The 40,900-nt window shown below is 62.1% G+C and carries 32 protein-coding genes and 2 tRNA genes; 10 read left to right on the forward strand and 24 right to left on the reverse strand.

The features are described from left to right. Positions 1–26: 26 nt before the first annotated feature. From VIO10_RS13095 to VIO10_RS13110, 4 genes are all read right to left on the reverse strand, one after another. Entirely contained in the window at positions 27–491 is a 465-nt protein-coding gene (locus VIO10_RS13095; RefSeq protein WP_331964896.1) for a hypothetical protein, read from the reverse strand. A 284-nt stretch (positions 492–775) separates the two neighbouring features. After that, positions 776–3,049: a sodium-translocating pyrophosphatase gene (locus VIO10_RS13100; protein ID WP_331964899.1), complete on the reverse strand. Its 2,274-nt coding sequence runs from the start codon at positions 3,047–3,049 to the stop codon at positions 776–778. A 282-nt stretch (positions 3,050–3,331) separates the two neighbouring features. Further along, positions 3,332–4,300, reverse strand: a complete 969-nt coding sequence (locus VIO10_RS13105; protein ID WP_331964902.1) for a right-handed parallel beta-helix repeat-containing protein — start codon at positions 4,298–4,300, stop codon at positions 3,332–3,334. Between the two features lie 104 nt (positions 4,301–4,404). After that, the gene (locus VIO10_RS13110) at positions 4,405–5,316 is read right to left on the reverse strand and encodes a right-handed parallel beta-helix repeat-containing protein (protein WP_331964905.1); all 912 of its coding nucleotides are present in this window, start codon (positions 5,314–5,316) and stop codon (positions 4,405–4,407) included. A 256-nt stretch (positions 5,317–5,572) separates the two neighbouring features. Here VIO10_RS13110 and tig point away from each other — a divergent pair, with 256 nt between their 5' ends. The 6 genes from tig (at position 5,573) to VIO10_RS13140 (ending at position 11,941) form a co-directional block, all read left to right on the forward strand. Next, entirely contained in the window at positions 5,573–6,874 is a 1,302-nt protein-coding gene (gene tig / locus VIO10_RS13115) for a trigger factor (protein WP_331964908.1), read from the forward strand. Positions 6,875–6,997: 123 nt separating this feature from the next. Next, positions 6,998–7,594, forward strand: a complete 597-nt coding sequence (gene clpP / locus VIO10_RS13120) for an ATP-dependent Clp endopeptidase proteolytic subunit ClpP (protein WP_331964911.1) — start codon at positions 6,998–7,000, stop codon at positions 7,592–7,594. A gap of 15 nt (positions 7,595–7,609) precedes the next feature. Further along, complete coding sequence (clpX, locus tag VIO10_RS13125) at positions 7,610–8,860, forward strand: ATP-dependent Clp protease ATP-binding subunit ClpX (protein ID WP_324095957.1); 1,251 nt, start codon at positions 7,610–7,612, stop codon at positions 8,858–8,860. A gap of 24 nt (positions 8,861–8,884) precedes the next feature. Then, on the forward strand, positions 8,885–11,359 hold the full coding sequence (gene lon / locus VIO10_RS13130; protein ID WP_331964916.1) for an endopeptidase La: 2,475 nt from the start codon (positions 8,885–8,887) through the stop codon (positions 11,357–11,359). A gap of 98 nt (positions 11,360–11,457) precedes the next feature. Continuing rightward, positions 11,458–11,772, forward strand: coding sequence for an HU family DNA-binding protein (locus VIO10_RS13135; RefSeq protein ID WP_331964926.1), 315 nt, complete (start codon positions 11,458–11,460; stop codon positions 11,770–11,772). A gap of 94 nt (positions 11,773–11,866) precedes the next feature. Beyond that, a tRNA-Val gene (locus tag VIO10_RS13140) sits at positions 11,867–11,941 on the forward strand. A gap of 61 nt (positions 11,942–12,002) precedes the next feature. On the opposite strand, the gene VIO10_RS13145 is transcribed toward VIO10_RS13140, so the two are convergent. The 4 genes from VIO10_RS13145 to VIO10_RS13160 all read right to left on the reverse strand — a co-directional run bounded on the left by VIO10_RS13145 (position 12,003) and on the right by VIO10_RS13160 (position 17,799). Then, positions 12,003–12,356, reverse strand: a complete 354-nt coding sequence (locus VIO10_RS13145; protein WP_331964929.1) for a cupin domain-containing protein — start codon at positions 12,354–12,356, stop codon at positions 12,003–12,005. A 130-nt stretch (positions 12,357–12,486) separates the two neighbouring features. After that, the gene (locus tag VIO10_RS13150) at positions 12,487–13,761 is read right to left on the reverse strand and encodes an acyl-CoA dehydrogenase family protein (protein WP_331964931.1); all 1,275 of its coding nucleotides are present in this window, start codon (positions 13,759–13,761) and stop codon (positions 12,487–12,489) included. Positions 13,762–13,891: 130 nt separating this feature from the next. Further along, positions 13,892–15,232 carry an MFS transporter gene (locus VIO10_RS13155; RefSeq protein ID WP_331964934.1) on the reverse strand — a complete coding sequence of 447 codons (1,341 nt, stop codon included), beginning with the start codon at positions 15,230–15,232 and terminating at the stop codon, positions 13,892–13,894. A gap of 134 nt (positions 15,233–15,366) precedes the next feature. Continuing rightward, complete coding sequence (locus VIO10_RS13160; RefSeq protein ID WP_331964937.1) at positions 15,367–17,799, reverse strand: choice-of-anchor D domain-containing protein; 2,433 nt, start codon at positions 17,797–17,799, stop codon at positions 15,367–15,369. Positions 17,800–17,977: 178 nt separating this feature from the next. Here VIO10_RS13160 and VIO10_RS13165 point away from each other — a divergent pair, with 178 nt between their 5' ends. Next, on the forward strand, positions 17,978–18,562 hold the full coding sequence (locus VIO10_RS13165) for a TIGR00730 family Rossman fold protein (protein ID WP_331964940.1): 585 nt from the start codon (positions 17,978–17,980) through the stop codon (positions 18,560–18,562). Between the two features lie 4 nt (positions 18,563–18,566). Here the strand turns inward: VIO10_RS13165 and budA are convergent, their stop codons facing one another. The 14 genes from budA to VIO10_RS13235 form a co-directional block, all read right to left on the reverse strand. Next, positions 18,567–19,400: an acetolactate decarboxylase gene (gene budA / locus VIO10_RS13170; RefSeq protein ID WP_331964943.1), complete on the reverse strand. Its 834-nt coding sequence runs from the start codon at positions 19,398–19,400 to the stop codon at positions 18,567–18,569. A gap of 10 nt (positions 19,401–19,410) precedes the next feature. Beyond that, positions 19,411–20,547 carry an efflux RND transporter periplasmic adaptor subunit gene (locus tag VIO10_RS13175; RefSeq protein WP_331964946.1) on the reverse strand — a complete coding sequence of 379 codons (1,137 nt, stop codon included), beginning with the start codon at positions 20,545–20,547 and terminating at the stop codon, positions 19,411–19,413. A 12-nt stretch (positions 20,548–20,559) separates the two neighbouring features. Then, positions 20,560–23,745 carry an efflux RND transporter permease subunit gene (locus tag VIO10_RS13180; protein ID WP_331964948.1) on the reverse strand — a complete coding sequence of 1,062 codons (3,186 nt, stop codon included), beginning with the start codon at positions 23,743–23,745 and terminating at the stop codon, positions 20,560–20,562. 206 nt (positions 23,746–23,951) lie between these two features. Next, positions 23,952–25,007, reverse strand: a complete 1,056-nt coding sequence (argC, locus tag VIO10_RS13185) for an N-acetyl-gamma-glutamyl-phosphate reductase (RefSeq protein ID WP_331964950.1) — start codon at positions 25,005–25,007, stop codon at positions 23,952–23,954. A gap of 75 nt (positions 25,008–25,082) precedes the next feature. Continuing rightward, the gene (locus VIO10_RS13190) at positions 25,083–27,311 is read right to left on the reverse strand and encodes an adenylate/guanylate cyclase domain-containing protein (protein ID WP_331964953.1); all 2,229 of its coding nucleotides are present in this window, start codon (positions 27,309–27,311) and stop codon (positions 25,083–25,085) included. A gap of 109 nt (positions 27,312–27,420) precedes the next feature. Continuing rightward, entirely contained in the window at positions 27,421–28,167 is a 747-nt protein-coding gene (locus VIO10_RS13195; protein ID WP_331964955.1) for a hypothetical protein, read from the reverse strand. Positions 28,168–28,212: 45 nt separating this feature from the next. Next, positions 28,213–28,908 carry a FecR domain-containing protein gene (locus VIO10_RS13200; protein ID WP_331964957.1) on the reverse strand — a complete coding sequence of 232 codons (696 nt, stop codon included), beginning with the start codon at positions 28,906–28,908 and terminating at the stop codon, positions 28,213–28,215. A gap of 303 nt (positions 28,909–29,211) precedes the next feature. Continuing rightward, positions 29,212–29,610: a 30S ribosomal protein S9 gene (gene rpsI / locus VIO10_RS13205; protein WP_331964960.1), complete on the reverse strand. Its 399-nt coding sequence runs from the start codon at positions 29,608–29,610 to the stop codon at positions 29,212–29,214. Between the two features lie 57 nt (positions 29,611–29,667). Further along, entirely contained in the window at positions 29,668–30,114 is a 447-nt protein-coding gene (gene rplM / locus VIO10_RS13210) for a 50S ribosomal protein L13 (RefSeq protein ID WP_331964963.1), read from the reverse strand. Positions 30,115–30,153: 39 nt separating this feature from the next. Beyond that, positions 30,154–30,231: transfer RNA gene (locus VIO10_RS13215), tRNA-Asp, on the reverse strand. A gap of 511 nt (positions 30,232–30,742) precedes the next feature. Continuing rightward, a complete protein-coding gene (locus VIO10_RS13220; protein ID WP_331964966.1) occupies positions 30,743–31,780 on the reverse strand; it encodes a CoA ester lyase in 1,038 nt (345 codons plus the stop codon). A 37-nt stretch (positions 31,781–31,817) separates the two neighbouring features. Further along, positions 31,818–32,300 carry a MaoC family dehydratase gene (locus VIO10_RS13225; protein ID WP_331964968.1) on the reverse strand — a complete coding sequence of 161 codons (483 nt, stop codon included), beginning with the start codon at positions 32,298–32,300 and terminating at the stop codon, positions 31,818–31,820. A gap of 4 nt (positions 32,301–32,304) precedes the next feature. Continuing rightward, positions 32,305–33,471 carry an acyl-CoA dehydrogenase family protein gene (locus VIO10_RS13230; RefSeq protein WP_331964970.1) on the reverse strand — a complete coding sequence of 389 codons (1,167 nt, stop codon included), beginning with the start codon at positions 33,469–33,471 and terminating at the stop codon, positions 32,305–32,307. A 14-nt stretch (positions 33,472–33,485) separates the two neighbouring features. After that, positions 33,486–33,953 (reverse strand): MaoC family dehydratase, encoded by a 468-nt coding sequence (locus VIO10_RS13235; RefSeq protein WP_331964973.1) that lies wholly within the window; start codon positions 33,951–33,953, stop codon positions 33,486–33,488. A 278-nt stretch (positions 33,954–34,231) separates the two neighbouring features. Here VIO10_RS13235 and ccrA point away from each other — a divergent pair, with 278 nt between their 5' ends. From ccrA to VIO10_RS13250, 3 genes are all read left to right on the forward strand, one after another. Next, a complete protein-coding gene (ccrA, locus tag VIO10_RS13240) occupies positions 34,232–35,485 on the forward strand; it encodes a crotonyl-CoA carboxylase/reductase (RefSeq protein WP_331964976.1) in 1,254 nt (417 codons plus the stop codon). Between the two features lie 61 nt (positions 35,486–35,546). After that, a complete protein-coding gene (locus VIO10_RS13245; protein ID WP_331964979.1) occupies positions 35,547–38,420 on the forward strand; it encodes an FAD-binding and (Fe-S)-binding domain-containing protein in 2,874 nt (957 codons plus the stop codon). A gap of 70 nt (positions 38,421–38,490) precedes the next feature. Continuing rightward, positions 38,491–39,489, forward strand: a complete 999-nt coding sequence (locus VIO10_RS13250) for an LLM class F420-dependent oxidoreductase (RefSeq protein WP_331964982.1) — start codon at positions 38,491–38,493, stop codon at positions 39,487–39,489. 170 nt (positions 39,490–39,659) lie between these two features. Here the strand turns inward: VIO10_RS13250 and VIO10_RS13255 are convergent, their stop codons facing one another. Further along, on the reverse strand, positions 39,660–40,322 hold the full coding sequence (locus VIO10_RS13255; protein WP_331964985.1) for a hypothetical protein: 663 nt from the start codon (positions 40,320–40,322) through the stop codon (positions 39,660–39,662). A 225-nt stretch (positions 40,323–40,547) separates the two neighbouring features. After that, the gene (locus VIO10_RS13260) at positions 40,548–40,826 is read right to left on the reverse strand and encodes a hypothetical protein (RefSeq protein WP_331964987.1); all 279 of its coding nucleotides are present in this window, start codon (positions 40,824–40,826) and stop codon (positions 40,548–40,550) included. Between the last annotated feature and the right edge of the window lie 74 nt (positions 40,827–40,900).

Here is a 40,900-nt window from a genome sequence, read left to right on the forward strand (position 1 = left end):
TACTGGGTGCAGGGGTCACCCCTGCCTCAGTTCGGCTTCAATGCGCGCCAAGAGAAGCCCGCGGGCGCGCTCGCGGTGACCAGCGCAATCGGAACCCATAGCGTGAAGATCAATCCGAGCATTGGCGAATGCCATAGCCAGAACAGCCCGTAAATCACGTAGGCGGCCAGCAGCGCGCCGTGCAGCATCGTGCCCGGCTCGCCCAGGCCCCCATCGATTCGCGAAAACAGTTTCGACGCCAGCATCCCCTGCCCCAGGCAATGCCACGTCCCGTAGAAGCGGCATCGCCGGCAGACGTTGCTGCTTGTCTCGAACCACAACGCGCCGATCAACCCGAGCCCCAGGATCGCGGCGCCCGCGCTGTGCTCGGATGCGATTGAAAGCGCGAGAATACTGAACAGGATCAGCCCGCCCAGGCCAACCACGCGAAACATGATTGGCGTCTGGAGGATGTAAACCAATGGCTCGAAGGGGCCGGGGTTGCGTCGCATATGAAGTAAGTACGAACGACCAATCTACTCGTTACCCGAAAACGCGCAAGCACACGCCCCGCTGGCGCTGACCGGTCCAATCGGGGGGGGGCGCGACCGAGCGCCATCGAGCGCGAATCGCTTCGTACTGCGCGGCCGGCGACGGCCCTGCGTTGGCGTGCGCGATACTCGATTGCCATAGGGATGAACCGCGAAGATACGGAGAATTGCGAAACGAAGCAAAAAGAAAAGAGCCGGATGACGACGCGTCCGGCCCTTCAAGCAATGCGAGCTGTGAAATCCGCTCAGGCGGCCCGCTTGGTCTCGATAGCCAGGCTCTCTTCCGCGATCGAACCGCGCTTGGAGAAGGTGACCGCGATCGAAAGCGCGATGATCGCCGACACGACGACCGCGACCCGCAGCAAAGTCACGCCGCCGAGCGCAACCGTGGTGAACGGCGCCGCCAAAATCGCGACCAGGTTCATCACCTTGATCATCGGGTTCAGCGCAGGTCCCGCCGTGTCCTTGAATGGATCGCCGACGGTATCTCCCACCACGGAAGCCTTGTGCACGTCGGTGCCCTTGCCGCCCAGGAACCCGTCCTCGATCTTTTTCTTGGCGTTGTCCCAGTTCGCGCCCGCGTTCGACATGAAGACCGCCATCAACTGGCCGGTCAGGATCGTGCCGCCGAGGAACCCGCCCAGGGCGCCCGCACCAAGACCGAAACCGACCAGCAGCGGCGAGAAAACCGCAAGGATTCCCGGCCCCAGCAGTTCTTTCTGCGAAGCTGCGGTGACGATATCGACGCACGCGCCGTAGTCGGGCAGCTCTTTGCCCTCCATGATCCCCGGATGCGTGCGAAGCTGGCGGCGGACCTCGAACACGATCTGATAGGCCGCGCGGCTGACCGCCTTAATCGCAAATGAACTGAACAGGAATGGCACCGCGCCGCCGATCATCAGGCCCACGAACACGGTCGGCATGTTGATCTGCACGCCGATCGCGCCCAGATGTGCCTCATCTATGAATGACCGGAACAGCGACACTGCCGCCAGCACCGCGGTCGCAATCGCCAGCCCCTTGGTCAGCGCCTTGGTGGTGTTGCCGATCGCGTCCATCCACGACAGCGTCTTGGACGCCTCCTCCTGATGGATTCCGCCCATCTCGAAAATGCCGTGGGCGTTGTCGGTGATCGGTCCGTAGGTGTCCATCGCGAGGATGAAGCCGGTGGTCGTGAGCAAGCCCAGCCCGGTCAGCGCGATTCCGTAAAACTGGAGCGCGAGCGACTCGTGGAAAATCGCCATCGCGCCGATGATCGCGGCTGCGATCATGAGCAGCGCCCAGACCGACGACTCCAGACCCTCGGCCATGCCCGACAGGATCAAGGTCGCCGGACCGGTGCGCGCCGCCATCGCGGTTTCAGTGACCGGGCCCTTGTCCGGATGCGTAAAATAGTTGGTGAGCCACAGCGTCACGACTGCGAGAATGATTCCCAGCGACGCGCAGCAGGCGAAGCGCCAATCGGTCGCGCCGGTGCGCGGGTCGTCGAGGTAAAAATAGTTCACGACGAAGAATCCGATCACGGATGCGATCGCCGAGGTCATGTAGCCGATATTGATCGGGCGCATCGGATCGAGCATTTTGCCGGCCGGCACGCGCACCGCCATGATTCCGATGATCGACGAAAACACGCCGACCCCGCGCAGGATCAGCGCGAACATGATCAGTTTGACCGCGAACATGCCCGCGTACTGGCCGTAGGCCGCGATAAAGTCCGACTCCTGCAGCGCGTAGGCCGCCAGGATGATCGCGGCCACCAGCGTCACTTCGTAGGACTCGAAGACGTCGGCCGCCATGCCGGCGCAGTCGCCGACGTTGTCGCCAACGTTGTCGGCAATCGTGGCGGGATTGCGCGGGTCGTCTTCGGGCAGATCCTGCTCAATTTTGCCGACCAGGTCGCCGCCGACGTCAGCCGCCTTGGTGTAGATTCCGCCGCCGACGCGCATGAACAGCGCCGCCAGCGAGCCGCCGAAGCCGAAGCCCACCAGCACCTTCATCGCGTTTTCGCGGAACACCAGGAAGATGATCGTCGCGCCCAGCAACCCCAGCCCGACCGTGAACATCCCCGAGACTCCGCCCGCCTTGAATGCCAGTTCCATCGCGGCCTTGAAGCTGGTCAGCGCGGCGTTGGCGCTGCGGACGTTGCCTTTGACCGCCAGCCACATCCCGACGTAACCGGCGCAGTAGGAAGCGGTGACGCCCATCAGGAAGGCGATCGAGATGCCCAGCGGCAGGTACAGGCCTTGATAGACGTTGCGGTACATGAGGAACAGCGCGACGAAGATGACGGCGACGAACCAGATCATGGTTTTGACCTGGCGTCCGAGGTACGCCATCGCGCCGAGTTCAATCGCGTCGGACACGTCGGTCATTGATTTTGGTCCGGGGTCTGCCGCCAGCACTACGCGTATCAGCACAACTCCGTAGGCCAGCGCGACCAGCGCCGAGACCAGCACCAGCCACAGGATCATGACCTGACCGCTGGTTAAAGTGGGCAGAACGATATTCGCTTCGCTCATCGCAATCCGAGTCTCCTGAAAAAGTCGAGGTTTGGCGCGCCGCCCGCTGTCTAATTGAATCGCGCCGCTCACGGCCGGGCGATTACCCTCTGGATATCTGGCGCAGTCTAGGTTTTCCTGAATACGATGTCCAGTTATCTAAGGGGTGCCCCCTTTGTCATTCTGAGCGCAGCGAAGAATCCCGGATTCCCGTGCTCGCCGCGACTCGAAGCGCCGCCGAAAAGAAGAGGCCCCGGCGCGATTGCCAGGGCCTCGGAGATCACGCCGCGACGAAACTTCGGATCACGGCGCCGTGAGGCCCACGTTCGCGCAAGGTCCATCCACGACGGTCTGCACCAGGTTGCTGGTCGAGTTGCCTTTCGCCGTCAGCGATGCGGTGCTGCCCCGGCATTCCATACTTACCCCGGTCGCGTTCTTGTTCGCTTGCACCCCCGAAATGATGCCCCATTTACTGGCGAAATCGACGCCGGTACCGGCATTTCCGGTGGATTTGCTCGCTGTGACCATGTTGTCGCCGGACGTTGGGAAATCCATTCCGTCGCCGCCGTTGCCTGCTGAGGTCGTTTTGATCACGCCATTGTCATCGCTGGCCAGTTCGATGCCGTCGCCGGAATTTTTCTGGACCTTGCTGCTGATCACGAAATTGCAGCAATCCAGCATTTCAACGCCTATGCCTGTGTTGTTGGATACGGTGCTTCCAACCAGCGTGTTGTCGCCGGAGGCAAGGTAGATTCCGTCATTGCCGTTAGAGTTGGCCTGTATTTTCGTCAAGCTGCTGTCGTCCGAATCTATGAAAATACCGGTACCGCCGTTGTTGTTCGCCTTGACCGAATTCAACGTATTGCAGCATCCGTCGATGTAGATCCCGTCGCCCGTATTATTCGACGAATCGACGTTGGATATTATCGCTTCGCCCGAGTCGGCCAGGTCGATGCCGTTGTCGAAGTTGCGGATTTTGCCGTTGGCGATAATCGCGTAATTGTACTCGATGCTGTTGTCGGTTATCGCCGCGCCGCTTCCGTTGCCGGTAATCGTTTTCCCCTTCATGTCGATCGCGACATTGGCCGCAGCGATCACCAGGCAGTCGCCCGTGGCGGTCAGGTTGCTGGTCAGGTAATAATTCCCGGCCGACGACAGCGGTCCGCATGTTGAAATCGCAGTAGCGGCGCGCGCGCGCCCGCATAATCCTCCAATCAGCACCGTCGCAAATAGCGCGGTCGTAAGCCTCCGCGCCGAGTATTTGATATTCATCGTGACCTCCCATCAAAGATCCCGGTCGATGCGTGGTCGCACGCCGGGATCAGGTCTGGACATCTCCAGTATTGGTTCGAATCCATCGGGCTCAAGGCGCCTTGCTAGAGCTTGTTGTTCAGCTGCGTGCATGTGCCGCCGCTGGTCGTAAGTGAACCACCCGTGTTGCTCTTGGCCGTCAGCCCTGTGATCGCTCCCGGACATCCCACGTTCGCGCCCGCGCCATGGTTTCCAACCGATTGGCTGTTCGTGATCTGGTTGTCAGTGTCGCGTAGGAAAATCCCGTCGCTGGTATTGCCACTGGCATTGGTGCTGGTGACGAGATTGTCGCTGTCGATGAGATTCACACCGTAGCCCAAATTGAGCGCCACCGTGCTTTGGACGACGAAGTTGCAACAGCCGTTCATATCGACGCCGTCTAAACCGTTTCTCTGCACCTTGCTTGAGACCAGGAAGCTGCAGCATCCATCCTCCACGACCCCGGCCCCGGCGTTGGCGGTAATGGTGCTGTTGGAGACCGTTGTGCAGCAACCGGTTGTGACTATGCCGCCGCCCGCGCCGTTGTTGTTGGCCTGGACGTTGTTCAGCGTGTAGTAACCATCCGAGGCGACGACCCCGACAGTGCCGTTGTTGTTCGCCTTCACGGAATCGAGCGTGCTGCAGCAGTCTCCGACCAGGATTCCGGTCTCGACGTTATTCGACGAGTCAACGTTGCGGATCACCACGCAGCACGAGGTGTCGAGTCCGATGCCGACGTCGAAGTTGCGGATCTTGCCGTTTGCAATCGCCATCGACTCGAAGTGCCCGCCGCCGTCGGAGATTCCATCGCCGGTCCCGTTACCGGTGATGGTATGGCCCTTCATGTCGAGCGAGACGCCTTCGCTGGCGACGACGATGCAGGTGCCGGTCGCGGTCAGATTCGTCGTCAGGAAGTAGTTTCCCGCCGACGACAGCGGCCCGCACGATGATACCGCCGTGTCGGCGCGCGACGGCGACGGGGCCAAAAGCAGCGCCAACGCGCCCAGGACTCCCAGCGCATATCCTCTAAAACCCCTCTCAAACGACATATTCCCTCCCCGACCGCGCTGCTTTGACTGCGCTAAATCGAATCGGGCGCGCCGTACCCGGTGCGCGCGAAGTTCGAATGCGCTACAGGCGGTCGCAAGACCTTTTACCCGTCGGGTCAAGGATATTGCAATAAGGGTCCGTCATCTCGGCACGTCGGTTGATTCCGACGACTGCCGTGTGTTTATCTGTAAAGGTTGAACCGCCATGAATGTAAATATCGAAGAACCCAATAGTCTCCGGCGCAAACTGACGATTGAAGTCGAGCCCGACGAAATCAAGCATGAGCTGGATCGCGCATTTAACGAACTCAAACGCGGCGTTGTGCTCAAGGGCTTCCGCCCCGGCCATGCCCCGCGCAATCTGCTCGAGCGATTCTTCGGCGAGCAGGTCCGCGGCGAGGTGATTCAGAAGCTCGTCAAGCAATACACCGATAAGGCGCTCGAGGAGCACAACCTCAAGCCCGTGGTCGCGCCCGAAATCGTCACCGAACAGACCGACCTGCAAAAAGACCTCGCGCTCAAGTTCAGCGCGACCTTCGATCTTTGCCCGAAGATCGAGGTCAAGGACTACGAGGGCCTCAAGGTGCCCGAGTCCAAAGTCGAGGTCACCGGCGAGCAGGTCGAGGAGGCGATCGAGCGTTTTCGCGAGCGCCAGGCGACGCTCAAGAAGATCGAGGATCGCACCGTCGTCGAGGACGGCGATTACGCGCTCGCCTCGATCGAGGCCTTCGAGGACGGCAAGCCGCTCGCGCCCACCAAGCCCGACGATCGGCTGGTTGAAGTTTCCGAGCGCGCGCTCGCCCACGGCGTGTTCGAAGTGCTCAAGGGCGCCGAGCTGGGAATGCAGATGAAGGCCTCGAAGACCTACCCGGCCGACTACAGCCACAAAGACCTCGCCGGCAAAACGATCGAATGGCGCGCGACGCCCAAGGAGATCTATCGGCGCGAGTTGCCGACCGTCGATGATGACTTCGCCAAGGATCTCGGCGACGAAAGCCTCGAGGCGTTCCGCATCCGCGTTCGCGCCGAACTGCTCGCCCACGCCGAGCAGGAGGCCAACGCTCGCGCCCGCCAGGGACTGCTCGACATCGTGATCGAGCGCAATCCGGTCGAACTGCCCCAGTCGCTGGTCGCGCGCGAGCTGAGCGCGATGGAAGCCGAGCTGCATCAGACGCTCGAAGCGGGCGGCCTGTCGCATGAGGACGCCGGCGAGCGGGTCAAGCAGAATGCCGACGATTTGAAGACGCGGGCCGAGAAGCGCGCCCGCACCGGGCTTATCGTGGACGCGCTCGCGGAGCAGGAAAAGATCGAGATCAATGACGAGGAGCTGGGTGCGCGGGTGGCGGCGATCGTCACCCAAAGCGGGCGCAATCGCGACCGCGCCGCCGAGTTTTACCGCAGCCCCGACAATCGCGAGGCGCTACGCCAATCGATGCGCCGCGAGAAGGCGCTCGACTTTATTCTGAGCCGCGCCAAGCGCGAAGACGCCGCCCCCGAGCCGAAGTAGCGTCGATGCTACTTCGTTCGGAACCAATCACGGTTGCTCCCCCATTTCCCAGACGTTACAATCTGAAGGCGTCGGCGGCCTGCTCTCGATTGTCGCGACCTGGCTGTGGCGCGAACCGGATTTATGAGCAACCTGGTACCGATTGTCGTCGAACAGACCGGCCGCGGAGAGCGGGCCTATGACATCTACTCTCGCCTGCTGAAAGACCGCATCGTTTTTCTCGGCACCGAAGTCAACGACGACGTCGCCAACCTGGTCACGGCCCAGTTTCTGTTCCTCGAATCCGAAGATCCTGAAAAAGAGATCAACTTTTACATCAATTCGCCGGGCGGCTCGGTGACGGCCGGGATGGCGATATACGATACGATGGAGTTTATCCGGCCTCCCGTTTCGACGCTGTGCCTGGGGCAGGCGGGCAGCATGGGCGCAATCCTGCTGCTGGCGGGCGCCAAGGGCCGGCGCTACGCGCTGCCGCATTCGCGAATCATCCTGCATCAGCCGCTGGGCGGGATGCAGGGACCGGCGAGCGACCTCGAAATACACGCCAGGGAAATTTTGCACGCGCGGGAGGACATCAACAACATCATAATGAAGCATACCGGACAGAATCTGCGTAAGATCGAGAAGGATACCGATCGCGATTATTTTATGTCGCCGCAGCAGGCGGTTGAATACGGACTGATTGATGAGGTAATCGTTAGCCGGAGGCCCTCCAAGTGAGCCGCGGGAGGCACTATGGCCAAGCATGACGACCGCTCCGGCAACCTGGTTTGCTCCTTTTGCGGGAAGAGCCAGGACGAAGTTCGAAAGCTGATCGCCGGCCCGACGGTTTATATTTGCGACGAATGCATCGATCTTTGTAACGACATTATCGCCGAGGAGACTGACAGCGAGGAAGCCTTCAGCCAAAGCTCCGCGGTGCCCAAGCCCGCCGAAATCAAGCGGGTGCTCGACCAGTACGTGATCGGTCAGGAGCGCGCCAAGAAAATCCTCTCGGTCGCGGTCCACAATCACTACAAACGCATCGACTCGCAGATGGTGACTGGCGACGTCGAGCTGCAGAAATCCAACATCCTGCTGATCGGCCCGACCGGAGTCGGCAAGACCCTGCTGGCGCAAACCCTCGCCCGCTTCCTGCAGGTGCCCTTCACCATCGCCGACGCGACTTCGCTGACCGAGGCCGGCTACGTCGGCGAGGACGTCGAGAACATCATACTGTCGCTGCTCCAGAACGCCGACTACGACATCGAGCGATGCCAGCGCGGCATCGTTTACATAGATGAAATCGACAAGATCGCGCGCAAGGGCGACAACCCGTCGATCACCCGCGACGTGTCGGGCGAAGGCGTTCAGCAAGCCCTGCTCAAAATCATCGAGGGCACGATGGCGTCGGTGCCGCCCAAGGGCGGCCGCAAGCATCCGCAGCAGGAGTTTCTGCAGGTTGACACCACCAACATCCTGTTCATCTGCGGTGGCGCGTTCGTTGGACTCGACGACATCATCCGCCGGCGCATCTCGGGCAAGACGATGGGCTTTCGGGCCGACCTGACCCATCGCGACCCCAAGACGGTCTCCGAGCTTTTATATGAAGTGCAGCCGGAGGACTTGCTCAAGTTCGGATTGATTCCGGAATTCGTCGGCCGACTGCCCGTGATCGCGACGCTCGGCGAATTGGACGAGGAAGCGCTGGTGCGAATCCTGACCGAGCCGAAGAATGCGCTGGTGCGCCAGTATCAGAAGCTCTTCGACATGGAGAACGTTCACCTGAAATTCACCCAGGGTGCGCTGCGCGCGATCTCGCGCGAGGCGCTCAAGCGCAAGTCGGGCGCTCGCGGACTGCGCGCCATCATGGAAGCGATCATGGTGGACCTGATGTACGAAATCCCCTCACAACCGAACATCAAGGAGGTGCTAATCTCGGAGGAAGTGGTTACTCAGAAGGAGCAGCCGCTGCTGGTCTATCAAAAGACCGCCGAAACCGCATAGCCCGGGAGACTCGAGAACTACAAGATGCTTTTTCGCAACGACAAGAAAGATAATCGCGATGCAACGACGAACGTGGTGCCATTGTTCCCGTTGCGCGAACTGATCGTTTTCCCACATGAAGTCTATCCCATCTTCGTCGGACGCCAGAAGTCGATTAAGGCTCTGGAAGCCGCCGAGGCCAAGAAGACCCCGATTCTGCTGGTGACGCAGAAGGACCCCAAGGTGGCCGAGCCCGCGCCGCGGGACTTGTACACGGTAGGCACGCTCGGCGTCGTCGTGCAGTTGCTGCGCCTGCCCGACGGCACCGTCAAGGCGCTGGTCGAAGGCAAAAAGCGGGCGCGCGTGATCCGCTACGTCGCCGACGAGGAATATTTCCAGGTCGAGGCCGAGGAGATCGAGGAAGTCAGCGAGCGTACCACCGAGGTCGAGGCGCTGATGCGCTCGGTGGTCTCGACTTTCGACAACTACGCGCGGCTCAACAAGAAGATTCCGCCCGAGATGGTAACCTCGATCGCGGCCGTCGACGATCCCGCGTTCCTGGCCGACAAGCTGGTCGGACACCTCGGGATCAAGCTCGAAGACAAGCAGGCGCTGCTCGAATCGACCGTCCCGGCCGAGCGGCTGGAGAAGATCCTCGGCTACATGCGCTCGGAGCTGGAAATCCTCGAGGTCGAAAAACGCATCCGCTCGCGCGTCAAGAAGCAGATGGAGAAGACGTCCAAGGAGTACTACCTCAACGAGCAGATGCGCGCGATTCAGAAGGAGCTCGGCGAGAAGGACGAATTCAAGAACGAGATTCAGGAACTGGAAGAGAAACTTCGGCAGAAAAAGATGCCCGCCGAGGCCCGCGAGAAATGCGAGCGCGAGATCAAGAAACTCAAGATGATGTCGCCAATGTCCGCCGAGGCGACCGTCGTGCGCAACTACCTCGATTGGTTTCTTGGGCTGCCGTGGTTCGAGTACACCGAGGACAAACTCGACATCAAGGAAGCCGAGCGCGTGCTCGAGGAAGATCATTACGGCCTGGAGAAGGTCAAACAGCGCATCCTGGAATACCTCGCGGTCGAGACCCTGGTCGGCCAGATGAAGGGGCCCATCCTGTGCCTGGTCGGACCTCCGGGCGTCGGCAAGACCTCGCTGGGCAAGTCGGTGGCGCGCGCGACCGGACGCAAATTCGTGCGCGTGTCGCTGGGCGGCGTGCGCGACGAAGCCGAAATACGCGGCCATCGCCGGACCTACATCGGCGCCCTGCCCGGCAAGGTGATCCAGTCGATTCGCAAGGCCGGATCGTCCAACCCCGTGCTGCTGTTCGACGAAGTGGACAAGATGTCCACCGACTTCCGCGGCGATCCGTCGTCGGCGCTGCTCGAAGTTCTCGATCCCGAGCAGAACTGCACGTTTAACGACCACTACCTCGACTGCGATTACGATTTGTCGAAAGTGCTGTTCATCACGACGGCGAATACGCTCGACCGCATCCCGCGGCCGCTCCAGGACCGGATGGAAGTCATCCGGATTCCCGGCTATACGGAATTGGAGAAGCTCAATATCGCCAAAAAGTACCTGATGAAGAAGCAGCAGGAGGCCAACGGGCTGCGGCCGGAGAACATCGAGGTCTCCGACGGCGCGATCCAGGGCATCATCCGCCATTACACGCGCGAAGCGGGGGTCAGAAATCTCGAGCGCGAACTCGCCTCGATCTGCCGCAAGGTTGCGGTCGAAGTCGTCAAGACCGACCGTAACGCGCACGTCAAGGTTTCGAGCTCGAGTCTGGGCAAATACCTCGGCGTTCCGAAGTTCCGCTACGGCACGGCGGAGACCGTACCGCAGGTGGGAGTGGCGACCGGGCTGGCATGGACGGAGCTCGGCGGCGAGCTGCTCAGCGTCGAAGTGACGATCGTTCCGGGACGCGGCAAGCTGACCATCACCGGACAGCTCGGTGACGTGATGCAGGAATCGGCGCAGGCCGCGCTTTCATATGTGCGTTCGCGGGCGGAAGTGCTCGGCCTCGATCGGGGCTTCTATCATCGCATCGACATCCACATTCACGTTCCCGAAGGCGCCATTCCCAAGGACGGTCCGTCGGCGGGAATCACGCTTGCGACCGCGCTGGTGTCGGCGCTCACGCGCTCGCCGATTCGCAACGACCTTGCGATGACCGGCGAAATCACGCTGCGCGGAAGGGTGCTGCCGATTGGAGGACTCAAGGAGAAGGTGCTCGCGGCGCATCGCGGCGGCATCAAGACGATCCTGATACCCAGGGATAACGCCAAGGACATCGAGGAGATCCCTCCGCAGATCATGAAGGGCATCACCTTGATTCAGGTCGAGCACATGGACGAAGTGCTCAAGCACGCACTGGTGCTGACCGACCCGGATACGTTCTTCAAGCCGGGCAAGGGCGAGAGCGACCTGGCGTTCCTGCGCGAGCCGGAACCGAAGGGTCGAATGACGCCAGGGGACGAAGAGGATACCACTGTATCCACGAACTTGTCGTAGGTTCTGAGCGGGGGACGCCGCGCCTTCCGGTCGCAACCGGAAGCGCGCGGCTCAAACGTGCGGTCGCGGATATTCGGGAGGACCGCCGAAGGCTACATATGACCAAGGCTGAACTCATAGAGGCGCTGTCGAACAAACTTCCCCTCAACAAGGCCGATGCCGAACGCGCAATTAACATCGTGCTCGACGACGTCATCGCCGCGCTGCGCCAGGGCGAGCGTGTGAACATCTCAGGCTTCGGAACGTTTTCGGTATCGGAACGGCAGGCGCGCACTGGCCGCAATCCAAAGACCGGCGAGTCGATCGAGATTGCGGCCAGCCGGTCGGCCAAGTTCAAGCCCGGCAAGCAATTGAAGGACTCGCTCAACGAAGGCGCCGCCGCCGCGCCGTCGTCGCCGTCGGCAGGTTCGTGACCGGCTCGCGCGGCCTCGATCAAGAAAATTCAAGAGGGCGGTCCGTGTGTCAACGACACACGCAGGCGCCCTCTTTTGCCGGGATTTCGGCCGCGGGCGGTTAGCTCAGTGGTAGAGCATCGGCCTTACAAGCCGGGGGTCGCAGGTTCGAAACCTGCACCGCCCACCAATAAAATCAGGCGGGTTCGTGGCCGGGAGCCAACCAACGCGGGGTCGTAAAGCGCGCTCCGTCAGCCCGTCGCCTCGCGGATCATCACCAACATCATCTTGAATCGCTCGACCGCCTTCAGGGCGTGGGGCACGTTGGCCGGCATCAGGATCATATCATCCTTGCCGAGGCGGTGCGGCACGCCGCCGATGGTTATCTCGGCCACACCGTCCAGCACCTGGACGAGGGCGTCGAAGGGCGCCGTGTGTTCGCTGAGACCCTGGGCCTCGTCGAAGGCAAATAGCGTCACCGTGCCGGTCTTCTTCTTGACGATCTCCCGGCTCACGACCGCCCCGGCTTGGTAGGCCACCAACTCAAGCGCATTGCCCGCCGTAAATTTCTGGGATGTCTTTTCGTCTTGGGGGTTCGTCGTCATGTCGTTTCCTCCTGCCGTTGTCATTGCGGTGCTCTTGCCGCATCCGTGGGGCGCGGGCACACGCTCAGGCGACGCCACCGCCCGGCCTGGGCCGATTCGCCGGCCGGAAACTGAAACTGAATCGAACGCTTCATTCTTCGGCCTGCTTTCTGTCTTTGAAAAATCCGAATAGATATTGCGCCACGCGCCGCATCTGGATTTCCTCCGATCCCTCCGTGATGCGATAGCGCCGGTGATGCCGGTAAATGTGCTCGAACGGCTTATGCCGCGAGTACCCGATCGCGCCATGCACCTGCATCGCGCGGTCCGCCGCTTCGCACACCAGTCGGTTCGCCCGGTAGTTGCACATGGCGACCTTGTCGGACAGTTTGAGCGCGACCTCGGGCTTCGACATTTGATCCATCTGCCACGCGGTCTTGTGGATGAGGTTGCGGATCATTTCGGCTTCGGTGTGCAACTCGACCAGCGGCCATTGAATCGCCTGGTTGCTCGCCAGCGCTTTTCCGAACGGCTTGCGGCCCTTGGCGTATTTCACGCTCTCGTTGATGCAATATTGCGCCGCTCCCAGCGAACTCGCCGCCTGGCGAATCCGATTCTCGTGGACGAAATGCTGCGCCACCGCCAGCCCGTTTTCCGGATCGCCAAGCATCGAGTCGGCCGGCACCGCGACGTCGGTCAGCGAGACGCGCGGGTGATCGGTGGGCATGTTGAACGTCCACAAATACTCTTCGATCTTGAAGCCTGCGCTTTTGGTTGGAACGATGAAGCAAGTGATGCCGCGCGGGCTGCCGTCTTTGCCGCTGGTCCGCGCGAACACGAAATCATGCGTGGCGACGTGCAGCCCGGTATTCCACATCTTGGCGCCGGTGATTCGCCATTGATCGCCGTCGCGAACTCCGCGCGTCTCCATCCAGGTCGCGTCGGAACCGTGCCTGGGTTCGGTGAGTCCGAACGCGATGCGCATCGAACCGTCCAGCAGCTTGGGGATAAATTCCTTTTTCTGCTGCTCGTTGCCGAAGTCGCGAAACATCAGCACCGTCGGCAGATTGCCGACGATCGAACTTTCGTTCTGCAAATCGTTGTGCAGCCCGAGTCCCTTGGCCGCCAGGTACTCGCGGATGATCGCCATCGCGAGGTTGGTGCCGTCCCGGCCGCCGTATTCCCGAGGCAGCGCGTAGCGATAGTGCCCCGCCTTGTCGGCGCGCCGGTGCATCTCGCCCAGCAACGCTTCCCACTCATGGCGCGGCAGTCCGTCGCGTTCGAAGTCGGTGCGCGCCCATTCGCGGCGATGATCGAAAAAACGGATGTTGTCGTTCTCGCGTTCGAGCGGCTTGATCTCTTTTTCGATGAACGCATCCAGCTCGGCCAGGTAGGCGGTGATATCGGCGGGAATATTAAAGTCCACGGCGTTTCTCCTCAGGCGATTGCATTATGAGCGAGGCCTAACAGAGTGCGGTTTCGAACGGAAGCGCAATCCCGCGCTCAAAAGGTGTGCACGGATGCGATCAGGCCGGCGCGATTGGCAACGATTTGGCTCAAGGCGTCTCTCCGGCGCTCGGCGAGAGTTCTTCCAATGTCTTGCCGCGAGTCTCGGGGACGAACCACAGCACGATCACGACGCCAAGGATCGGGCCGGCTGCAAAGAGTGACGCCGCGTTGCCCAAACCGCCGAGCCGCCCCGAGAGCAGCCCGATAACGACCGGCGACAGCATCCAGCAGATCTGCCCGATCACTTGCACGCACAGGCCATATCCGGTTGCTCGAATCGAGGTCGGAAACAACTCGGTCGAGAGCGCCGAAGTCGCAGTGCGCGCCGCTTGATACGCAAACATCGTGACGACTTCGCCCGCCAGGACCGCGCCGTAACTGTCGCTGGTGAACAGCACGTACATCGCCGCCGCCGCCATCAGGTAGAAGAAACTGGTGGTAAACTTTCGTCCCAGCCGGTCCATCATAAATCCGCTCAACAGGCTGCCGGCCGTGCCCATCGCATAGGCGAGGATTATCGCCGCAGCGACCTGGTGCGATGTCCAATGACGATCGCGGCGCGCGTAAAGGCTGAAGTAGGTGACCGTCGGGCCGCCGATCAATCCGATCGAGTTCCACAACCCGGCCATGATTAGCAGGCGCGCGCGATACGGACCGGCAAACGGCGCCAGGGAATTGCGAATCGACGTCCAGAATTCGGGACGCGCCTTGCCGGCCGCAGCCCGCGCCCGCTCGAGCGCATTGAAGCGCGCAGTCTCGCGCAGTCCGCGCCTCAAAAAAAAGATCATCACCAGCGGCGCGATCCCGAGCAGGTACATGCCGCGCCATCCCCATCGCGACTCCGCCATGATCGCGTAGGTAAGCGCGGCGGCAGTCACCCCGAGAAACGCAACCATGTGCAGCGCCGCGATCGCGCGCCCGCGGGTGGCGTCGGGAAACTCCTCGCTGATCATCGTGACCGCAACCCCGAACTCGGCCGCGAGAAATATCTGCGAGGTGCTTTGAAAAATCGTGAACGACTTCACCCCGGTCGAAAGCGCCGTGAACAAAGTGAAAATCGTGTAACAAAGTACGGTCGTGGAGATGATCGGCTTTCGCCCGTAACGATCGGCGAGGATTACCACGAAGAACGACAGCATCCCGCCCAGCCGCACGATCGTCGCCATCAGCCCGATCGCCGGGTCGGCCAGGTGAAAGGTCCGCGCGATTTCGGGCGTCGCCAGGTGGAAGATCGTGATGTCGTAGCCTTCGAAAATCGTTGCCGACATCAGCATCGCGAACAGCGCCGCCAGGTAGCGGCGCGGCCGCGCGATCCACGGGGCTAATTTCGGTGGTTGTAACGGGCTGTTTGGAGGAGCGGCCTGCATCGCGGATGCTTGCGCGCGCAAGGCGCACGTCGATTCGCTAAAGGTCTCAGATCATGAATCTCCCGGCAAGCCGGGGGAGCTGCGACAGCGACACCGGCTCGCATTGTTGCCGCGCGCCAGGCTGCCCGGCAATCACGCTCGAGGCAGAGCGCGATCTATTTCGACCTGCCGAAGAGTTTGATGTGTTGCGGGCTATGGGCCGCATTGTCTTGTAGTTCGAGTGTGCCCTCGAACTTGCCCCGCTCGTGTGGAGCGAACTCGACGGAGATTGTGCAGGTTGCGCCGTTCGGCGCTATTGTGGCGCACGTGCTGGCGCTCACGTTGAATGGCGGAGTGGCTGCAGGAGCCGTCGTGAACGAGATCGGCGCCGGGCTGAGATTGACCAGGGTAACGCTCTGAGAGGAACTTACGGTGTCAACCGGCACTTGGCTGAAGCTTAGCGATTGTGGATGCGCCTTCATCTTCGGTGCGACGCCGTGGCCCTTCAGGTTGACTGAGTGCGATCCGAACTCGGCGTTGCTGTTCACCTGCAGCAGCCCAAGCTGTTTGCCTTTCGCGGCTGGAGAGAATGCGACTTCGATCGTGCACGAGGCGCCGGGTTGCAGGTCTCCCGGGCAATTGCTCGAGGTCACGGCAAATCCGCTACTCACTGCCGGCTGCCCCAAGCTCACTGGCATGGCGGTAGCGTGGTTGACAACCTTTATCTTCGACGGCTTGCCCCGGTGGCCCGCGACCTCGCTCGGGAACGAAATTGACTTGGGGCTGGCGTCCAGCGTCGCCGCAACCGGAGTCGGAGAGGCGGTCGGCGTCGCCGTCACAGTGGGCGTGGCTGTGATGGTCGCGGTCGGCGTTGGCGTCGCAGTAGGCGTGGCTGTGATGGTCGGGGTCGGCGTCGGTCTTCCATCGGGGAACAATCCGAACACAGCGAGTTGGGTCTGCGTTCCCATATAAACCGCGCCATTGGCTACCGTCGGAACGGTAAACTTCACTGCCGGTCCGGGGTCATCCGAGCTGAACTGGTTGCTGTCGTATAGCTCAGTATTCAGGTTGGTCGCATCGAACGCATAGAGAATCGCAGGGCCACTTGAACCATATGCCGAACTGTTGATCGCCCACAGGATGCCGCCGGTTGTGCCATTGGCGGAGATAACCGGCGACGCGCCAGGGAATCCAAAGGTGAAGGTTCCCGCGATCGATGCGGGCGGTGTCTGGATCAGCCCACTAGCGACGACGAACATCTTCGGCTGGTCGGAGACACCAATCGTGTAGATCATGTTCTGCAGACCGCTCTTGACCGTTCCCTGCCAGTAGGCGGGCGTGCTGAACATTCCGCCGACTTCGCTGGCCAGTTCCTGCACTATCTGGTCGGGAACGGGTGAGGCATTGAATCCACCCATGTCGTCGCGATTGACAACATAAAGCGTGCCTTGCTTGCCGGCGCTGACCATCAGATGAGGATTTGGCCCGGGCTGATCAGGCAGCAACAGGTTGCCACCCGAGTCCAGGTCAAGGTCGTTTTCATCGAGCGTTAGCTGGTTGGACGGCGTAAAGAAATCGCTGACGGACAATGTTCCGCCGCCGGGCGACAACCTGAGATAGCTGTCGCCGTAATCGACTCGGGACGCGCGAACATCGAAAGTTCCGTTGCCGGTGATCGCGATCAAATCACCGTTGGTATCGACGCCGGGACCGCATCCGGATTGCCAGATGCCGCCTTCGGAGCCGTTGGGGGTAGTGTTGTACACAACTACCTGCGCCAATGTCGTCTCGTCATAGCCGAGAATCCATCCGTGGTACGGCCCAAAGTCGCAATGCGACGCGAAGCTCAGATAAACCACGCCGTTCGCGAGCGTCAGCGCCGGGCGATCCTGGTGATAGAGCGGGTCGAAAGAAATTTGCCCGCCAACGCTGGCCGCTCCGGTTCCTGCCACCGTCGCCTCAATCGTTACCGGGCTGTGCGCCTGCTCATGGCCGGTCGTGATATCAAGCGCGTGAAGTTGCTGCTGATAACTGTCCGGGCCCAGCTTGACCTTGGAGACGACGTAGAGGGTTCCCGTATCGTGGTCGATCACGGGCGTAGCGGTGATCCCAATCCAGGGGGTAAGGTCGCCGCATCCGAGATCGGACGCCGGCACCGGGGTAATTCCATCCGCCGGATCGATGAAGCTTGTATGCCAGAGCGCAGGACCCGCCGCGTCCGCGTCAAATGCGTACACACTGTCGAATTCCGTCGCGACGTACACGACGTTGTGCGTTCCCTGGCTCGGGATCTGCACCGCCGGCACATAGAGCGGCTGCGCATAAACCTGCCCGTCAACAGCGTCGGTGAACTGCAAGCCAAACTTCGACGCGGTGACCGTCGCCGGAGTAAGCATGCTCTCCGCAAGGTTTCGCCCGGTGCGGAAATTATCGTTGCGGTATAGGAGTGTCCCGGTGAACCCGGGTTCCAACGCGCGGACGGAAATGCCCCGCTGCGCCGAGCGCAATCGGCTCGGCGTGGCCGCCGCGTGGCCGATCACGTTGGTGCCTGAGATAGCGGCGACGAGCGCGACCCCCAGAATCAGCCCCCACAACGATCGCTCTGTCACTTTCCCCGCCGCTTGTTCCCGAGTGCAAGCATTTTACTGACGTACGTGCAGTACGTCCATGATCAGGCGTCGATGCTTGCACAGCTCGGCGTGCTCGGCGCCAAAAGTCTGCCGATCCAATGGAGCGGCAGGCGCGCGGTATCTGGATGGGCGCGAATCGGTCGGATACGATCGCGCGATGGCTATCAAGCGAGTCTGCGTCTATTGCGCCTCGAGTCGTCAGTGCGACGCCGCCTATCACGACGCCGCCGCGCGCCTGGGCCGCACGTTGGCGCGCAACCAGGTAACGCTGGTCTATGGCGGCGGCAGCGTCGGCTCGATGGGTCATCTTGCGGATGCGGCGATTGCCGAAGGCGGCCGCGTGATCGGCGTCCTGCCGCGTTTCATGTACGACCTCGAATGGGGTCATCGCGGCCTGAGCGAGCTGCTGATCGTAAATGACCTGCACGAGCGCAAGCGCCTGATGATCGACGAAGTCGACGCGGTAATCGCGCTGCCCGGTGGATGCGGCACGCTCGAGGAGCTGTTCGAAGCGATCACGTGGAAGCGGCTTGGATTGTTCGGCGGCGCGATCGTGCTGGTCAACACTCTTGGCTTTTACGCGCAGTGCGCGGCGTTGCTGGAGAGCTGCATCGAGCGGCGTTTCATGGACGAGCGTCATCGTGCGATGTGGTCGCTCGTCGACCGGCCCGAGGATGTGCTCGACGCGATCGCCGGCGCGCCGCCCTGGCCGCATGGAAATCGCAATTTCGCCGCGCTGTGAAGCGCTAGCGTTCGATTTTGCGGATGGCCGCGGTCTGGTCGCGAGAGAGATCGGCTTTGAGGAACTCCTCGGTGCCGGGCGTGCCGAGTTCGAACTCCGGCGTGTGATGAATCTTGATCGTCACGTCCGCGGTCCGGCAATCGAGCATATGGCCGCCGGCCGAGCGGTCGGCAGTGATGAAATGCAAATGATAGCCGGGCACGTTGACGCCGCGCAGATAGTCCGGCGTGAAGAATCCGACGATGGTTCCTTCGACGCCGTGAAACTCGAAGACCGGTTCTTCGCGCACTGCCTGTTCCAGGCCGACTGATTTGTCCTGTTTGGCGACTGCTCGAGTCTTCACGTAGTCGAAGCGCCCCTCGATCCTGAGCGCATGGAAGATGTTCTGCGACGGCAGCATCGTGGCGACCGCCGCGAGCATTTCAGCCTGATCGCAGGGGCGATCGAGCCGCGCGCTCTCGTCGGCCTTGAAAAAGCTCACAGTTGCAAAGGGCGTACGCGTCGAATCCTCGACCGGATGCGCGTGGCCGTCGGCGCGCACCTGGAAGACCTTGCCGTCGAGTTCGATCATCTCGCCGTCGAGTCCGTCGAAGGTGCCCAGGCCGAAATCGCCGTGAGTCTTCAGCTCGCCCATCGTCATGTCGCCGGTGGACACACCTTCCATCAGGGCGTTTACGGTCGAGGTTTGAAATACGGTCTGATCTTCGTCGCCGAGGAGCCGCTCGAGCGCCTGCACGATGATCGCGGACAGGCTTTGTCCGGTCTGTTTTCGCCGCGCGCCGAGCTGGCGCGCGAGCGCTGCTGGCAGATGGACGCGAAGGGTGAGCCGTTGAGTCATGGGGAGAAAACTATTTGGAGTTGGCTACGGGTTGTACGTTTTCGCCGTCGCGGGCTGCTTGGCCCAGGTTGACTGCTACTTTGTCGGTCTGGTTGATACCGCTGATGACCTCGACCATCTGCCCGTTGTCGTAGCCCAGCCGCACCTCGGCGAGGTGCAACTGGTTATTGCGGACTACGGGCACATAGACCTTGCCGTCGCGGAACACGAGTGCGTCGTCGGGGACCACCGGGGATCCGGCGCCCATTTTGACCGTGAACTCGGCGGTCGCGTACATGCCGGGATAGAGCGCCTGGTTTTCGTTGGCGAGATCGACCTCGACCAGCATCGTGCGCGTGTCGGGGGACAGCGCTTCGGGATGGCGCGTGATGGAGCCGGTGAATTTTTGCCCGGAGTAGCCGGCGGCCGTAATCGTCGCGGCGTCGCCGTTCTTGATGAACGGCGCGATGTTCTGGGGCACGTACGTGAACACGCGCAGGGGAGCGTACCGGGAGACAGCGACGATCGCTCCCGCGCCGGGTGTGCCGGGAGTCGTGCTCGCGGGCACGAGATGGCCGGGATCGATGTAGCGCGCGGTGACGACGCCGTCGAAGGGCGCCGTGATCGTCTCGTAGGCCTGGTTGGCGATATCCTGTTCGAGGGTGGCTTTAGCCTGGAGCCTCGCGGCGTGGGATTCATCGGCCGCCTGCGGCGCGATGACGCCTGCGCGCAGCAGGGCCTGATTGCGCTTGTCGGTGACGACGGCGAGGTTGTAGTTGGCGCGGGCGTTGGCGACCTGCTGATCGAGCTCGGGCGACGTAAGCACGGCGATCAGTTGGCCCTTGCGCACGCGGTCGCCCTTATCGACCTTGATTTCCTTCAGGTAGCCGGGAACTTTTGCGTATATTTCGGTCTCGTCGAAACCGCGAATGGTGGCGGGCAGCTTCAGATCGCGCGTGGGCGGAGCGAGCGACACGTCGGCGACCAGCACGTGCGGACCGGCTTCGTTTTCCCGCTCGAGTGCCGACGTCTGGCGGCCGATCCATAGCTCGCGGGCGAGCACCAGGCCGGCGGTCGCGACCAGAACTATCACAATGGCGGCGACCCATCCGGCAAAGAAAGCCTTCCCGGGGGCGGGCACGCTGAAATTTTTCGGATCGTCTTCCATCTCAGACATATCCTATGCGCCGGGCAGGTTGATTGCTTCGATCTCGGCGTCGCGTTGATGTTTGCCGACCAGGCTGCGGCTGAAGATCGAATACACGGCCGGCACAACGAACAAGGTCATCATCGTCGCCGCGAACAGTCCGCCGATTACGGCGCGCCCGAGCGGGGCATTCTGCTCGGAGCCCGAGCCGAGCGAAAGCGCCATCGGCAGCATCCCGAGAATCATCGCGAGCGCGGTCATGATGATCGGGCGGAAGCGAATGCGGCCGGCCTCGATGGCCGCGGCGAGCGGACTGTAGCCTTCCTCGCGCAGCTCGTTGGCGAAAGTGATCAGCAGGTTGCCGTTGGCGACGCCGACACCGACCGCCATGATCGCGCCCATCAGCGATTCGACGTTGATGGTCGTACCCGTTATCGCAAGCATCCAGAGCACGCCGGCGAGCGCGCCCGGCACCGCCATCATGATGATGAAAGGCTCGAGCCACGATTGAAAGTTCGCGACCATCAGCAGGTACACGAGGACGATGGCCAGGATCAGTCCCTCGCCGAGGGTGAGGAACGAGTCGTGCATCGCCTGGCTCTGGCCGCGGATGACGACGTGCGTGCCGGCGGGCAACGGGCCGAGGTTGTCGATCTCGTGCTGCACGGCGGAGGTGACGCTGCCGAGGTCGCGGCCCTCGACGGCCGCATCGACGTCGATCACGCGCTGCACCGTATAATGCGCGACAACCGCGGGATCCCATCCGTGGGTGATCGTGCCGAGGTTGCCAAGCAACTGGGGCTGGCCCTGCGTCCCGGTGGCCGAAGGGGGAGTGCTCAGCGGTATGTTCGACAGCGTGGCTACGGAGTCGATCAGATGCTGTGGCGCCTGCGACACGACGCTGTAGTTGACGCCCGATTTCGGATCGAGCCAGAAGTTGGGCTGCAACAACATCGCGCCGGAGAGCATGGAGAGCATGCTCGAGGCGACCTGTTGCTGCGTGATGCCGAGTTCGAGCGCCTTGGCGCGATCGACGTTCACGCCGAAGGTCGGATAGTCCTGCGGCTCGGCGATCCTGAGATCGCTGATGCCGGGAATCAGCCTCATCCGATCTTGCAGCCGCAGCGCGATGTCGTAGTCGGTTTCGAGGTTGTTGCCGTTAATCTGCGCGTCGATGGCCGCGGGCAGGCCGAAATTGAGCACCTGGCTGACGATGTCGGCGGCCTGAAAGTAAGAGGTGACGTTTGGATATTGGCGCTTGAGCAGGTCGCGAATCTTACCCTGGTAGATGGCGGTGGGCTGATGATCGGGCTTCAACTGAATCAGCACGTCGGCATCCTGCGGACCGATCGAGTCGGTATGATAAAACGCCAAATTGTACGAGATCGGCAGTCCGATGTTGTCGCTGATGCCTTGCAGCTCATCGGCAGGGATGACGGTACGAATCGTGCGCTCGATATTGTCCACCACGAACTCGGTGTGTTCGACGCGGGTTCCGGTCGGCAAACGCACGTGCAAGCTCATCATGCCGGCGTCGATGCGGGGGAAGAAATCCTCGCCGACCACGAACAGCATTGCCAACGAAGACAGAATCAGGATGGCGACGCAGGCCAGCGAGAAATTCCGGCGCGCGATGAACTTGGCGAGTGCGAAGCGATACGAGTGCTTGAGGCGCTCGAAGCGGGCGTCGAAAGCGCGGACCACGCGGGCCCAGCGGCCTTCGCCGAGGTTATCCTCGTGCTCTTCGGGGAGCAGCAGACGCGCCATGGTGGGGACCAGGGTGCGCGAGAGCAGATACGACGTGAGCATCGCGAAAACCACCGCCAGCGCGAGCGGGGTGAACAGGAATTTCGCGACTCCGGTCAGTAGCACGACCGGAAAGAAGACGATGCAGATGGCGAGCGTGCCGACAAAGGTCGGCCCGGCAATCTGCGAAGCGCCGTCGAGAATCGCGACCAGCAGCGGCTTGTGCATCGCGTGGTTGCGATGGATGTTTTCGACTTCGACGGTCGCGTCATCCACCAGCATCCCGACCGCCAGCGCGATTCCGCCCAGCGTCATCGTGTTGATCGTCTGCCCGGTAAGCTTGAGACCGATGATGGCGGTCAGAATCGACAGCGGAATCGAAGTGATGACGATGATCATGCTGCGCGGCGAGCCGAGGAACAGCAGCACCATGATCGCGACCAGCAGCGCGGCGGTGACCGCCTCCTGCACGACGTCGCGCAGCGCAGCGCGAACGAATTGCGACTGGTCGAACGTGAGCATCACGTTCAAACCCTTGGGCGCGGTGGCGCGGATGTCAGGCAGCTTGGCTTTGACCGCATCGACGACCGTCAGCGTCGAGGCGTCGGCGTGCTTGACGACGAGCAGGTAGGTGGCCGGCTGTCCGTTGAAGCGCACGACGTTGGTTTCGGGCTGATGCGAGTCGGTGACGGGAGCAACGTCACCGAGGAAGACGGGCGCGCCATTGCGGTACTTGATCGGCAGCTGGTCGAAGTCGGAGACCTTCGGCACCGACATGTTCAAGTCGACGTTGTATTCGTAGTTGCCCATCTTGGCGGTGCCCGACGGGATGACGACGTTGGTCGTGGCGAGCGCGTTGCCGACGTCGTAGGCGGAGAGCCCGTTGGCGTAGAGCGCGTTGGGGTCGAGGTTCACCATCACCGCGCGGCTGACGCCGCCCAGCGGAGCGGGCGAGGAAAAGCCGGGAATCGTAAAGAGCTGGATGCGGATGAAGTTGAGGCCGTAGTCGAACAGCTTGCTGGTCGAGAGAACATCACTGTAGATGTTGAGCTGCGCAACCGGAACGTTGCTGGCGTTGTACGAAATGATATTCGGGGGCTGGATACCGCGCGGCATGGCGCTCAGGATGGTCTCGGAGACAGCGTTGATCTGCGCGATCGCGCCGCCGACATCGCTGCCGGGATAGAAATAGACTTTGAGCATGCCGATGCCGTTGATCGAGTCGGATTCGATGTGCTCGATGCCGTTGACGGTGGTCGAGTAGGCGCGCTCGGAGATGAGAACCATGCGGCGCTCGACGTCGAAAGCGGACAGACCCGGGTAGCTCCACACCACCATGACGACTGGCAGATCGATCGACGGGAAGATGTCCACGTTCATGAGGTTGAAGGAGAGGACGCCCAGGACGAGCATCAGCAGCGCCATCACGGCGACGGAGAGCGGCCGGCGAAGCGCGAGGCGAACAATCCACATAAGGTGCGCCGAAGACCGTAGTTAAGTTCGCGGTCGTGGCAAAGGGCGATGATAACACATAATCAGCGAGCGCGATTTTCAAAATATGGGACGGCGCCGAGCAAGGCAAGTTTCAGTGGCTGAACGGAGGAATTCATATAGTCAGTGGCGAAAGCCCAGCCGCTGCGCCTGAGTAAGGAAGAAAAGATGCGGACGGCGTGCGCGCTCTACGGCACTGGGGCGGCGCCGAGCAGGCCGGCAGCCTCATCGTAGCCGAGCATCAGGTTCATGTTCTGGATCGCCTGACCCGAGGCGCCTTTGCCGAGGTTGTCGATCGCGGTTATCACGAGCAGGGTTTCACTGCGCCGATCGAGGATGAACGCCAACTCGCAGAAATTGGTGGCGCGCACGTTGCGCAGCTCGGGCAGTTCTCCCGGTTTGAGGATGCGCACGAACCGCGACTTGGCAAAGCTCGCCTCGAAGGCGGCGTGGACGTCGCTCTCGGTCGTGCCCGCGCGCGGGCGCATAAAGATCGAGCTGAGCAGGCCGCGGGTGATCGGCAGCAGATGCGGCACGAACAACAGCGCGATGTCGCGGCCGAGCGCGGCGGAGATTTCCTGCTCCATCTCGGGGACGTGGCGATGGTTGCCGACCTTGTAGGCGCGGAAATTCTCGTTGACTTCGGCGAACAGCTGCTCGATCGACGCAGCCCGGCGCGCGCCGGTCGTGCCCGACTTCGCGTCGATGATTATCGACGACGGCTCGATCAAGTCGCGTCGGATGAGCGGCAACAGCGCGAGCAGCGCGCCGGTCGGAAAGCATCCGGGCGTCGCCACCAGGCGCGCCTCGCGAAGCTCATGCCGATGGAATTCGCTTAGCCCGTAAACCGCCTCCGCGAGCAGTTGCGGCGCGGGATGTTCGATGCCGTAAGTGGCGCGGAACTGTGCCGCATCCTTGAACCGGAAATCCGCCGACAGGTCCACTACCTTGAGGCCGGCCTTGATTAGTTCAGCGGTATGCACGGTGCCAACCGTCTCGGGCAGGCATGAGAGCACGACCTCGGCGCGGTCCTGGACCAGGTCGGGACGCAATTCCTCGAACGGCGGCAAGTCGATGCCGGCCATGTGGCGGTAAACGTCGGCGACCTCGCGCCCGGCGTAATGCTCGGAGGTGAGCACGCTCAGCTCGACGAACGGATGGCTGGCGAGGATGCGGACCGCCTCGATACCCGAGTATCCCGAGGCGCCGACCACGGCCACCTTGACCTTGTCGTGCGTAGCCACTTGGCGAATCTCAATGCTCCTTTGCGAATTGCGGTCGGAGCCACTCACCTAGCATGATTGCGCACACCGAGCCAGTTACTTGGTATCGAACTCGAAAGTCATTTCGGCCGGCGGATGCTCGGGGTCGGCGGCGGCGAGTTTGTCCAGGTACAGCCGCACCGGAGTGTCGTCGGGGTGCGCCTCGCCCAAGCGCTTAAGCTCCTGGCGCGCCGACAATACGTCGCCCGCGCGAATCATGGTCAGCGCGTCGGCGAAGCGGCGATAGAACGAGGGATCAACGCTGTCGTTGTCGCGCCCGGCGACGTGAACGATCGGCACAAACACCTGTTTGCCCTTGACCTTCACCAGCCCGAGCTCGCGGGCGATGTAACCGGCTCCGGCTTCGCTGTAGGTCACGCGGCTGACCAGCAGATGCACCTTGAATTGGCGCGTCAGACCCTCCAGCCGCGATGCCAGGTTGACCGTGTCGCCGATGACGGAGTAGTCGAAGCGGTTTTCGCCACCGAAGTTGCCGACGATCGCGTCACCGGTCGCGATTCCCACGCCGATGTCAATTTCGGCGAAGCGCGGGTCATGCTCGCGCATCGCTTGCAGCTCCGCGAGCATCGCCAGCCCGACATCGATCGCCGCGCGCGCGTGATTGGCCACCTCCAGCGGCGCGCCCCAAAACGCCATGATGCCATCGCCGCGAATCTTGTCCACGACGCCGCCGCTCTCCATGATGTGGTCGGTCATCTTGGTCATGTAATCATTCAACAGCGCCACCAATGCCACCGGGTCGGTGCGCTCGGAGAGCCCGGTGTAATTCACAATATCGGCGAACAGGATGCTCATGTGGCGACGCTCACCGCCGAGCTTAAGCCCGTCGCGCTGGTCTAGCACCGTCGCGATCACGTCGGGATGCAGGTAATGCTCGAAGGCGACGCGCAAGTGGCGCTTTTCGCGTCCTTCGGTGATGTACCGATAGCCGGCCAGGAACATGTACATGAGAATCGCGGTGAGCAGGGGAAAAACGACCCCGATCACCAGGCCGTCGTGAAGCAGCCGCGTCTGAGCGTAAGCGAAGTAGCCGACCAGCAGGATCACGCCCAACGCGGCAGACGACAGCGCCGACAGCCACGCGACGCCAAGCGACATCAGCACACCCATCAGGATCGTGGCGACCAGCGCGATTTCCTGAGCCTCGATCGGGCGGCGAATGAAGTCGCCCTGAATCAGGTTGTCGATCGCGTTGGCGTGGATCTCGACGCGCGCCATGTCGCCGTTGACGGGAGTTACGCCGCGATCGCCCAGCCCGTGAGCGGTCGCGCCGATCAGCACAATCTTTCCCGCCAGTTTGTCCGGCGCAATCCTGCGATTGATGATGTCCGAGACCGAGTAGTGCGGGAATGGATTGGCGCCACGCCGGAAATTCACCAGCATCCGGCCGTTGTCATCGACCGGTATCCGCTGGCCGGCGACCGACACCCCCGACACGCCGTTGGGATCGAGTCCCAATACCATTGGCGCGCCGCCCGCATACGCGTCGGCGACGGCGATAAACAGCGGCGCACAGTAGCGGCCGTCGAAACGGATTACCGTCATCTCGGTGCGGATTTCACCGTCGGCGTCCGCGTCAACGTCGAAGTATCCGGTCGAGTGCGCGGCCTCGTCGAGCAGCACGTACGCAGGCAGATACGCCCGCGCCTGAATCAAATCGTGAGGCTTGCCTGGAGCCTGTCGTACGATTCCGTAACCGAGCGGTCCGGGCGGTCGAATCTGGTCGAGGAACCCGACCGCTTTGACGCTTCCGGAATGAGCCTGGGAATGGTGGCCCTCGAACGCGTAACCAAGCACGGTCAGGCCCTGCGATTTCAGCGCGGCGGAAAATGCCTGGTCGTTGCCGGGACCCAGAACCTCGCCGATCGCATCGTGCTTGAGGCCAAGTCCCGCGAGCTTTTCGCCTATTTCCCCGCGCGTTACATCGCTCTTGTCAGGTTCGCTGAAGATCGCATCGAAGCCTATGACGTTGACCTTGTAGTCCTTGAGCGCATCGACCAGCCGCGCAAGCACCAGCCGCGGCCACGGCCATTGCCCAAGCTGCGCGATACTCCGGTCATCGATCGCGGCGATCGCGACCAGGCCCGAGGACGGATGCGCAGCGATGGTATTGATTCGAAGGTCGTACGCGATCAGATCCATCCGCTCGAATGCGCCGTGGAAGCGGTCGTGGGCGGCGAACATCAAACCCAGCAGCACGATCCCGAACAGGAAGGTGCGCCACGAGAATCTGAGAGCCGTGTGTGACCGTTTTGCGCTCGCCATCGTTACCGATTCGAGCTTAACTCGACGGCGCGGGCGCTGCTAACCGCGCTCGCCGACGCCGCGAACGTCCACCACGCGCGCTTTGCGCATACGCGCGAAAGGTCGCCGCCTACTCCAACCAGCTGAGCTGCTTGTACATGCTGATCTGGCCGTACTGATGAGCGTTGCCATAGCCGGCCTGCGCGCTCACGCCAAGCTGCCACGGCCGGTAGTAAAAGCCGAGATCCGGTCCACCCTGACCCTGCGAGGCGGCCAGGAAACCGCCGTTGTACATCGCGCCGCCGACGCCGCCCAGCACCATGTACTTTTCGGTCGAGAGCAGGATCGCCTGCAGATCGAATTCGGTGCTGGTCACGCCATTCTGGAAATCATGCATCGAGCTGAAAGATGCGTTGAGCGGATGCTGACTGTGCAGGCATATCCAGCTGGAGAAATCTCCCTCGACCACGGCGGCATCGCTATCCGCCACGTCGTGGCCGCCCGAGACGTAAAGATGGGTCCCCGGGAACAGCGTGAAATCGAGACCGCCCTGAAACCGTCCGAAGTTGAGGCGCGGAAAACTGCCGCTGTCCGGCGCAAGCGGACTCTCGAAGCCGCCGCCGATCCACAGTTGGTAGCCGGTCGCGCGGCCGAAGACTCCGATGTACGGCGTAATGCTTTGCTCGACCTGCGTTCCCTCCTGAAGGACGGCATATTTGTCGCTGACGTAGCCGCCGCCAAAGGTGGTCACTTGGAGGAGTCCGGGCGTCTGCAGCGAGTAGAATCCCGGATACGTGTCGTCAAACCATTGCGCATGCGCTGCCGGCGCGATCAGGAGCGCGCTCAACACCACTGCGAACGCGAGTGCTGCGGTCATGCTAACGCGGGAAATTCGATTCTTCACAACCTCTCACCTCCTCCTCTATCGAGCTCCCAGGCCGCCGCCGCCATGTATCACGGGCGTCGTGCATGCCGGACATACCACCGGCGGACATGCCGGTGCCGGTGCACCGCTGGATCCCGGCGAGGTCCCCGTGAAGCCGACGCCACCGCCGCCAGTGCCGCCCGCGTTCGCGCTGTCGAGCGACACCGCCCCGGTCATCGCCAGCGGTCCGGCAGTCGTCGGAGGTTGGTTGCACGGCACGGTCGCCTCGTAGCCCGCGCCGACATCCTGGCCCGCGTTGGGAGCCCTCAGGGACGCCAGGTTGACGGTCCCTCGATAGACGGAGACGTCAGTATAGCGTTCGCATCCCTGGTAGCCGGGCCGGATTACGTTCTCGGTGTACGCGGTATCGAACCTGGTGCCTCGCACTGCCGCGACCGCGTTGGGAGTATGCACCTGGTAGTTTGCCGGTGCGCCGCCCGACGCGGCGTTTACCAGCGATCGCAGCACTCCCGAAACTAAACCCACCCGCGTCGAAGTGGCTCCGCCGGTAATCGTGAACTCATCGAGCGTGATGCTGCTGGCGGGTCCCAGCTCGAGCCGGCTCTGATCGTTGAGCACGATAACCGCGTGCCCGCTGGCGCCGGTCACGATTCGATCGCCCACATCGACCCCGACTCCCGACGCTGCTCCGATTGTCGCGCCGGTGCGCTGAATCTGGACTTCACCGCTCACCGAAGAGAAAGATCCCGCTGCCGTCTGCGCCAGCGCCGGCCCATATACCACAAGCACCAGCACGCTTATGAGCAAAAGCTCGGCACCAAACACGGCGCTATAATGACTTCGGTTTCGACCCATCTAATGGCGCTCCTTTACCGCTAGCGCTCTTTTTGTATTTGTCCGTGCAATGGTATGTCAACCGCCCCGTATAAGTACTTGTAACAGCAGCACAAATGAATCGGGCGCGAGTATCGCTCACGCCCCGGTCATCTCAAATTGAAACCCTGGCGCCCACGCGCGGATTCGGTTCGACAGTCCCTAACGCTTGGAGTATTGCGGCCGCTTGCGCGCCTTGTGACGCCCGTACTTCTTGCGCTCAACCTCGCGCGGATCGCGCGTCAGCATCCCGCCTTTGCGCAGCGTCGGCCGCAGCGTCTCGGTCGCACTGACCAGCGCGCGCGAAATCCCGTGACGGACCGCGTCGGCCTGCGCCGCGATTCCGCCGCCCTCGACGTTCACCAGCACATCGTACTGCCCCACGGTCTCGGTCGCCTCGAACGGCTCCAGAATCCGCATTCGCGACGTCGGGCGCGGAAAGTAGTCCTCGAGCGTGCGCTCGTTAATCGTGATCGTGCCGCTGCCGGGCAGCATCCTGACGCGCGCCACCGCGGTCTTGCGCCGCCCCGTAGTCCAGATGATGTTTTTCTTTTCTGCCATGTGACGATCGTGCCTTGTTATACGCTGACGGTCTTGATTAGACGCTCACGGTCCGGATTATACGCTTACGCTTTTGGGCTTCTGCGCAGCGTGCGGATGCTCCGCGCCGCGATAAACCTTGAGCTTATTGAAAATCTGATGGCCGAGTCGATTCTTCGGCAGCATCCCCTTCACCGCAATCTCCAGCAGCCGCTCGGGCTTGGCTTCGAGCATCTTGCCCGCCGACGTCGTGCGGATTCCACCCGGCCATTCCGTATGGCGATGATACAGCTTGCTCAGCGATTTCGATCCCGTCAGGCGAACCTTGGCGGCGTTGATGATAACGACGAAATCGCCGGTATCCTGGTTGGGAGTGTAATCGGGCCGGGTCTTGCCGGTCAGCAGGCTTGCCGCGCGCGACGCCACCCGTCCGAGCGCTCGCTCGCTTGCATCGATCACCACCCAGTTGCGGTCGCGCAGCCCATTCTCGCGCGAGATGCTGCGGGTTTGTTCGGTTAGCTTCAAGTTCGTGCACCAGTGCAAAAGTGAAATAGACGTTAATTTTGGCGGGGCCGATGGGATTTGAACCCACGACTTCCGACGTGACAGGCCGGCGTTCTAACCGGGCTGAACTACGACCCCGCCCGAACCATCCTTTGTTACATTTTCCAGCCCGCGTAGCAACAACGGTGCTCGCGCGGGCAGCGCCGTAATTTGATTTTTTGCGACCGAGTCCCGCACCGCCTTCTCCGTCATCCTGACGATGCGAGCAACGCGAGCTGAGGAAGGATCTCGGACAGCTTCGCGCCAGCGAAGCCGGTACCGGTTCTTCGTTGCCTGTACGGATTGAATTCAACTCGGCTCCAGGGATGAACTATTCAGCCTGCCCGCGGCGGATTCGGCCTGCTATGCGTACGCTATGGTCAACCACCAGGAAACCACACGCTCGCGTCGGCGCCTTTTTCTTAACATTGGCTACCCGTGCCCACGCGTAATTTTGACGGAACAAAGCTAGCCCTTGGGGTGTATCCGCCACTAGACCACAAGTAATGGTATAAATTGCGCTTCCCAGCCAAATCGACCCTGCGGAATTGCGCAGGAAATAGGCGACAGAGAAGACGAAAATCCGGGGATTCTTCGCCGCTGCGCCGCTCTACGCGACCCGGCGCATCAGCTCGAGGATGTCGTAGCCGGTGATCTCGCGGCTCTTCGCCGACCACTCGCGAAGCTCCGTGTCCGACACCATCCCGGCCTGCGCCCCCTTGGCCAGGTCCATCAGCCCGATTTTGATCGTCGCCTCGTCAATCATCTCGCCCGATTTGGGATCGGCCATCGAGCCGCCCCCCTTCTCGTGGTAGAGCTTGATCACGCGGCGCGCCTCCTCGACCTGCTCGCGGCTGGGCGTGTAGCACGCGTTGGCGATCTCCGCCTGCTGCGGATGTATCACCCAGGTGCCGTCCATCCCGAGGTTCGCGGCGCCGACGTTCTTCTCGCGCAGCGCCGTCTGTAGTTGCTCGACCCGCTCGGGTGAATCCGTGTTGCGCCACAGCCGCAGATAGACGTTGTCGATCGCGTGCAGCCCGGCGGCCTTGGCCGCGACCACCACCGCCTGCTTCGAGTAGTGAAAGTTCTGATTCTGATTCTCGACGATCTCGCGGATGCCCAGATTTGCGGCGTAGTCCGCGATGCCGAACACCAGCCCGCACATCCGATCCGATGCGGTCGCGATCTCGTACGCCTTGATCAGCGCGTGCGGCGTCTCGATCAGCGACTCGATCTGAAGCCGGTAGTTCCATCCGCCGCGCTTTTCGAGATCGTCGAGCAGCTTCGACACTTCGCGAATTTCCTCGGGCCCGCGCGTCTTCGGCAGCATGATGCCGTGGAAGCGATTGGGCGCGCCGAGCACGACGGCCTCCATGTCGCCCTTGAAGAACTTCGAATGGATATTGTTGGGCCGCACCGTGACGACCTTCTTGCCGAAGTCCAGCCGGTTGAGCGCCTCGACCATCACTTTGTGGCTCTTGTCGCCCTTGAACTCATACGGGCACGCGTCTTCGAAGTCCGCCATCACGTGATCGACCGGCGCTTTCACCGCGTCGGCGGCGGTGACATGCAGCTTCATGTTGTGACCCGGATAGGTCAGCTCGGTGCGTGGAATTACGAAACGTGCGCCTTTATCCAATACGTACATCGATTGATTCTCTCCCGGAGAATTTCACCTCGGCCGCTCAGGGGTGAAGGTAGTGCAGCTTGCGCTTGATCAATACGGTGCGCTCGATTTCGACGACCACGGTGCCGTCGGGTTTCTTGCCAATCAGTTTGAACTTCACCAGTCCCGCGTCGGGCCGCTCCGCATCGCGCTTCTCCAGCACGGTCGATTCGGCGTAAATCGTGTCGCCATGAAAGACCGGGTTGGTATGCTTGCCGTTGTCCATCTCGACTTCGGCGATCGCGTTCTCGCTGGTGTCTTCCGACGCCAGGCCGACCGTGAACGCCAGCACCACGCCGCCGTACACCAGCAGCTTGCCGCCGACGTAGGCGCCCGGATTCTTGTCGATCAAATCCTGGTTGAAGTGCAGCTCGGCCGTGTTCATCACCAGCGAAGTGAAGATGTGATTATCAGCCTCAGTGATCGTGCGGCCGCGCTGATGGACCAGCGTGTCGCCGACCGTGAAATCCTCGAAGTAGCTGCCGTCGTTGGTGATGCTCATTGCGTCAGTTCTGCTCCATGATACGCCGGCCGATGACCTCGTACTGGATCTCGCTGGTGCCCTCGAAGATCGACAGCACCCGCGCGTCGCGCCAGAAGCGCTGCACCTCGAACTCCATCGAGTATCCGTAGCCGCCATGCACCTGCATCGCCTCGCGCGTGACCCGCTCGGCCATCTCGGCAGCAAACGCCTTGGCCAGTCCGGCCTCGTAGTCGCATCGCTTGCCGGTGTCTTTTTCGGCGGCGGCGAAGTAGCAAAGCTGCCGCGCGGCCTCGATCTCGACCGCCATGTGCGCCAGCTTGTGCCTGATCACCTGGAAGTCGCCGATCGGCTGGCCGAACTGCTTGCGGTCTTTCGCATACTTGACCGCGCATTCGAACGCCGCCTGCGCCACGCCCACGCCGCGCGCCGCGGTCTGGATTCGCGCCGCCTCGTAACTCGCCATCAATTGGTAGAAGCCCTGCCCTTCCCGGCCGCCAATCAGGTTCGCCGCCGGCGCGTAGGCGTCGTCGAACTGCAGCGCGTAACTGCGCATCCCATGGTAGCCGATGGTGGGAATCGGCGAGCCGGTCAAAGTCGGCGGCATGAAGTCGTCGCCCGGCTGCTTCTCGAACAGGATCAGCGACAGTCCCTTGTGCCGCTTCGACATGTCCGGGTCGGTGCGCGTCATCACGGTCAGCATGTGCGCGCGATTGGCAAACGTGCACCACATCTTCGCGCCCGTGATCAGATAACCGTCGCCCTGTTTGACCGCGCGCGTTTTGAAAGACGCCGTGTCGCTGCCCGAGTCAGGCTCGGTGAATGCGGCCGCGGTCATAAGCTCGCCGCGCGCGATCGGCGGCAGGAATTTCTTTTTCTGCTCGGGCGTGCCGTGGGCGCTGATCAGTGTGCCGGTGATGATGTTGCGCGTCATCACCGAGCCGACGCTGAGCCATCCGCGCGACAACTCCTCGGTGACGATCGCCATCGAGATGTAATCAAGGCCCATGCCGCCTTCTTCGGCGGGAAAGATCACGCCGAAGTAGCCGAGCTCGGCCATCTGCTTGAGGATGTGTTCGGGGATTTCCTTGTTCTGGCGATCGAGGTCGTTGGCGATCGGCTTGATCTCGGCCTCGACGAACTCGCGGACCGAGCGCCGGATAATTTCATGCTCAGGCGTGACCAGAGGCATCTTGCGCTTTGCTCCTAAGCCGGGTTGCGCTTGCGAATCAGCACCGGCCGCTCGTACTCGAGCACCTTTTCGCCGCGCTGGTTGTAGCCGGTGGTGCGGAACTTGACCACGCCGCGATCGGGCCGCGAAGTGTCGCGCTTGGAGAGCACCAGCGACTCGGAGGTAATCGTGTCGCCGGGATAAACCGTCTCCTGCCACTTCATTTTCTCGTAGCCGAGATGGGCGATCGCGCGTTCGCTCAGATCCTCGACCGAAAGCCCGAACACCACGTTCATCACCAGCATGTGATTGACGACCACGTTCTTGTAGCCGAGGCTCTGCGCATACTCGCGATTGAAGTAGCTCGGGTTGAAGTTCATGGTGACGCTGGAGAAGAAGCTGTTGTCGCCCTCGGTGATCGTGCGTCCCCAATGATGCTTGAAAAGATGGCCGACCTCGAAGTCCTCGAAGTAGTGGCCACGCTCGATTCTGCGCACTGCCATGTGAGTCGGTAAAGCTGCCTTCTTCCTGTGATCGTTGAATCGCGAAAAGTCCTGAAGCCGAGTCAGTTTTTTATGGAATTCACGGTTGTGCGTCAACCAACCCCCGCCGCGGCGATCGCTCCGTTCCCTAACCCGTGAAGGATAAGTATTGTCTTATCTGAGGCAAACGGGTAGCTAATTCCGGCGCGCGTTTTGACCGAAACCTCGAACCAGGACTTGGCAAGCCAGCCGGAGCCGCCGCCCGCCGCGGAGTATCGCCCCTGTAGTAAAAGATTGAAATGAGCCGTAAGGAAATCTACGAGATCGGCCAGGTGCCCCCAATCGGGCACGTGCCAAAACAAATGTACGCGCAGGTAATCCGCGCGGAGAGATTCGGCGACCCCAAGCACGCATTCAAGATCGAGAAGATCGCCGTGCCGGAAATCCGCGCCGACGAAGTGCTGATTTACGTGATGGCGGCGGGTGTGAATTTCAACAACGTGTGGGCGGCGCTCGGCTCGCCGCTCGACGTGATCGCCGCGCGCAAGAAAGCCAACTACGACCATTCGGATTTTCATATCGGCGGCAGCGACGCGTCGGGGATCGTCTATGCCGTCGGCCGCGACGTGCACAACGTCAAGGTCGGCGACCGCGTCGTGATTCATTGCGGCGTTTGGGACCGCAACTCGCCCGCGGTGCGGGGCGGCGACGATCCGATGTACGACCCGTCGTTCAAGATTTGGGGTTACGAAACCAACTGGGGAAGCTTCGCGCAGTTCGCGCGCGTGCAGGCGCATCAGTGCATGCCCAAGGCCAGGCATCTCACCTGGGAAGAAGCAGCGGGGCCGACCCTGGTGGGCGCAACCGCGTTCCGGATGCTGATGGGATGGCCGCCGCACGTCGTGCGCCGCGGCGACGTTGTCCTGATTTGGGGCGCGTCGGGCGGCCTGGGATGCATGGCGATTCAGATCGTCAAGGCCGAAGGCGGAATTCCAGTCGGCATCGTCGGCGACGATCGCAAAATCGATTACTGCGTCAGGCTCGGCGCCAAGGGCTGCATCAATCGGAAAAAACATCTGCATTGGGGCATGATGCCGCATTGGAAGGAAACCGCGGCGTACAACAAGTGGGCCGCGCAATGCCGCGGGTTTGGCAAAGCGATCTGGGACATCGTCGGCGAGCGGAAAAATCCGCGCATCGTATTCGAGCATCCCGGCGAAGACACCATTTCAACTTCCGTGTTCGTCTGCGACACGGGCGGAATGGTCGTGATCTGCGCCGGCACCACCGGCTACAACGCGGTGGTGGACCTGCGCTACTTGTGGATGCGGCAGAAGCGCCTGCAGGGCTCGCACTTCGCCAACGACGAGCAGGCCTACGCCTTCAATCAGCTCGTGCTCGACGGCAAGATCGATCCATGCGTCGCCAGGATCTACCGATTCGACGAGATCCCGGAATGCCACCAGGCGATGCATGAAAATCGCGCGCCCGAGGGCAAGATGGTGGCGCTGGTCGGCGCACCGACGCCCGGCCTGAAGGATCTCCCGGCGTAACGCGAAATCACCGGCGCGCTGTTCCGCGCGTCCGATCCTCGACTACAATCGGGACACGACGATGGTTTCGCTCGATTCGGTAAAACTCGAACTCGCCCGCCAGGTCGAAGGCGAAGTCCGCTTCGACGCCGGCACTCGCGCCGCCTACGCGACCGACGCATCGAACTATCGCCAGGTGCCGGTGGGCGTGGTGATTCCGCGACACGAAGGCGACGTGATCGCGGCGCTTTCGATCGCACGCGAAAACTCGATGCCGATTCTCGCGCGCGGCGGCGGAACCAGCCTCGCCGGCCAGGCGTGCAACGCCGCGCTGGTGCTCGATTTCTCGAAGTACATGAATCGAGTCATCGCGATCGACCCCGGCGCGCGCGTCGCACGGGTCGAACCCGGCGCGATCCAGAGCCATCTCAACGCCGCGCTGGCGCCGCACGGCCTGTTCTTCGCCCCCGATCCATCGACGAAAGATCGATGCACCGTCGGCGGCATGATTGGCAATAACTCATGCGGCGCGCATTCGGCGGCCTACGGCAAGACCGTCGATAACGTCGAGGCGCTGGAAGTCATCCTTTACGACGGAACGCAGCTTTCGTTGACCGGTCCGATTGCCGACGCGGAGCTTGGCGCGGTAATCGCGCGCGGCGGCCGCGAAGGCGAGCTTTACTCGGCCGTCCGCGAGCTTCGCGATCAATCCGCCGATTCCGTGCGCGCTCATTTCCCCAAGCTTCCGCGCCGCGTCTCGGGCTACAACCTCGACGAGCTGATGCCGGAGCGGGGCTTCAACCTTGCCCGCGCAATCGTTGGCTCGGAGGGTACGCTCGCCGCGATCATCCGCGCGACCATTCGAGCCGTGCCGCGCCCGAACCAGCTTGGGCTGGTCGTGCTCGGATTCGACGACATATTCATTGCGGCGGATCAAACGCCATGGCTGCTCGAGCATCGCCCCGAAGCGCTGGAAGGCTTCGATGAGAATCTTCCCGAGTTCGCGCGCATCAAGGCGATGCCGGGCGTGCGATTTCTGCCCGCCGGCCGCGCTTTTCTGCTCGTCGAGCTGGGCGGCGCGTCGCAAGACGAAGCGCGCGAGCGCGCGCAACGCGTGATCGCCCAGGCGCGCGGGCTGCGCGAATGCATCGGCGCCGCTTACCTTGCCGACGCGCGGGAGCAGGCCGCGGTCTGGCAGATTCGCGAGTCGGGGCTCGGCTCGAGCGCGTTCATCCCGGGCCGCCCGCGCAGTTGGCCGGGCGCCGAAGACTCCGCGGTGCCTCCCGCCAGGCTCGGCGCGTTTCTGCGCGGCTTCGATCGCATCCTCACCAGCCACAGCCTCAGAGTGGCGACCTACTACGGACATTTCGGCGAAGGATGCGTTCACGCGCGCGTCAATTTCGATTTGGCCAGCGCGCCCGGCATCGCGACGTTCCGCGCGGCGATGATCGAGCTCGGCGAACTCGTTGTGAATCTGGGAGGTTCGCTCTCGGGCGAGCACGGCGACGGGTTGGCGCGCTCCGAGTTGCTGCCGATGATGTTCCGGCCCGAGCTGATCGACGCGTTTCGCGATTTCAAGCGAATCTTCGATCCCGATTCGATGATGAATCCGGGCGTGATTGTCGATCCGCATCCGCTCGACTCGCACCTGAAGCTGGGCGCGAACTATCGGCCGCGCGAAATCGCCACGCACTTCAACTTCAGGGCCGAAGACGGACTGGCGGGTGCGGCGCTCAGATGCGTCGGAATCGGAAAATGCCGAAAGACCGAGGCGGGTACGATGTGCCCGTCGTACATGGCGACGCGCGAGGAAATCCATTCGACCCGCGGACGCGCGCGGATCCTGTTCGAGGCTTTGACCACCGACCTGTTGCCCGGGGGTTTCGCCGATCCGGCGCTGCGCGACGCGCTGGATTTGTGTCTGTCGTGCAAGGGATGCAGGAGCGAGTGTCCGTCGTCGGTGGATATGGCGGCGTACCGCGCGGAATTTTTCTTCAACTACTATCGAAGTCATCGGCGTCCGCTTTCGTCGGCGTTCTTTGGCAAACTGCACGAAGTCGCGCGGCTCGTGTCATACGCGCCGTCGATCGCCAACGCCCTGGCGCACGCGCCGATTGCGGGCAGCGTCGTGAAAAAGGCGCTCGCGATTCATCCGGATCGTGAATTGCCGCGTTTTGCGCGGCGGACCTTCCGCTCATGGTTCGAGCGCAGGGCGGCTCCCAGACCAGGCGGGCGCGAAGTCGTGCTCTTTCCCGACACCTTCAACAACTTTTTCGAGCCGCACGTCGCAATCGCCGCGGTCGAAGTCCTGGAGCGGGCCGGATTTCGCGTGATCATTCCGCGACATCAGCTATGCTGCGGCCGCCCGCTCTACGATCAGGGGATGCTGGAGCAGGCGAAGGCGCGCCTGAGCGACGTGATGGCGGCGCTCGACCCGTTCGTCGCGGTGGGTATTCCGATCGTCGGACTGGAGCCGAGTTGCATCCTGACTTTTCGCGACGAGTTGCCGTCGTTGTTCCCCGACGACGCGCGGGCCAACGCGCTCGCGTCGAATGCATTGCTGCTCGACGAGCTGCTGGTCCGCGAGGGGGATAATTTCGCGCCTCCCGAGCTGCGCAGGCGCACAATCGTGCAGGGGCATTGTCATCAGAAGGCAATCGCGGGAATCGGCGACGAGGTCACGCTGCTGTCACGCGCGGCCGGCGCGCAACTCGAGGTGCTCGACGCGGGATGTTGCGGGATGGCGGGAGCGTTCGGCTACGACCGCGAGCATTTCGAGGTATCGAAAGCGATCGGCGCGAGAGTTTTGATTCCAGCGATCGAAAAGGCGCCGCCAGAGGCGATCATCGTTGCCGACGGGTTCTCGTGCCGCTCGCAGATTCGCCATTTCTGCCCGTCGCGGCGCCCGATGCATCTGGCGGAGGTGCTGAACCTGACGGCTGGCGAACAAGAATAAGAGTGTAAAGCGCGGATAAAAGAAATGCCGGCGGCTGCGATAGTCTCGCCGGACCAAGGAGTCCAGAAAGATGCGGCTGGGAATCACCATCCCGTTCGAACCGTTTAGGAGCGCCCACTTCGCCGAGCTGGTGCGCACCGCAGATCGATGCGGCTACACCGACGCGTGGTCGTATGAATCGTTCTCGAGCGACGCGTTTACACCGCTTGCCGCGGCGGCGATGCTCAGCGACAAGATGCGCCTGGGATGCGCGATCATTCCGGTGTTCACGCGGCCGGCGCCGCTGATTGCGATGTCGGCGGTCACCCTCAACGAGCTTGCGGGCGGCCGTTTTATCCTGGGGCTGGGAATCTCGACGCCGAATATCGTCGAGCAGTGGATGGGCGTGCCGTTTCGCAAGCCGGTTACGATGATGCGCGAGACGGTGGAAGCGTTGCGCGCAATTTTTCGCGGCGAGAAGCTCACCATGGCGGGCACGATGGTCAAGATAAACGGTTTCCGGCTCGATGCGCCGATTACGCATCCGCCGAAAATCTATATCGGTGCGCAGGGCGCCAGGATGCTGCGCCTGGCGGGCGAGCTGGGCGACGGCGTGATCGTCAATTTCATCACACCCGAGACGGTCGCGCCGATGCTGGACAATACCCGCGAAGCGATGCGCGCGGCCGGCAAAGACCCCGCCGGGCTGGACGTGGTGTGCAGAATAATCGTCGCGGTGGATGAGGACGAAAAGGTCGTGCGAAATCTGTTCCGGCGGTCGCTGACGGCCTACGTGACGGTGCCGCAGTACAACAAGTTCTTTCGCGAGATCGGCTACGACAAGGAAGCAACGATTGCGATCGATGCGTGGAACGCCGGCGATCGCAACAAAGCGCTCGAGACGATTCCCGACGAGATGGTCGAGAAAATTTTCGTGTTCGGCACGGCAGAGAAATGCCGGCGCCGGCTGGAGGATTACGCGCGCGCGGGAATCACGACTACGGCGTTGCAATTTGCGTCCTTCGCGAAGACGCCGGAAGAGCGCCGCGCAAAGATACTGCGCGCAATCGAGCGGCTGGCGGCGGTCTAAAGCAGGAGAAAAGCACCTGCACCCTCACCCGCGCCAGAGGCGCGGCCTCTCCCGCAACAAAGCGGGAGAAGCGGGTAAGCGGTGGCGCGGAACGCGGTGCCTTAAAAAGGCCGCGCCCGGCCGGGAGGAGACGGGGCGCGGTGGTCGTCAGGAACGGATCAGATGCACAGTTATCGGACGAATTGCTGAAGCAGCGGCGCGAGCATCGAGCCTGAGCCGTAAGGCTGGCCGTAACCGCCATTGTATCCGCCGTTGTATCCGCCGTAGTTGTTGTACGCAGGCACTCCACCGTATCCACCCAGTCCACCAAGTAGTCCGCCGGCGTAAGGCGATCCGCCTGCACAGCCGCTACGGAATGCCCACTGATTCTGGCGGAGCAAATCATAGGCGGCCGCGGGATGCCCGGTGTTCCGGTCGCGATTATAGGTGTTCGTGATCCTCTGCGCTCTGGCGCAGTTCTGTCCGCCCCCATAACCAGCCCCATAACCAGCGCCATAACCAGGAGCGATATAAGCGGGAGCCGGGTAGTAGCCGGGGTTGCCGTAGGTCTGGTAATCGTCGGCATCGCCCTCGCCGCGGTTCCATCCGTTGTGACCTCCGCGCCAGCCACCACGAGCCGCGACCGCGTTGTTGCGGAACTCACGCCGAGCCACGGCAGCCGGGGCGAAATTGCGCGCCGGAGCATAGGAGCGCGCCGGCGCATTGAAAGAGCGTGATACACGCGCCGCGTGCGAATAGTTGTGAGCGTAGCGGTCCTTGGCAGCCGCCGTAATCGGCGTCGCAAGCATCGCGAGACCAACCAGCACCGTCATCAGATTTCGCTTGGATTTCATTGTCGGTTACCTCTACCTGACTGAGAGAGCATTAAGGATGCCATCGAGCCGTTTCGAAAAACTCCCTGCAATGCACATGGTCCTCACAACTATAGGTACGCCTTTGGCAAACTTGGGTTGCACTAATTCGGAATTAAAAAAACGAAAAACGTCAACGGAGAGAACAGGTTAACGCATGTTCAGGTTTGGACGGCGTGGAATAAACAAACGTTCAGACACGATCCGTCAGACGAAGGTGCGCCGCGCGAGGTAGTAGATGACGGCGCCGACGATCGCGTACACGGCTATTCCCTCGAGCAGCGTCGCGCCGCTGGTGACGACGACCAGGCCGACGACGAGGACGGTGGCAACCACGGCTACCACCTGCTCGATGCGCTTCTCGCGCGCGCGGACCCGGACGACATGGCCGGTGATGCTCGCCCCGCAGTTGGGGCATACGCCGCCGCGCTTGACGACCACGTCGGCCTCGCAACTGGGGCATTCGATTTTCGTTCGCAGCGGCATCGCGGAGCAGGACCGACGGTTCCGGTAAAACGCTACGAGGTATGCCCGCGATTGGCAAGATAGAAGCGGCGCGC

This window comes from Candidatus Binatus sp. (genome assembly GCF_036567905.1).
Classification (GTDB): domain Bacteria; phylum Desulfobacterota; class Binatia; order Binatales; family Binataceae; genus Binatus.

Bases quoted from the DNA above. Each gene is read 5' to 3' on its own strand.
- VIO10_RS13255 (WP_331964985.1), bottom strand. From the start codon at position 40,322: ATGAAATCCAAGCGAAATCTGATGACGGTGCTGGTTGGTCTCGCGATG.
- lon (WP_331964916.1), top strand. From the start codon at position 8,885: ATGCTTTTTCGCAACGACAAGAAAGATAATCGCGATGCAACGACGAAC.
- VIO10_RS13225 (WP_331964968.1), bottom strand. From the start codon at position 32,300: ATGAGCATCACCAACGACGGCAGCTACTTCGAGGATTTCACGGTCGGC.
- VIO10_RS13175 (WP_331964946.1), bottom strand. From the start codon at position 20,547: ATGGAAGACGATCCGAAAAATTTCAGCGTGCCCGCCCCCGGGAAGGCT.
- VIO10_RS13145 (WP_331964929.1), bottom strand. From the start codon at position 12,356: ATGACGACGAACCCCCAAGACGAAAAGACATCCCAGAAATTTACGGCG.
- budA (WP_331964943.1), bottom strand. From the start codon at position 19,400: ATGACTCAACGGCTCACCCTTCGCGTCCATCTGCCAGCAGCGCTCGCG.
- VIO10_RS13250 (WP_331964982.1), top strand. From the start codon at position 38,491: ATGCGGCTGGGAATCACCATCCCGTTCGAACCGTTTAGGAGCGCCCAC.
- ccrA (WP_331964976.1), top strand. From the start codon at position 34,232: ATGAGCCGTAAGGAAATCTACGAGATCGGCCAGGTGCCCCCAATCGGG.
- tig (WP_331964908.1), top strand. From the start codon at position 5,573: ATGAATGTAAATATCGAAGAACCCAATAGTCTCCGGCGCAAACTGACG.
- VIO10_RS13135 (WP_331964926.1), top strand. From the start codon at position 11,458: ATGACCAAGGCTGAACTCATAGAGGCGCTGTCGAACAAACTTCCCCTC.
- VIO10_RS13105 (WP_331964902.1), bottom strand. From the start codon at position 4,300: ATGAATATCAAATACTCGGCGCGGAGGCTTACGACCGCGCTATTTGCG.
- VIO10_RS13100 (WP_331964899.1), bottom strand. From the start codon at position 3,049: ATGAGCGAAGCGAATATCGTTCTGCCCACTTTAACCAGCGGTCAGGTC.
- VIO10_RS13195 (WP_331964955.1), bottom strand. From the start codon at position 28,167: ATGACCGCAGCACTCGCGTTCGCAGTGGTGTTGAGCGCGCTCCTGATC.
- VIO10_RS13095 (WP_331964896.1), bottom strand. From the start codon at position 491: ATGCGACGCAACCCCGGCCCCTTCGAGCCATTGGTTTACATCCTCCAG.
- VIO10_RS13220 (WP_331964966.1), bottom strand. From the start codon at position 31,780: ATGTACGTATTGGATAAAGGCGCACGTTTCGTAATTCCACGCACCGAG.
- clpP (WP_331964911.1), top strand. From the start codon at position 6,998: ATGAGCAACCTGGTACCGATTGTCGTCGAACAGACCGGCCGCGGAGAG.
- VIO10_RS13165 (WP_331964940.1), top strand. From the start codon at position 17,978: ATGGCTATCAAGCGAGTCTGCGTCTATTGCGCCTCGAGTCGTCAGTGC.
- clpX (WP_324095957.1), top strand. From the start codon at position 7,610: ATGGCCAAGCATGACGACCGCTCCGGCAACCTGGTTTGCTCCTTTTGC.
- VIO10_RS13180 (WP_331964948.1), bottom strand. From the start codon at position 23,745: ATGTGGATTGTTCGCCTCGCGCTTCGCCGGCCGCTCTCCGTCGCCGTG.
- VIO10_RS13235 (WP_331964973.1), bottom strand. From the start codon at position 33,953: ATGGCAGTGCGCAGAATCGAGCGTGGCCACTACTTCGAGGACTTCGAG.
- VIO10_RS13245 (WP_331964979.1), top strand. From the start codon at position 35,547: ATGGTTTCGCTCGATTCGGTAAAACTCGAACTCGCCCGCCAGGTCGAA.
- VIO10_RS13230 (WP_331964970.1), bottom strand. From the start codon at position 33,471: ATGCCTCTGGTCACGCCTGAGCATGAAATTATCCGGCGCTCGGTCCGC.
- rpsI (WP_331964960.1), bottom strand. From the start codon at position 29,610: ATGGCAGAAAAGAAAAACATCATCTGGACTACGGGGCGGCGCAAGACC.
- VIO10_RS13190 (WP_331964953.1), bottom strand. From the start codon at position 27,311: ATGGCGAGCGCAAAACGGTCACACACGGCTCTCAGATTCTCGTGGCGC.
- VIO10_RS13260 (WP_331964987.1), bottom strand. From the start codon at position 40,826: ATGCCGCTGCGAACGAAAATCGAATGCCCCAGTTGCGAGGCCGACGTG.